The organism is Geobacillus zalihae NBRC 101842 (genome assembly GCF_001544135.1).
Taxonomy (GTDB): Bacteria; Bacillota; Bacilli; order Bacillales; family Anoxybacillaceae; genus Geobacillus; species Geobacillus zalihae.
This window is the reverse complement of record NZ_BCPV01000001.1, coordinates 1-55812: the sequence shown is the minus strand read 5'-3', so window position 1 is coordinate 55812 and position 55812 is coordinate 1. Positions and strand designations below refer to the sequence as shown.

Genomic DNA, 55812 nt, shown 5'->3' with positions numbered 1-55812 from the left:
TGGCCAATAAATGTTTCAAAATCAACAGCTCGTTTTTCGTCAGCTCCACTGTTCCGTGTTCATTTGAGACTGTGCTTTTTTCATAGTCGACCGTTGCCCCGCACCATGTTTGCAGCTGAACGGGTCCGGCATTGTAGTTGTACACGCGGCGGAGCAGCGCTTGGATTTTGGCGATCAGCACATCGAAATGAAACGGCTTTTGGATGTAATCATCAGCCCCAAGCTGCATCGACATGACCATATCAGTCGGGTGGTCGCGCGATGATAAAAACAAAATCGGGACGTTCGAATGAGCACGAATCTGGCGGCACCAGTGGAACCCGTCAAATTTCGGCAGCTGGATGTCGATGATCACCAAGTGCGGCTTGCAAGCAGAAAACTCTTCCATCACACGACCGAAATCGCGGATGCCGCAAACGTCGTACGACCATTGTTCCAAACGTGCTTTGATTTCTTGAAACAACGTCACATCATCTTCAATGAGCAAAATGTTCAACTTTGCCTCACCCCACTTGTTTCTATTGGGAGTTCCGTTTTCATTATATTTGTTTGACCGTTCGGGGGAAAGGAGGTTCAAAATGGAAAGCATAAAAATGTATTAGACAGCAAAGCGATGGCCGCTGTTCGTGATCGGCGGCGGTTGGTGTATGCAGCCGAATGGGGTGCGTATGGCAAAAAGAGCTTGAAGTGATGATCGACGGTGGGCTATCATGGATATTGAGGATGGATAAGGAATGGTCAAATGTCGGTGCTCGATTGTTTGAGCTATGCTATGCGCAAGGAATGTATAAGGAAGGAATTAGAAATCATTGTTTGACGGGGGATTGGAATGGCGGGGAGATTTTTTACGGAAAGGCGCGCATCAATCCAGCCCAGCCCGGCGCATTGGTGGCCGCTGAATTTCCGGAGCCGCTGCGGGCGGCGAGCCGTCAATATATCATCACCAGCCGTGCCATTTATAACCGGGCAACAGGAACGAAAATCGCCGATTTGTCATCTGAAGCGTTGCTCGCAACGGCTGGAGATGATGGAATGATCTTCACGTATCGAAAAGTGGCTACGAACCATTATTTGATTAAGCAAAAACTGTCTCAATAAAATTGCCATTGCTGGGAGCGTTGGTGCTCTCCAAAGCGCATGAAACAGTTTTCACAACGTCTAGACGGGCTCGTACCTCCGCCCGTCTAGTTTTATAAAGAAGCAAATATGTCATAATGAGGATGATGCCCAAGGGTGAATTTTCCAAGGCGTTCAATCACTGAAACACGTCTGTTCACAGATAGGAGGGTCTTTCCATGTCACAACAGCGTAAATCGATCATCCCCGACAACTTTTTATGGGGCGGGGCGGTGACGTCGTTTCAGACGGAAGGGGCGTGGAACGAAGGCGGCAAAGGGCTGTCGATCGTGGATGCGCGCCCGATTCCAAAAGGGCATTCCGACTGGAAAGTGGCGGTCGATTTTTACCATCGCTACAAAGAAGACATCGCTTTGTTCAAGGAGCTCGGCTTTACCGCCTACCGGACGAGCATCGCTTGGACGCGCATTTTTCCGGACGGGGAAGGGGAGCCGAATGAAGCGGGGTTGGCGTTTTATGACGCCGTGTTTGATGAATTGAGAGCGAACGGCATCGAGCCGGTCATTACGCTGTACCATTTCGACTTGCCGCTGGCTTTGGCGAGAAAATACAACGGCTTCGCATCAAGGAAAGTCGTCGACTTGTTTGAGCGGTACGCGCGCACCGTATTTGAGCGTTACCGCGGGAAAGTGAACTATTGGCTGACGTTCAACGAACAAAATTTAGTGCTCGAACAACCGCATTTATGGGGGGCGATCTGCCCGGAAGACGAAGACCCGGAAGCGTTTGCCTACCGCGTCTGTCATCATGTGTTCATCGCCCACGCGAAAGCCGTGAAGGCGCTGCGCGAAATCGCTCCCGAGGCGAAGATCGGCGGGATGGTGACGTATTTGACGACGTATCCGGCGACATGCCGGCCGGAAGACGCTTTGGCGAACGTGCAGGCGAAAGAGCTGTTCATTGATTTCTTCTTTGATGTGTTCGCCCGCGGCGCCTATCCGCGTTATGTGACCAACCGGCTTGAGAAAAAAGGAATCTGCCTGCCGCTCGAAGCGGGGGATGAGGAGTTGCTCCGTTCGCAGACGGTCGACTTTTTGTCGTTCAGCTACTATCAAAGCCAAATCGTCCGCCATCAGGAACGGGATGAGCGGATCATCAAAGGGCTTGAACCGAATCCCTATTTGCCAAAGACGAAATGGGGCTGGGCGATCGATCCGATCGGTTTGCGGATTGCCTTAAAAGACGTGTACGCCCGTTACGAAATGCCGATTTTCATCACCGAAAACGGCATCGGGCTTGAGGAGGAGCTGAATGAGGACGGCACGGTCGAAGATGATGAGCGGATCGACTATTTGCGCCGCCATATCGAACAAATGAAGATGGCCATGGAAGAAGGGGTCGAGGTGATCGGCTATTTGATGTGGGGGGCGACGGATCTATTAAGCTCGCAAGGGGAGATGCGCAAGCGCTACGGCGTCATTTTCGTCAACCGCGACGACGAGAACTTGCGCGATTTGAAGCGCTATAAGAAAAAAAGCTTCTACTGGTTCCAACGCGTCATTCGCACGAACGGGGAAGAGCTGTAAAAAAGAGGCGGGGAAGCCCCCGCCATTTTACCAGTCTTTAGGGCGGCCATGGCGAATATTCAATTTGACATGATCAAACAGCCGGTCCCATCGGGGGACCGGCTGTTTTTACGGCTCGCGGTCAAACAGCAAGACGCGCGCCGGGGCGGCGTCGGTGCCGACGAGTTTGAGCGGAGCGGCGACCATGAAATAGCGGCCTTCGGGGACGTCTTTCAGCCGCAGCCCTTCGATGACGATGACGCCGGCCGAAAACAGCGTTTTATGAGTCGGGTGGCCTTCTTGCGCCCGTTCGATGCCGAGCGCATCGATGCCGACGCCGCGGATTTGTTTGTCGGCCAAATAACGAGCCGCGTCTTCGGCGACGAAAATAAACTCAAAGTTAAATGCATCATCAAAGGAGTTTTTCGTTTTAAACAGAACGAAGTCGCCTTCTTGAATGTCAAGATGCGCGATGTCGTCTTTCATGATCCGGTCGTTGACATGCGTCAAATCGAACAGCTTGCACGGGCCGACGAGGTCGTTCAATGGAATCGTTTCAAACGTCGCCCCGCCTTCGACCATATGGAGGGGGGCGTCAATGTGCGTGCCGGTGTGCACGTCCATGTCAATGCGCGATTCGGTCACATAGCCGTTGGTGACGGTGGTGCGCTTCGGTTGTTTTTCCGGTTTGTTTTTATATACGGGCATGCCCTCGTAAATCGGGGCCGTGACGTCATACACCTTCATCGTTCATTCGCTCCTTTGCATGAGAGATAACGCTCGCTTGTCCAAAAGGGCGGCGGGCGCAAACGATTCGCGGTTATGGCCGCGGATGCGCGATCGGCCACCAGTGGAAGCCGTCTTGTTTGAGCAGCTCGTCCGCGGCCGCCGGGCCCATGGAGCCAGCCGCGTAGTTCGGAAAGTCGGAAGCTTTTGTGTTCGCCCACACCTCAGAAATTGGGTCGACAAATTGCCATGACGCTGCCACCTCGTCCCAATGAGTGAAGTTTGTCGCATCGCCGCGCATGCAGTCGTACAACAGCTTTTCGTACGCTTCGGGCGTGTTGATGCCGTCGATGCAGTTGTTGCAATAGTCGAGTTGAAATGGAGCTGTTATGGTCGTCGATTCCCCGGTTTTTTTGCCGTTTAAATGAAGGGTGATCCCTTCGTCCGGCTGGATGTGGATGACGAGCAAGTTCGGGGCGATCGTCTCATTCGTCCGGTAATACAAGTTCATCGGTACATCTTTAAATTGGACGACGATTTTCGTCGATTTTTCCGCCATCCGTTTGCCGGTGCGAATGTAAAACGGCACGCCAGCCCAACGGAAGTTGTCGATCAGGAGTTTTCCAGCGACGAACGTTTCCGTGTTCGAGTCCGGATCGACGTTCGGCTCCTCGCGATACGCCGGCACGTTTTTGCCGTGGATCACCCCGCGCCCGTATTGGCCGCGCACGAAATAGCGGTCGACTTCATCGTGCGCAATCGGGCGCAAGGCGCGCAACACTTTCACTTTTTCATGGCGGATGTCATCGGTCGTTAATTTGATCGGCGGTTCCATCGCCAACAGAGCGACCATTTGCAGCATATGGTTTTGCACCATGTCGCGCAACGCCCCGGAATGGTCGTAGTAGCGGCCGCGGTCTTCGACGCCGAGCGTTTCGCTCGATGTGATTTGAATGTTGGCGATGAACCGGTTGTTCCAAAGCGGCTCGAAAATGGCGTTTGAAAAGCGGATGACCTCGATGTTTTGCACCATTTCTTTGCCGAGGTAATGGTCGATCCGGTAGATTTCCCGCTCGGAAAAGACGCGGCGAATCTCGTCATTCAGCTTCTCGGCGCTCGCCAAGTCATGCCCGAACGGCTTTTCGATGACGAGCCGCTTAAAGCCGTGCGTTTCCGTCAATCCTTCCGACTGCAAGCGGGAAGTAACGGTGCCGAAAAATTCCGGCGCCATCGCCAAATAAAAGATGCGGTTGCCTTCGGTCTTGTATGTGCCGTCGAGCTGTTCGAGGAGCGACTTTAAGCGCTGGTACGACTCGGCTTCCGTCACGTCGAACGGATGGTAATAGAAATGGGAGGTGAATCGGCCGTCGGCGAGCTTTTGGTGAAACGCCGTTTCGACCGAGTCGCGCACATAGTTCCGGAACTCGTCGGCCGACAACGGGCGGCGCGCGACGCCGACGACAGCGAATTGCTCATGCAAATGCCCTTTTTCATACAGGCGGTAAAGGGACGGAAACAGTTTCCGTTTCGCCAAATCTCCCGTCGCTCCGAAAATGACGATGATCGATTTCGGATTCATGTTGTCCACCGTATGTACCTCGCTTTAACCAAATTTGTCTCTTCAATGAAACCATTGTAGAGGTTTGCCGGTCGGAACGCAAACACTTTGTTGCTTTCCGGCGGGAAAGCGTTTATGTTCATGAAAGAGCCGGGCGCCAACCCGGCGTTTTTGAGCGCAAAAGAAAGTTGAAAAGCCGTTTTGACATTGGTACGCTAACAACAGGCAATGTTGAGCGAGAAAAAGGAGTGAAGCGCGTTGGAACTGTTGTTTTTAGGCACGGGCGCCGGCGTGCCGGCCAAAGAGCGCAACGTATCGTCCGTCGCCCTGCAGCTGCTTGACGAGCGGGGGGCGACATGGCTGTTTGACTGCGGCGAAGCGACGCAGCATCAAATTTTGCATACCGCCATTCGCCCGCGCCGCATTGAGCATATTTTTATTACGCACTTGCATGGCGATCATCTATTCGGCCTGCCTGGGCTGCTTGGCAGCCGTTCGTTTCAAAGCGGCGAAACGCCGCTTACGGTCTTCGGCCCAAAAGGCATTCGCGTGTTTGTCGAAACGGCCCTTGCCGTCAGCGGGACGCGGCTGCGGTATGAATTGAACATCGCCGAGATCGAAGAAGGAGTCATTTTTGATGATGAACGGTTTCAAGTCATCGCCAAACGGCTCGATCACGGCATGCCGTCATACGGTTTCCGCGTCGTTGAAAAAGATTTGCCCGGCCCGCTCTTGGTCGAGCGATTGCAAGCACTCGGCGTCCGCCCCGGCCCGATTTATCAAGAAATTAAGCAAGGAAAAACGGTCGTGCTGGATGACGGCACGGTCATCGACGGGCGCGAATTTGTCGGGCCGCCGCAAAAGGGGAGAATCGTCGCCGTGTTGGGCGATACCCGTTTTTGCGAAGCGGCGATTGAACTCGCCCGCGATGCCGATGTCGTCGTCCACGAGGCGACGTTTGCCGCGGCGGAACAGCGGCTGGCCCATGACTATTTCCATTCCACGACCACAGACGCAGCCGAGGTGGCGAGGCGGGCCGGGGCGAAGCGGCTTATTTTGACCCATATCAGCTCTCGCTACCAAGGTGAGGCGGCGCTGCAGCTCGTCGCCGAGGCGCGCAGCGTGTTTCCGAACACCGAGCTCGCCGTTGATTTCGCCTCGTTTTCGATCCCGCGCGGTTAAAACCGCCAGCCGCGCTCATATTGGACGGGCGCCGAGATTTTTGCGCCCAGCTCTCTCGCCGCGGCGTATGGCCAATACGGGTTGCGCAGCAGCTCGCGCCCCAAAAAGACGAGGTCGGCGCGGCCGTTATGCACAATTTCTTCCGCCTGCCAGCCGGATGTAATGAGCCCGACGGCGCCGGTCGGCACGTCCGCTTCGCGGCGGATCAGTTCGGCAAACGGCACTTGGTAGCCCGGATAGACGTCAATGCGCGCCGGAACAACAGCGCCGGAACTGACGTCAACAAGGTCGACGCCTTGCTCTTTCATCCGTTTGGCGTATGGAACATAGTCTTTCGCTGTCAGTCCTTCCGGGTGATAGTCGGACGCTGAGATGCGCACAAACAGCGGCCCGTCCCATACCTCGCGGACAGCGTCAATCATGTCGCCCAAGAAACGGTAACGGTTTTCCGGAGAGCCGCCGTACTCGTCTTGGCGCCGGTTGGAGAGCGGCGATAAAAATTCGTTAATCAGGTAGCCGTGGGCGGCATGGATTTCAATCACGTCAAAGCCGGCTTCTTTTGCCCTCCGCGCCCCGTTTTGGAACGCCTGCACCGTTTCTTCGATGTCGGCTTTCGTCATTTCTTTTGGCGTCGGCGACGAATCATCAAACGGGACGGCTGACGGAGCGATGATCTCTCCCGGCACTTGCGATTTTCTCCCCGCATGGGCAAGCTGGATGCCGATGGCGGCTCCATGCTCTTTCACAAGCCCAACGAGTTCGCGAAGCCCGGCGATATGGTCATCGCTCCAAATGCCTAAGTCGCGTTCAGAAATGCGACCTTGCGGCGTCACGCCGGTCGCCTCGACGATAATCAAGCCGACTTGGCCGACGGCGCGAGCCGAGTAGTGGATTTTGTGCCACGTGCGTACGGCGCCGTCTTTCGTGTCGCACGAATACATGCACATCGGCGACATGACAATTCGGTTTTTCAGCGTCAGCCCGCGGATCGTATACGGCGAAAACAATACCGTGTTCATGACAAGCGGCTCCTTTCTAAGCCAATGAGTGGTTCATGACTGATGATAGCACGCTGCCTGTCAAAAACAAAGTGAAACGGACTGTTTTGCCTGAGCCGGACGGTGGAAAAGCTGCGGCCCTGTTAACATGGTCTGTTTTGGGTAAAGATGGGCTTATGCGGTTGTGTCATGTGCGAAATTCGAGTTTCCGTTATGCGAAACCAAAAAAATCTTCCATAACCGGATGAAAAGGTTCGTTTGTTTCCTTGTTCATTGCGCCCGGTTTTGCCGAAACTTCCCCGCCCATCCGCCGTGCGGGGGCGGCGCGCTCCGGAGGTCCGTTCTTTACGCTTCCATGATGGCAGCGAGAAGCGCGCTGCCGAGCTCTTCGGAGCGGGCCGTCGCCCTTCGGATGCAGGCGATGACCGCTTCTTGGAACCGGTATTGCTCAAGCACGCCAATGCCGGCTTCGGTCGTGCCGCCTGGACTTGTCACTTCGCGGCGCAAGACGGATGGATGTTTGTCGGACGCTTTTAGCATCTCGGCTGCGCCGATGATCGTTTGCAAAATGAGCCGTTTGGCGACATCTCGCTCAAGGCCGATGTCGGCTGCCGCTTTTTCCATCGCTTCGACCAAGTAATACACATACGCCGGACCGCTCCCGGACAGGCCGGTGACCGCATGCAAGTCGCGCTCCGGCACAACAGCGACGATGCCGACCGTTTCAAACAGCTGTTTGGCGATCTCAAGATGTTCTTTCGCGGCGAAGCGGCCGCCGGCGATGGCGGTCGCCGACAAACCGACGGCGGCGGATGTGTTTGGCATGGCGCGCACGACAGGGATGTTGCGCCCGGCGAGCCGTTCGATCGTTTCCGTTGTCACGCCGGCCAACAGCGAAAGAATAAGATGATCGGACCGGATGGATGGTGCGATGGCGTTCATGGCTTCGGCGACGTCTTTCGGTTTCATCGCCAAAATGATGATATCCGCTTGTTTGACGGCTTCTTGCGCGCAATCCGCCGTGCCAACACCGTATTGACGCGCCAGTTCCTCAAGACGGGGGCGGTTTCGTCGGTTGGCGACGACAATGTGCGCCGGATGGCAAAACGCTTTCGTCATGCCGGCGATGAGCGCTTCCGCCATCGAGCCGGCGCCGATGAGCGCGATCGTTCGTTCGTTGTTCATCATTCCACTCCTCCTTGCCTTGATGTATCCATCCAAAAGAAAAAGGTTTCCCGTCCTGCAAAAGGACGGAAAACCTTCGTTTCCGCGGTACCACCTTTTTTGGCCCGATTTGGCCCAAGCGCCAAACAGGCCCAACTCTGCCCCGATAACGCCGGGGAGGCGTTTAGGTTGGCCTAACAGCTCCTAGGGTAGGTTCAACCGCAAAGAGGGCCGCAAAGCCTTCCAGCCGCGGGCTTCGCTCTCTGGTGCCGTTTGCGGTTTACTGGCCCTGTTCATCGCCTGTTTTGCCGTATCATAATTTATTTGTCATTATGCCGCGGGACGAGCACGGTTGTCAAGAGAGGAGAACGAATTTTTTTGCAATTTCGTCGTGCGGAAGAAAAAGGCATGACAAATGGATGAAATCAGTGTAAACTGTAAAATAAAATATAATGAATCATTATTCATTTTGCCTAATGAAACGGTTCGAACGGGATGGTTCATGAACTTTGGGAAAGAAGGGAACGCAATGAACGAAGAACGAGTGTATCGGATCACGGTGCCGACGCCGTTTCCGGTCGGCGATGTGCATATGTACGTGATCGCCGGCGATCGGTTGACACTGGTCGATGCCGGAGTGAAAACAGAGCAGGCATGGCAGCTGTTTGTGAAGCAGCTTGGCGAGATCGGTTATGCGCCGCAGGATATTGAACAAATCGTCATTACTCATCATCATCCGGATCATGTCGGCTTGCTTGATTATGTTCCGCATGCGCCGATCATCGGCCATCCGAAAGCCGATCCGTTTTTGCGCCGTGAACGTTCGTTTATGGAACGGTACGTCCAATTTTTTCAAGAATTTTTTACGGAATGCGGCGTTGACCGCCGCTTGTTCAGTCAGCTGTCCAAAGAAGGCGGATCGCTTCGATATGCAAGCCGGCGCGGGCTTGACATCATGGTGACGGAAGGGGACGCGGCGCCGGGGTTGCCAGGGTGGCAGGTCATCGAAACGCCGGGGCATGCGCAAAGTCATATTGCTCTTTACCGCGAGGCGGATGGGGTGTTGATCGGCGGTGATCATTTGCTTGTTCATATTTCCCCGAATCCAATGATGGAGCCGCCGGCGGAAGGGGAGACGGAGCGGCCGAAACCGTTGTTGCAGTACAACGAATCGCTGCAAAAAATGCTGCAATACGACATCGTTCGCTCGTTAAACGGCCATGGCGACGATGCGACCGATATTCCGGCGCTCGTTCGCGAGCGGCTCGATAAGCAGCGCCAGCGCGCCGAGCGGGTGCTCGAAATGGTGAAAGAACGCCCGCATACGGTGTTTGACGTTTGTCAAAAGCTGTTCCCAACGGCTTACGAACGCCAGCTCATGCTGACGATGTCGGAGACAATCGGCCAGCTTGATTATCTCGAGGCGAACGGGTATGTGACGAAAAAACAGGAAGCCGGCCGATACGTTTACGAAGCGGCGGGGGTGTCGGTGTGCGGCTGAAGGGGCGCCATGTCGTCATTACCGGAGCGTCGGGAGGAATTGGCGAGCAAATCGCCTATGAAGCGGCGCGCCAAGGGGCGGTGCCGGTGCTCTTGGCGCGCAGTGAAGAAAGGCTGAAAGAAATCAGCGCGCGGATCGAAGCGCAAACCGGCATTCGCGCCCCGTATGCATCGCTTGATGTCAGCGACCGCGGCATGATCGAGGCGGTCGTTTCCCAGCTCATTGCGGACCTTGGCGCGATCGATGTGTTGGTCAACAACGCCGGGTTTGGCGTCTTTCGCTATGTCGAGGACATCGACTTGGATGAAATGGAGAGGATGTTTGCCGTCAATGTCTTCGGCCTCATCGCCTGCACGAAGGCGGTGTATTCTCATATGAAAGAGAGAGGAAGCGGCCATATTATCAACATTGCGTCGCAAGCCGGCAAAATCGCGACGCCGAAGTCGAGCGTCTATTCCGCGACGAAACACGCGGTCGTTGGCTTTACCGACAGCCTCCGCCTCGAGGCGGGGCGCTTTGGCGTTTTTGTCACGACCGTCAATCCGGGGCCGGTGGAGACAAACTTTTTTTCGACCGCTGATGAATCGGGCGAGTATGTGCGCAACGTGTCGCGTTGGATGCTGCGCCCGGAGGCGGTGGCGAAGCGTGTGGTCGACGTGATGATGACGCCGACGCGCGAAGTGAACATGCCGCGCTGGATGGATCTTGGCAGCCGGCTGTATCGCCTTGCGCCGGGTTTGGTGGAAAAGGTGGCGAAACGGGCGTTTTTCCAAAAGTAAGTCAAAGAAGCTGGTCGAAAACGGTCATGTTGTTTGATCGTTTTGCGTCTATGGAATACGAGAGGGTGTCCCGAGCCTGTGGGACACCCTTTTACAATCGCAGCGCCGCTTTTCTTTCTCATTAGGGGCATTTGACACAAGTCGGGTCAAGAACCGGCGATGAACCGGTAGACGGCGTCATGGACAAGTTCATAGATGTCCGCGTTTGGCTGCCTCTCTTTGGCGGCGGCAATGCGGGCGCAAAGCTCGCGCCAGTCGTCTTCGTCAAGCGGCATCATGTCATCATCGTAGCCGTAATGCCGCAGACAGTTGCGCGCTTGTTTTTGCAGCCAACGTTCATTCATCGATTTCACCGTCCGTTATGAAACTTGTGCAAAGACGTCCTTGCCTGTTGGCTGGGAAGAAACGGCCGTTCGTTACGATTCGCTCGATTCCGGCGACGGGGCGCGGACGACCGATTGGAATCGGCCTTTATGTGAACCGTCACAAAACGGTTTATTGTTCGACAGCCCGCACCGACAGAGCGAAAACGTTTGTTTCGTCACAAACGGCTTTCCTTCTCCATCGAGCAGTTCCACATCGCCGGTGACGCGCAGCGAACCGTTGTCATTCACTTTGATTTGCACGTTTGCCATCGCTTGTTCCTCCTTTGCTTTGACAGTTTCGCGTGTTGGCAGGTAAAATGAAAAGGAAAATCAATAAGGAAAAAGGAGTCAGGCATGAGTGTATCGATCACGTTTACGGATGCAGCCAAACGGGCGCTTGCCTCTATTGTAGCGCAATCCGAACGGCAGTTAAAGCTGGCGTTTGACACGGACGGCTGCGGCTGTTTGGTCGACGGCGTGCCGGCGCTATGGCTTGTCGACAAGGCCGATGACGATGATTGGGCCGTCGAAACGAATTTCGTGCCGGTGCTCGTGGAACGGTCGCGGCTCATCTTTTTTGATGAAGCGATGACGATTGACGTCAAGCCGGGAACGACCGTTTTTCAGCTCAAAAGCCCAGGGCAAACGTTGAATGGTCATATGCCGCTTGTTGAGGTGAAATCCGGCGATGAACGGTAAGTTAGAGCAGCTCGCAAAGACGGCGAAGCAAAAAACATGGGTGTCGTTCACCCATGAAAACGATCCGTACAGCTTGCTTCATTGGTCGGTCGCCGGCCCGTATCATGAGGCGAAAGACGTCTGGCTGCTGCAAAACGAAATGACGTTTGAAACGAAAGAGTTTCCGACGCTTGAGTCGGCCATTGCTTGGCTTGGCGAGCATATGCCGCACATCACCGAAGTGTTGTAAAGGGGATGCCCTGAAAGCCGGTTTGGGCTGCAGGGCGCCCCTTTCTATAAAAATCCGCATATGCCATTTCTATGTCATTGAGGACTGTTTTGCCGCTTGGTCGGGTGGGTTGCTTTTTCCAGCTCTTCTTTTGCGATCACCGGCTTGACCGTATCAGCGGACGGTTTTCCTTTTTGGGCGCGGTTTTTCGCCATCCATCATCTCTCCTTTTCTTTGTCGTGTAGTTGTATCGTTTGACAAATGAACGATTGTTATGCAAGGGGGCGGACATGATGAAGAAGATCGGGCGAAAAAAAGAGCAAGGGACGGAGGCTTTGACGATCGCCGACCGGCTTGGCGCCGCGGTGGAAGCGAAGCTGCTTGAGAAAAAGCGGGTGCTTGCCGAGGAAGAACAGCGGCGTCGGGCGGCAGAGGAAGCGCGGCGCCGCGAGGAAGCGCGCCGCCGCGAGGAACAGAAATCGTTTGCCGAGCTGCTTGAGGAAAGCGAGCTAGACTGGCGGAAATTTAAGTAGCGGAGGGGATGGACGATGAAATCGAATGCGGCAGCGGCGCGCCCCTCTTCTTTTCCATTCTGGACGGCCGGAGCGGTCGTCGCGTTGGCCGTCAATTTGCGCGCGCCGCTTACGACGGTCGGCCCGCTCGTGCCTGATTTGCAGCGGGGGCTTGGCCTTTCCTACGCGGCCGCCGGGGCGTTGACGACAATTCCGCTTATGGCGTTCGCCTTGCTGGCGCCGGCGGCAGCGGCTCTCGCCCGCCGGTTCGGGATGAAGCGGACGCTCTTTTTTTCGTTGATCGTTTTGCTCGTTGGCGAGCTTCTCCGGCCGCTCTCCGGCGTTGGCTGGCTGTTTGCCGGCACGGTGCTGATCGGTGCAGCCATTGCGGTGGACAACGTCTTGCTGCCGGCGCTGGTGAAAGAGTCGTTTCCCGAACGGGTTGGTTTCATGATGGGCATTTATACAGTGACGATGAACATGAGCGCGGCGTTCGCTTCCGGGATCGCCGTTCCGCTTGCGGATGACTGGGGGCTTGGCTGGCAAGGGGCGCTTCGCTTTTGGGCATTGTTGGCGGCTTTGGCGCTTTTCGTTTGGCTGCCGCAAGCGCGCCGCCAGGAGCCGGACGGCGCGCCGTCCGGAAGCCGCCGCTCAACGCTTTGGCGGTCATGGCTCGCCTGGCAAGTGACGTTGTTTATGGGATTGCAATCGTTTTTCTTTTACTGCGTCGTCACTTGGCTTCCGGAGCTTGGACAAAGCAAGGGGTTGGCCGCCGGGGCGGCCGGATGGCTGCTCTTTTTCTTTCAGTTTGCCCAGCTGCCGATGATGTTCGTCTCTCCGATGCTCGCGGAGCGGATGGACAATCAAAAGGTGCTGATTGGTTCAGCTGTGCTTTGCATGGGAGCTGGGACGCTTGTCTTTTTCGGCGGGCAAGGGTGGTGGCTGTGGGCGGGGGCGCTTGTTGCCGGCATCGGCGCTGGCATGGCGTTTTCGCTGGCGATGATGCTGTTTACGCTGCGGACGCGCCATCCGCTCGCCGCCGCCCAATTGTCCGCCATGGCGCAATCGGTCGGCTACTTGCTGGCGGCTTCCGGTCCGCCGTTGTTCGGGGTGCTGTATGATGCGTCCGGCCGCTTCAATGCGCCGCTTGGTCTGCTTGTTGCCGTCTGCATCGCCATGATGGCCGTTGGCTTAGGGGCGGCGAGGGACCGATACGTAGATGAAAAGAAATAAAGCGGCCCGCTCGTCGCAAATGAGCGGCCGCACGTACCGAACGAGAGCCCGTATGCGGCCGTCAACGGCCGCCGGGCTCTCGATTTGTTTGCATTTTTTGGCTCGATCTATTTTTCAGCAAGGCATGTCGGCTTTCTTTCCGCTCCTTTGGTTTTTATCGATGCACGTCGTACACCGAGCGTTTCGTCGCTTGTTTCAGCCATTCGTATTCAGTGCGGTCAAGCGGCGGGGCTGACGCAGCGGCGACGTTTTCCTCAAGCTGTTCAAGGCGGCTGGCGCCCGGGATGACGGCGGCAACGACCGGGTCATACAAGCAAAATTGCAGCGCGGTCGCGGTCAAGGACCGGCGTCCGGCCGTTTTTTCCTTCAGCTTCGGGATGAGCGCCTGCAGTTCTTCATACGAATAATCGAGGTAGCCGTGTTGTTTCACCGCGCTGCCCGCCTGCTCAAGCGGGCGGCTCGTGAGCAAGCCTCTAGCGACCGGACCGCGGGCGATCACGCTGATGTTGTGTTCGCGAAGAAGCGGGAACCATTCTTCCGGCCGACGGTCAAGCAAGCTGTATTGCATCATGACGCTGACGATGTTCGAGCGCTTCACATATTCGCGAATGACGTTTGGGCGGATCGAGGAGATGCCGTACCAACGGATGACGCCTTCTTGCTTCAGCTCTTCGAACGCTTCAATCGTCTCATCGATCGGGTCGTCGATCGTGCCGCCGTGGAGCTGGTATAAGTCAATGTAGTCCGTTTGCAGGCGGCGCAGGCTCTCTTTGACCGCTTGTTTGATATAGGCTTTTGACGGATCCCAGTCCCAGCCGCTTCCGTCTCGGCGCCAACGGTTGCCGACTTTTGTCGCGATGATGACTTGGTCGCGTTTTCCTTTCACCGCTTTGCCGACAAATTCCTCGTTTAAGCCGCGGTCGTATAAATCGGCTGTATCCAAGTAGTTGATGCCGCGCTCCAATGCTTCATGGATGAGATAGATGGCATGGTTTTCATCAGTGCCGAGCGACATGCAGCCGAGTCCAATTTCGCTGACGTATAAGTCTGATGTGCCGATGCGGCGTTTGTTCATGTTTTGCGCCCCCTTTCGCGATCGATAATGATATGTTCATTGTACAACGGAAGCGAAAAAATGGCCAAACATGTAGTACAATGGAAAAGAATCGATCCAATTTGATAGGGGAGAATGAACATGGAGCTGTATGAAAAAACAATCCGCAGAGAGAAGCTGTTCAGCGGCCGCATCATTGACTTGTATATCGAGGAAGTCGAGTTGCCAAATGGGAAAACGAGCCGGCGCGAGGTGATCAAACATCCGGGGGCGGTGGCGGTGCTGCCGCTGTTGCCGGACGGGAAAATCGTTCTTGTCCGCCAGTACCGAAAAGCGTTGGAGCGCGCATTAGTCGAGATTCCGGCGGGCAAGCTAGAACATGGGGAAGAGCCGCTCGCTTCCGCACATCGCGAGCTCGAAGAAGAAACCGGCTACCGCGCCCAATCGATGCGCCATCTCATGTCCTTTTATACATCCCCAGGGTTTGCCGATGAACTCATCCATTTGTATGTCGCCGAGGGGCTGGAAAAAGCGGAGGACGGCGCCGGTTTGGATGAAGATGAGTTTGTCGAGCTGTTGGAAGTGACATTGGAGGAGGCGCTTGAGATGCTTCAACAACGTGACATTTACGACGCGAAAACGGCATACGCCTTGCAATATTTGCAGCTGCGCCGCGCGCTAGGGGAGCAAAATGCCGAATAAAAAAAACGAGCGCGGCCTCGGCCGTTATTACGCTGATTTACATATTCACATCGGCCGCACCGCCTCGGGCCGCCCGGTGAAAATTACGGGGGCGCGCACGTTGACGCTTGAGAACATCTTGCATGAGGCGGCTGAGGTGAAAGGGATCGACCTCGTCGGTGTCATTGACAGCCATGTGCCCGAAGTGCTGGACGAGCTCGAGCGGGCAGTGGAGAAGCACGGTTGGCGCGAACATGAGGGGGGCGGCGTCAGCGCCGGGAAGGTGACGCTTTTGTTAGGCAGTGAAATCGAAGTATATGACGACCATTGCCATGGACCGATCCACGTGCTCGTTTTTTTGCCGACTGTGCAGACGATGCGCACGTTTTCCGGCTGGCTTGGCAAACGGGTAAAGAACGTGTCGCTCAGTTCGCAGCGCATTTACGTGTCCGGCCGTGAACTGCAAGCTGCCGCGAAAGAGCAGGGCGGCTGGTTCATTCCCGCGCACGCGTTCACCCCGTTTAAAAGCTTGTACGGAAAAGGGGTCAAGCACAGCCTGACAGAAGTGTTTGACCCGGATTGGATTGATGCCATTGAACTTGGGTTAAGCGCCGACACGGCGATGGCGGACCAGATCGCCGAATTGCATCGCTACCCGTACTTGACGAATTCCGATGCCCATTCGCTGCGGAAAATCGCCCGTGAATATGAAGAAGTGCGGCTCGCCGCCCCGACGTTTGCCGAATTTGAAAAAGCGCTGCGCGGTGAAGACGGGCGCGCGATTGTCGCCAACTACGGTTTAAATCCCAAACTCGGAAAATATCACCAGACAGTGTGCGAGCGCTGCCTTGCGCCGGCTGCACCGGACGTCGACAGCTGTGCGGCATGCGGCCATCATCGCTTCGTGAAAGGCGTGTTTGACCGGCTGGCGGAGCTGAAAACGGCGGAACGCAGGCCGAAACGGCCGCCGTACATTTATCAAGTGCCGCTTGAATTCATCCCCGGCCTTGGTCCAAAAGCGTATGAAAAGCTGCTCGCCCGTTTTGGCACGGAAATGAGCGTTCTTCATGAGGCGGCGGAGGAAGAGATCGCGGAGACGGTGGGAGAAAAGTTGGCCCAACTGATCGTCCTTGCCCGCAGCGGTGCGCTCCATATCGAGGCCGGGGGCGGTGGGAGATACGGGAAAGTGCGGGAGGGGTAACCACTCGGGCAGCGCTCCTGCCGTTCATCATCATGCCGTGCGTGCTGCTTGGCCCAGCCCAGCCATGCGCCAATGGACCGAGGCGGCGTGCCGCCCGTGAAGTTGGTCACACGTCGGTGTTGAGCTGCTTTTTCATTCCATCACCAGCCTTTTAGAAAAACAGTCATACCGAAAGCGGATGGACATACAATCTACTAAGAGACAAAGTAGGAGGACGAAGCACAATGAGAACCCATCCGCTGAAATCGGCTATCGCTGTCCATTGGCGTGAACATGCTTCGCTGTATGTGTTTGTCATCGTCCTGTTTCTCATGGGCGTCATTTTCGGCGCCATTGTCGTCAACAGCCTCGGTTTCAGTCAAAAGCAAGACTTGTACTATTACTTGACGCAATTTTTTGGACAAGTGTCAAAAGACAATATCGCAAGCGCCCATGATATGTTCCGGCAAAGCTATATGCACAACGTCAAATATACCGCGCTGATGTGGGTGCTTGGCATTTCTGTCATTGGCTTGCCGATCATTCTTGTTTTGCTGTTTTTCAAAGGCGTCGTCGTCGGCTTTACGGTTGGCTTTTTAGTCAACCAAATGGGTTGGCGCGGGTTTCTTTTGTCGTTTGTGTCCATCATGCCGCAAAATTTGGTGGCCATTCCACTCATGATCGTCATGGGCGTCATTTCGATTTCGTTTTCCTTGCACATGGTGCGCAACCAGTTTATGAAGCGGCCGCATGGATCGATGTTTCCGATGGTGATGCGCTACGCAGCGGCGATGGCGGCTGTCGCCCTTGGGCTGCTTCTTTCCTCAGCGGTCGAGGCATATCTTTCGCCGGCATTGATGAAACAGGCGGTTCAATGGACAATGAGTTTAATCATAATGAATATTATATAATAACCATTATCATTTCTTCATAATAGTGATTTTACTTTGATACTTCCCTCGTGCATTTGTTATAATGATGGGTGAATGGCGAGGGAGGAATGAAAAGATGGAAGATCGTGTGGAACGAATCAAGAAGCAGCTGCATTCGGCGGGTTACAAGTTAACGCCGCAGCGGGAAGCAACGGTAAGAGTCCTGCTTGAACATGAAGAAGACCATTTAAGCGCGGAAGACGTCTACCTCCTCGTGAAAGAAAAATCCCCAGAAATCGGGTTGGCGACCGTTTACCGGACGCTCGAGCTGTTAACCGAGCTGAAAATTGTCGATAAAATCAATTTCGGGGACGGGGTGTCGCGCTATGACCTCCGCAAGGAAGGAGCGGCCCATTTCCATCACCACCTCATCTGCTTGGAATGCGGATCGGTGGCGGAAATTCAAGAAGATTTGCTTGAGGATGTCGAAGCGATTGTTGAGGAGAAGTGGAAATTTAAAATTAAAGACCATCGTTTGACGTTCCACGGCATTTGTCACCGTTGCCAGCAAAAGCATGAAGAAAAATAAAAACCTTTTCCAACGGGAAAGGTTTTTTGCGTATAAACAACGAAACAAATGGCATATCCTCATACTAGCAAGCTGACAAGCAGCTGATAGGGAGGATGCCATGAAAACCGTTTGGCAAATGGTGAAAGTGTTTCTTTTATTTACGGGATGCACCATTTTATTTTATTATAGTCTTGTATGGTTTAACCGCGAGTACGAGTATTACCACCGATACGATGAGCCGAAGGGATCGGCGGTCAAAGTATCGGCGGCGGAGAGTGCGCCGCCAAGTTGGCTCGACCGGCTGTTATTTTTTTATCGCGATGGGGAGTAGAGAGCGTTGGAATACGAGTTGAAAGATTTTCTGCATTATTTGACGGTGGAGCGGAATTTGGCGCACAATACGATCGTTTCGTATGAACGCGATTTGAAAAAATACGTCCGCTATTTGCGCCAAGTCGAGCAGCTTCAGGCGTGGGGCGAAGTGGAGCGCCTCCATATTCTCCATTTTTTAAAGTTTTTAAGCGAACAAGGGCAATCGGCGCGGACGATCGCCCGCCATTTGGCGTCGATCCGTTCGTTTCATCAGTTTTTGCTAAGGGAGAAAATCGCGGCGCAAGACCCGACCGTCCATATCGAAACGCCGCAGTTTGAACGGACGCTGCCGAAAGTGCTGTCGGTCGAGGAAGTCGAGGCGCTGCTTGCAGCGCCGCAAGTGAGCACACCGTTTGGGCTGCGCGACAAGGCGATGCTGGAGCTGTTGTATGCGACCGGCATGCGCGTCAGTGAGCTTGTGCAGCTCAACTTAAGCGACGTGCATTTGACGATGGGGTTTGTCCGCTGCTATGGAAAAGGGCGGAAAGAGCGGATCGTGCCGATCGGGCGCATGGCGATTGAAGCGCTTGCCCACTATTTGGAGCGAGGGCGCCCGCAGCTTGTCAATCCGCGACGGCGGGCAACGGAGGCGCTGTTTTTGAACCATTATGGCCAGCGGTTGACACGGCAAGGGTTTTGGAAAATTTTAAAGCGGCTCGCGAAAGAAGCCGGCATCGAAAAAGAATTGACGCCGCATACGCTTCGGCATTCGTTTGCGACGCATCTGCTTGAGAACGGAGCCGATTTGCGCGCTGTGCAAGAGTTGCTTGGGCATGCCGACATTTCGACGACGCAAATGTATACGCATGTTACGAAAACGCGCCTAAAAGACGTGTACAAACAGTACCACCCGCGCGCCTAGCAGTTGCCGTATGCTAGGCGCTTGCCTGTCGTTTTAGTTGTCAGACTTCTGACCAATTGGCCATAGGCGTGTTTTCGCGAAAATACGGGAACGATAGAAAGAGACTCCATATTTTTCATTGCAGGCAGGGGGAATGAATGTGAAAGCGACATACCGGCGCGTCTTTTTGATTGTGATGGATTCAGTCGGCATCGGCGAAGCGCCGGATGCCGAGAAATACAACGACAAAGGAGCGGATACGCTCGGCCATATCGCTGAGTATCGCGGCGGCCTCTATATGCCGAACATGGCGAAGCTCGGCCTAAGCCATATTCGTGAGATCAAAGGGGTGCCGAAAGTCGATCGACCGCTCGCGTACTATACAAAAATGAAGGAAGCATCGGCTGGAAAAGATACGATGACAGGCCATTGGGAGCTGATGGGCCTTCGCATCGACAAGCCGTTCCGCGTCTTTCCGAACGGGTTCCCAGATGAATTGATCGCTGAGCTCGAGCGGCGCACCGGCCGGAACGTGATCGGCAACAAACCGGCGAGCGGAACAGCGATCATCGAAGAGCTTGGCGAAGAGCATATGAAAACAGGGGCGATCATCGTCTATACATCAGCCGACTCCGTCTTGCAAATCGCCGCCCATGAACAAGTTGTGCCGCTTGATGAATTGTACCGCATTTGCGAAATCGCTCGTGAATTGACGCGCGACGAGCCGTATATGGTCGGGCGCGTCATTGCCCGACCGTTCATCGGCACACCCGGCCATTTTGAGCGAACCGCCAACCGGCACGACTATGCGCTTAAGCCGTTTGGCAAAACGGTGATGAATGAATTGAAAGACGCCGGTTATGAAGTGATTGCCATCGGGAAGATCGCCGATATTTACGACAATGAAGGAGTTACCCAGTCGTTGCGAACGACATCCAATATGGACGGAATGGATAAGCTCGTCGACACGCTCGGCATGGACTTTACCGGGTTGAGTTTCGTCAATCTCGTCGATTTTGACGCTAAATACGGCCATCGCCGCGACCCAAAAGGTTACGGCGATGCGCTCGAAGAGTTTGACGCCCGGCTTGCCGATGTGTTGCCGCGCTTGACAGCGGACGACTTGCTTATCATCACCGCTGACCACGGCAACGACCCGATTCACCACGGAACCGACCATACGCGCGAATATGTGCCGCTTCTTGTGTACAGCCCGCGATTTCGCGGCGGCAAGCCGCTCCCAGTCCGCGAGACGTTTGCCGATGTCGGCGCAACGATTGCGGATAACTTCCAAGTCAACCGGCCGCCGTACGGAACAAGCTTTTTGGCTGATTTGGCCTAACTTCATAAAGAACGATGAGGGGGGAAAAGAATGGATCGACAAGCGATTGAAAAAACCGCCGGTCATTTGCGCCCATTGATGCCAACTCCGCCTGAAATCGGTCTCATTCTCGGCTCGGGGCTCGGCGTGCTCGCTGATGAAATCGAAGAGGCGGTTCGCATTCCGTATGAAGATATTCCCGGATTTCCAGTGTCGACCGTTGAAGGACACGCTGGACGGCTCGTATATGGGCGGCTTGAGGGGGCGACCGTTGTCGCCATGCAAGGGCGGTTTCATTATTATGAAGGGTATTCGCTTCAGGAAGTGACGTTTCCCGTCCGGGTGATGAAGGCGCTTGGCGTCCGCGAATTGATCGTGACAAACGCTGCGGGCGGCATCAACGAACGGTTTCAGCCCGGCGATTTCATGATCATTTCCGACCATATCAACTTGCTGGGCACAAATCCGCTCATTGGTCCGAACGATCCGGAGCTTGGTCCGCGCTTTCCGGACATGACGGAAGCGTACAGCCGGCGGCTGCGCGAGCTCGCCAAGGAAACGGCGGCGAGACTTGGCGTTCGCGTGCATGAAGGAGTATATGTCGCCAATACGGGGCCGTCGTACGAAACGCCGGCGGAAATCCGCATGATTCGTACGCTCGGCGGCGATGCGGTCGGCATGTCGACCGTCCCGGAAGTGATCGTCGCCCGCCACGGCGGCATTGAGGTGCTCGGCATTTCGTGCATTTCGAATATGGCTGCAGGGATGTCGGATGCTCCGCTTCACCACGACGAAGTGGTTGAAACGGCCGAGCGGGTGAAGACGGACTTTTTGCGGTTTGTGAAAGCGATTGTCGCCGAAATGGCGAAATCAAAACGAAAAAGGTGATCGCGATGCGAATGGTCGATTTGATTGCGAAAAAGCGCGACGGAAAGGCGCTGACGAAGGAAGAAATTGAGTGGATCGTCCGAGGGTATACAAACGGGGACATTCCCGATTACCAAATGAGCGCGCTCGCGATGGCGATTTATTTCCGCGGCATGACCGAGGAAGAAACGGCCGCGCTGACGATGGCGATGGTGCACTCCGGCGAAATGCTCGATTTGTCGAGTATTCGCGGCGTGAAAGTCGATAAACATTCGACCGGCGGGGTCGGCGATACGACGACGCTTGTTTTAGGGCCGCTTGTCGCTTCTGTCGGCGTGCCGGTGGCGAAAATGTCTGGGCGCGGCCTCGGCCATACGGGCGGCACGATCGACAAACTCGAGTCCGTGCCCGGGTTTCATGTCGAGATCAGCAAAGACGAGTTCATTCGACTCGTGAATGAAAACGGAATCGCCATTATCGGCCAAACGGGCGATTTGACACCGGCTGACAAAAAGCTATATGCGCTTCGCGATGTGACGGCGACCGTCAACAGCATTCCGCTCATCGCCTCGTCGATCATGAGCAAAAAAATCGCCGCTGGGGCTGATGCCATCGTCTTGGATGTGAAAACGGGCGCCGGAGCGTTTATGAAGGAACTTGACGAGGCGCGCCGGCTCGCTCGAGCGATGGTCGACATTGGCAAGCGCGTCGGCCGCCGGACGATGGCGGTCATTTCTGACATGAGCCAGCCGCTCGGCTATGCCGTCGGCAACGCCTTGGAAGTGAAAGAGGCCATCGAAACGTTAAAAGGAAACGGGCCGCACGATTTAACCGAACTTTGTTTGACGCTCGGCAGCCATATGGTCTATTTGGCGGAGAAGGCGCCATCGCTTGATGAGGCGCGCCGTTTGCTTGAAGAGGCGATTCGCAGCGGGGCCGCCATCGCGGCGTTCAAAACGTTTTTGGCCGCTCAAGGTGGAGATGCATCGGTCGTCGACGATCTGGATCAATTGCCAAAGGCGGCCTATACGTCGACCGTCACGGCGGCTGCCGACGGCTATGTCGCCGAGATGGCTGCCGATGACATCGGCACGGCCGCCATGTGGCTCGGCGCCGGCCGGGCGAAAAAAGAAGACATGATCGATTTGGCGGTCGGCATTGTGCTCCATAAAAAAATCGGCGATCGCGTGCAGAAAGGGGAAGCGCTCGCCACGATTCACAGCAACCGGCCAGATGTGCTTGACGTGAAAGAAAAGATCGAGGCGGCTATTCGTCTGTCGCCGCAGCCGGTTGCTCGGCCGCCGCTCATTTATGAGACCATCGTATAGAGAGGGACGCTGGCGATCCGCAAGGAAAAAAGCAGTTGTTCAAGTAGAAGACGCCTGAAACGCGTGTTTCGGGCGTTTTTTTTGTTTTTTGGAAAATGAGCTGTTTTTTGTATAAAAATATCTCGTCTGGAAAAAATGGCATGTATAAAGAATGGAGGTTTGGGAGATGAAAACGAAAGTCACTCGTCTTCTTTTATTGCCGTTTCTTCTTTTTCTTCCTCTTTCTGCTCATGCCGAGGCGAAAGAGATGAAGGAGGCGAAAGTGAAGCTGGCCGATGAGGCGAAATCAGCCATTTTGATTGAACGCGACACCGGCAAAGTATTGTATGAAAAAAATGCCCATGAACCATTGCCTCCGGCGAGCATGACGAAAATTATGACGATGCTGCTAGTCATGGAAGCCATCGATGAAGGAAAGCTGTCCTACGATGAAAAAGTGCGGGCGAGCGAATACGCTGCGTCAATGGGTGGATCGCAAATTTTCCTCGAGCCGGGCGAGGAAATGACCGTCGATGAGCTGCTGCGCGGCATTGCCATCGGTTCGGCCAACGACGCGTCGGTCGCTATGGCTGAGCAGATCGCCGGGTCGGAAGAAGCATTTGTCGAGATGATGAATGAAAAAGCGAAACAGCTTGGCTTAAAAAACACCCATTTCGCCAATGCGACCGGCCTGCCGGCGGAACATCACTACAGCAGCGCTTATGATATGGCCATGATGGCGCGCGAACTGTTGAAATATGAAGATATTACCAAATATACGAGCAAATACGAAGACTATTTGCGCGAAAATACGGACAAAAAGTTTTGGCTCGTCAATACGAACCGGCTTGTCAAATTTTATCCGGGCGTTGACGGCCTGAAAACCGGATATACAGCCGAAGCGAAATATTGTTTGACCGCCACGGCGAAAAAGAACGGCATGCGCGTCATCGCTGTTGTGTTTGGAGCGCCGACGCCGAAATCGCGCAATGCGCAAATTACGAAGATGCTCGATTACGCGTTTTCCCAATATCGAACTCACCCGGTGTACAAACGGAATGAAACTGTCGCCCGCGTCAACATAAGCAAAGGCAAACGGTCATCCGTCGAAGCGGTGACGTCGGAGCCGGTGTCGGTGCTGACGAAAAAAGGGCAGTCGGTCGAGCAGATCGAAAAAGTGATTAAAGTGAAAGACAATGTGAAAGCACCCGTTCGCAAAGGCGATGAGCTTGGCGTCCTCATTTTAAAACAGGATGGAAAAGAAATTTTGCACAGCCTGATCGTCGCCAAGCAAACGGTCGAAGAAGCGAGCTTTTGGGACTTGTTTAAGCGGGTGTTTGGCCGCTTCGTGCAAGCGGGATAATGTCAAGTTTTGCGGTCTTTTCGCTCTCTTTGGCGAACGACCACTAGTTTTGTCGGGCGGCAGGATTTCGGGCGGACAGCAGCGAAATGTCTCCATATCCTGAAATGGACAAGGGGGAACACGCTGTGAGTCTCGCGATCGACTTGGAAGTGAAGCAAGACGTGCTCATCGTTCGCCTGTCTGGGGAGCTTGACCATCATACAGCCGAAGAATTGCGTGAACAAGTGACGGATGTGCTCGAAAACCGAGCGATCCGCCACATCGTGCTCAATTTAGGACAATTGACGTTCATGGACAGCTCTGGCCTCGGCGTCATTCTCGGACGCTATAAACAAATCAAAAACGTCGGCGGGCAGATGGTTGTATGCGCCGTATCGCCGGCCGTCAAACGGCTGTTTGACATGTCGGGTCTGTTTAAAATCATCCGCGTTGAGGCGGATGAGCAATTCGCCTTGCAAGCATTGGGGGTGGCGTAAATGCGCAACGAAATGCACCTCCAATTTTCTGCCCGCAGCGAAAATGAATCGTTCGCCCGTGTGACCGTGGCGGCGTTCGTCGCCCAGCTTGACCCGACGATGGACGAACTGACGGAAATTAAAACGGTTGTCTCTGAGGCGGTGACAAACGCGATCATTCACGGCTACAACAACGATCCGAACGGCATCGTCTCCATTTCGGTCATCATTGAAGACGGTGTCGTCCATTTGACGGTGAGAGACGAAGGAGTCGGCATTCCTGACATCGAAGAAGCGCGCCAGCCGTTGTTTACGACAAAGCCCGAGCTCGAGCGGTCAGGGATGGGCTTTACCATTATGGAAAACTTCATGGACGAAGTCATCGTTGAGTCGGAAGTGAACAAAGGGACGACTGTGTATTTGAAAAAGCATATTGCGAAAAGCAAAGCGTTATGTAACTGAGGGAGACATGCCTATGGATGTCGATGTCAAGCAAGATCAGTCGCCAATCAAAGATCAGGAGATGAAAGAGCTGATCCGCCGCAGCCAAGAAGGCGATCAAGAAGCGCGTGATGAAATTATTGAAAAAAACATGCGCCTCGTCTGGTCGGTCGTTCAACGTTTTTTAAACCGCGGCTATGAAGCGGACGACTTGTTTCAAATCGGCTGCATCGGCTTGTTAAAGTCGGTCGACAAGTTTGACCTGTCATATGACGTCAAGTTTTCGACGTACGCCGTGCCGATGATCATTGGGGAGATTCAGCGGTTTCTTCGCGACGACGGCACCGTCAAAGTGAGCCGTTCGCTGAAAGAGATGGGCAACAAAATCCGCAAGGCGAAAGATGAGCTGTCGAAAACGCGCGGGCGGGCGCCGACGGTTACGGAAATCGCCGACCATTTAGGCATTTCGCCAGAAGACGTCGTTCTGGCTCAAGAGGCGGTCCGCTCGCCGACATCGATTCACGAAACGGTGTACGAAAACGACGGCGATCCGATCACGTTGCTTGATCAAATCGCTGACGCCGACGAGGCGTCATGGTTTGACAAAATCGCCTTAAAAAAAGCGATCGAAGAACTCGACGAGCGTGAGAGGCTGATCGTCTATTTGCGCTATTACAAAGACCAAACCCAGTCCGAAGTGGCATCGAGGCTCGGCATCTCTCAAGTGCAAGTATCCCGGCTGGAAAAGAAAATATTGCAGCACATAAAGGACAAAATGGACGGATAGTCCATTTTGTCCGCACAGGTGTGTTCAAAATCGACGGATGTCAATTCATCGGCGGTGAACCATGAATCGCATCCGTCTTTTGGTCTGTAAGCGCATTTTGGAACGCTTTTTCCAGAGCAAGCAACAAAAGTCTAAAAAAGAATGGGCATTTTTTGCCCATTCTTTTCTATTTTTATGAAATCGATGGTGAACGCCGACAGGCCGCATGATCGGTGTTTTTGCCAACCAAACTAAAGAAAAACAAAATGGGGACAAAGGTGTGAAGCAAATGGCCAACACCGTATTTATCAAGCCGCGCCATCGCGTGCAAGTCAAGCCGGGGGCGGTGGTGACGCTCGGGCAGGCGGCCCAAATCGCTGCGCCGGATGGCGGGCTCATTCGGCGGTTGAAGACGATTCCGCTCTATCGCATCCAGCCCAGCGATAAAAATATCGTCATCATCGATATGATGCAAATGATCCGGGCTGTGTTTGATGTGGATTCCTCGCTTGATGTGCAGATGATCGGCCCATCGCAGACGATCATTGAAGTCGTCTATGAAAAACGGAAGGTTTCGACCGCTTCCTTCGTTCTCGTTTGGCTTCTTTTGTTCGTCGGTTCGGCGATGGCGATCATGAACTTTCACGAGGACGTCAGCATGCAACAAGTGCATCGCCATCTGTACGAAATGATGACCGGCCAAGCGGTCGATAAACCGCTGCTTTTGCAAATTCCGTATTCGCTTGGGCTCGGCATCGGGATGATTTTATTTTTCAACCATTGGTTCCGCAAACGAATCAACGAGGAGCCCAGCCCTCTTGAAGTCGAAATGTTCAACTACCAGCAATCGATCGATCAGTACGTCATTTTGCATGAAAACAAAGAAAGCTTGAGGCCTCTTGACGACGCTTGAGATTTTGCTGGTAGTGTTCGTCGGCTTCGCCGGAGGGTTGGCGGTCGGAACCGGATTTGTCGCTTTTTTGGTCGTGCTTGGCGTCATCCCGCGCCTGACGCAGCTGACGAAAACGCCAAAACGCATTCACGCCTATGAATGGGGGGCTGTAGCCGGCGCCATCGTTGGCGGTTGGATGAGTTTGCGCCATTCGGTTTGGCATTTATCCAAATATTGGCTAGCGCCGATCGGATTGTTTCATGGTGTGTTTATCGGAATGCTCGCTGCCGCTTTAACAGAGGTGTTGAACGTTTGGCCGATTTTAGCGAAGCGGATCGGCGTCGATGATAAAATCGTCATTTTACTTATGGCCATCGCCTTTGGCAAAGTGGCCGGTTCGTTGTTTCATTGGCTTTATTTTGTCGATCACTTTCGCTGACAAAGGGGGAAGGAAACGTGGGATTGAAGTCCGATTATGTCCGCGAGGTGAAGGCGTTTCAGCCTTCTCCCCCATACGCCGCCAATGCGGTAAAAGCGTTTTTTGTCGGTGGGATGTTTTGTGCGTTGGCGCAATGGCTCGCTGATTGGTATGGCGGCACGTTTGCCGCTTCGCCGCTCGAGGCCCATCTGTGGGCGTCTATGGTGATGGCTGGATTGGCGATTGTGCTGACGGCCGTCGGGAAATATGATGATTTCAGCCAATTTGCCGGTGCGGGGGCGACGATGCTCATTACAGGGCTGGCCAATGCGATCGCCAGCGCCGCTATCGAGCATCGCAGCGAAGGATGGACGGCCGGGGTGGCCGGGCAGATGTTGAAAGCCGGTGGGGCAGCGGTCATTTATGGTCTGATTGCCGCCTATGTGCTTGGCCTTGTTTGGCCGTGACGAAAAGAGGGATTGGCCATGAAACGTGTCGGAAAGCAGACATGGGTGTTTGACGATGGTGTTTACATCCAAGCGGCCGCTGCCGCGGTCGGGCCGCTTGAAGCCGACGGGCCGCTCGGAAGTTATTTTGATGTTTGCCATCGCGACTTATATTGCGGCGAAGCGACGTGGGAGCTGGCCGAGCGGAGGCTGATGCGGGAGGCGGTGGACTGCTGCTTGCAAAAGGCGGGCGTCTCTGCCGAAGAAGTCGATCTATTTTTGGCCGGTGATTTATTAAACCAAAATGCGACATCGAATTATGTCGCCCGCGAGCTGCCGATTCCGTTTTTATGCTTGTTCGGCGCCTGTTCGACCTCGATGCAAACGTTGGCGGCAGCCGCTGCGTTTGTCGCTGGTGGATTGGCTGATCGGGCGCTTGCGGCGACAAGCAGTCATAACGCGACGGCCGAACGGCAGTTTCGCTACCCGACTGAGCTTGGGGTGCAAAAGCCGAAAACGGCGACGTTCACCGTCACGGGCGCCGGCGCCGCGCTTGTTGGCCGCGCGCCGGGACGTTGGCGCGTCCGGGCGGCGACGATCGGCAAAGTCGTTGACGCCGGGCTGAAAAACCCACTCGACATGGGGGCGGCGATGGCTCCGGCGGCGGCCGATACGATCGAGCAGCATTTCCGTGACTTAGGCGTCTCGCCGGGCGATTACGATTTGATCGTCACCGGCGACTTGTCGCGCGTCGGCAGCGTCATCGTCCGCGAGTTGCTTGCTGAATCAGGCTACGATGTGACCGACGTTTACAACGATTGCGGGCTGATGATTTACCGGCCAGATCAAAAGGTGTTCGCCGGCGGCAGCGGCTGCGCCTGCTCGGCGGTCGTCACGTACGGGTATTTGCTTCAAGAGCTCGCCCACGGAACGTTTCGACGCCTGTTTGTCGTCGCTACCGGGGCGCTCTTGAGTCAAACGATGGTGCAGCAAAAACAGTCGATCCCAGCGATCGCTCACGGCGTCGTCATCGAAGCGGCTGGACAGGAGCCGGATTTGCCGCCGTAGGACGCCTTTTATTTGGGAACGATCAGGAGGGAATGTGATATGGAATACGTCCGTGCCTTTCTCGCCGGCGGGCTGCTGTGCGCCATCGTTCAGCTCATCATCGACCGCGGCAAATGGACGCCGGCTGGCGTCGCCGGTTCGCTTGTCGTCTTTGGCGTACTCCTTGGCTTTGGCGGCGTCTATGATCCATTCGTCGCTTGGGCTGGCGCCGGGGCGACGATGCCGCTATGCGGATTTGGGTATTGGTTGGCGAAAGGAGCCATGGCAGAACCGCGGCCGGAGGGATTTGTCGAAACCGGAGCAGCGGTGTTCCGATTTGCCGGCGCCTTGTTCGCTTTTATCGTGGCTGGCTCTTTTGCCGCGGCGCTCACTTGCAAACCGAAAGGGTAGAGATGATGGAAAAACGACGAGTCATTTTCGTAACGGATGGGGACGAGTTCGCCTGCCGGGCGATTGAGCGGGTTGCCGCCGAGATCGGCGGCCGTTGCATTTCCCGCTCGCAAGGCAATCCGACGAAACTGAGCGGTGAACAGTTGGTCGAACTCATTTTGCAAACGCCGCACGATCCAGTGTTTGTCATGTTTGACGATTGCGGCGCCCTCGGGGAGGGGGCCGGAGAGCAGGCGCTTCGCTATGTGGCGGGGCATGAGCAAATTGAGGTGCTTGGGGCGCTGGCGGTTGCCTCCAATACGCACCAGCATGAATGGACAAAAGTGCATGTGAGCATCGACCGTGACGGCGTGATGACCGAATATGGGGTCGATAAAGAAGGCTTCCGGGACCTCGAGATCGGGCGGATCAATGGCGATACCGTCTACTGCCTTGACCGGCTGAACATTCCGCTCATCGTCGGCATCGGCGACATCGGCAAAATGGGATACCGAGACCATGCGAAATACGGAGCGCCGATTACGCGCAAGGCGGTCGAGTTGATTCTCGAAAGGAGTGGTGGCCATGCCGGAAAAAGAAAAGAAACCGAAAGCGCCGATCGCGAAGCGGCTCGTTGACAACGCGAAGTTTTTGCAACAGCGGATCGGCGTCGGGACAAGCTTTGATTTAGGCGTGCGGAAAATTGATGTCCTAAACCGGGAAGTACATATTTACTACTGCAACGGTTTATGCGACACGCAATACATTATCGAATTGTTAAAACAAATTGTGCGCGTCAACGATGATGAACGCCAGGCGTCCCAAGCGTGGCAGATCATCGAAAATCGACTCGTTCATCAGCAAGTCAGTCCGGTGACGAGCCTCGACGAAGCGGTTGACAAGCTGCTGTCGGGCTTGATCATCGTCTTGATTGAAGGCGAATCGACCGGATTTGCTGTCGACGTCCGCAGCTATCCGGGTCGGCAGCCGCAAGAGCCGGATACGGAAAAAGTTGTGCGCGGCGCCCGCGACGGCTATGTCGAGAACATCATTGTCAACACGGCGCTCACCCGCCGCCGCATCCGCGACGAGCGGCTGCGCTTTGAAATTTTGCAAGTCGGCGAGCGGTCAAAAACGGACGTATGCATCGCCTATATTAAAGACGTCGCTGACCCGGGGCTTGTTGAACTCGTCAAGAAAGAGTTGCAGCAAATCAACGTCGATGGACTGACGATGGGCGACAAAACAGTCGAAGAGTTTTTAGTCAAGCAAGGATACAACCCGTACCCGCTCGTCCGTTACACCGAGAGGCCAGATGTAGCAGCGACGCACCTGCTTGAAGGGCACGTGCTCATTATGGTTGATACATCGCCAAGCGTCATCATCACGCCGACAACATTTTTTCACCACGTCCAGCATGCCGAGGAATACCGGCAGTCGCCAGGGGTCGGGACGTTTGTGCGCTGGGTGCGGTTTTTAGGCATTTTGACGTCGTTGTTTTTGCTGCCGCTGTGGGTGCTGTTCGTCCTTGAACCGTCGTTGCTGCCCGAATCATGGGCGTTTATTGGGCCGAACAAACAAACGAACATCCCGATCATTGTGCAAATTTTGCTCGCTGATTTTGGGATTGAGTTTTTGCGGATGGCAGCCATTCATACCCCGACGCCGCTATCAACCGCGATGGGTTTGATTGCCGCCGTCTTGATCGGACAAATCGCCATCGATGTCGGGCTGTTTGTGCCGGAAGTGATCTTGTACATTTCGGTGGCGGCGATCGGTTCCTTTGCGACGCCAAGCTATGAGTTGAGCGTGGCGAATAAGATTTCTCGATTGGCATTGGTCATTCTTGTCGCCTTGTTTAAAGTGCCCGGGCTCGTCATTGGCACGACCGTTTATTTGCTTTGGCTCGCCAGCATCCGCTCGCTTAATACGCCGTACTTATGGCCGTTCATCCCGTTCGATCCAGCGGCATTTATGCAAATTGTCGTCCGCCGTTCGGTTGCCGGAGCGAGAGTGCGCCCGAGCATCGTTCACCCGCAAGACCGGCAAAAACAGCCGTCATGACGCGAACGATCCATTTGGAAGCGGCCGTTTCCACCTATTGGCGGCCGCTTTTTTCGTTTTAGCGCTATTGCAACTTTTTTATAATTATGATAAGTTATATTTAATTGCTTGCACTGATGGTGCTTGCCTCAGTGCTTCGCACGTTTGCACGGGCGGAATGGGCATGGCCCAGCGCGGGGTGTGCGGCCTTCCGTTTCAAGGCAGAGCCGATGGCGCTTTGCGGTTTTCCATTTTGTAAAGGCAGTTGCCGATTTTGCAAACTGTCTTTTTTGCTTTTGCCATGCGATTTCGATAGAGGAATGAGGGGTTTGCGATGTTTCTTCACGGGACAAGCCGCGTGAATGAACAAGGGCATTTGGAAATCGGCGGCGTCGATGTGGTCGAGTTGGCCAAAACGTATGGCACGCCGCTTTATATTTATGACGTTGCGTTGATCCGCGCTCGGGCGCGCGCGTTTAAAGAAGCGTTCCAGCGCCACGGCGTGCGGGCGCAAGTCGCGTATGCGAGCAAGGCGTTTTCCGCCGTCGCCATCGTGCAGCTGGCCGCTGAGGAGGGATTGTCGCTTGACGTCGTCTCAGGCGGTGAGCTGTATACGGCGCTTGCGGCCGGTTTTCCGCCTGAGCGCATCCATTTTCATGGCAACAACAAAAGCCGGGACGAATTGGCGATGTCGCTTGAACACGGCATCGGCTGCATCGTTGCCGACAACTTTTACGAACTCGAGCTGATCGAAGAGCTGGCGGAGTCATCCGGTCGGACGGTGCCGGTTTTGCTCCGCGTGACGCCGGGGGTCGAGGCGCATACGCACGATTACATTTTAACCGGGCAAGAAGATTCAAAGTTCGGCTTTGACTTAAACAACGGTCAGGCGGACGAGGCGTTTCGCCGTGTCATGGCATCGGCCGCGTTTCAGCTGCTCGGCGTTCATTGCCATATCGGCTCGCAAATTTTTGAAACAGCTGGGTTTGTGCTCGCGGCGCAAAAAGTGTTTGCCAAGCTGGCGGAGTGGAACAAGGCGCACGGATTTGTCCCAGCGGTTGTCAATCTTGGCGGCGGCTTTGGCATCCGCTATACGGAGGAAGACGACCCGATTCCGGTGACAGCGTACGTCGACTGCATCGTGGAAGAGGTGAAAAGGCAGGCCGAAGCTTGCCGCTTGCCGTTGCCGGAAATTTGGATCGAGCCGGGCCGGTCGCTCGTGGGTGATGCCGGAACGACGATTTATACGATCGGTTCGCGCAAAGAGGTGCCCAACGTCCGCACCTATATTGCCGTTGACGGCGGCATGAGCGACAACATCCGTCCGGCGCTTTACGGAGCGAAATACGAAGCCGCGCTCGCCAACCGGGTGTTCGGCGAGCCGACGGAAGTCGTATCGATCGCCGGGAAGTGTTGCGAGTCAGGCGACATGCTCATTTGGGACATCGCCCTGCCGGAAGCGAAGCCGGGCGATTATTTGGCCGTTTTTTGCACCGGCGCTTACGGCTATTCCATGGCGAACAATTACAACCGTCTGCCGCGCCCAGCCGTTGTGTTCGTTGAAAACGGCGACGCCCAGCTCGTTGTGAAACGGGAGACATATGAAGATTTGATCCAATATGATTTGCCTTTGAAAACGAAAGTGAAAAAGTGAAGGCCGCCGGTTGGAAAGAGAACGGCCTCCACAAAGAAAAGGCGCCCGCTGCTTTTTTTGGGGCGCCTTCTTTCATTGTTGATTTGAGGAAAATGCTGATTTGATCGCGTTCCAAATTTCTTTCAAGATGTCGATCAGATTTTGAATGAACGTTTTCCCTTCTTCTGACTGCAAAAACGCCGATAGCTGTTCTTTCGCCTTGCTCAGCTGATCATTCACTTGATCCCAATTAATATGGGCATTTTGCATTTTATGGAAAAGGGAAATCAGGTTGTTGATTTCATTCTCGCTCAGCGTAATGCCAAGGTCGTTGGCGATTTTTTCAATAAGGGCGCGCAAATCAGCGTCCGTCTGCGGTGGGTTGTTGGCGATTTCTTGTTTGATTTTCGCCAGCAGGGCGACCGCTTTGTCCGCGCCGATCGAATCGGCGAGCTTCGCCGTCTGCACCATTTCCTCGTTCGCCACTTTTTTGACATCATCAGGGATGGCTTGGTCCGAGGAAATTTCATACGCCTTCATCAGCCCCGTCAGCGCTGCGGTGCCGGAAACCGGGAACGGAGCGGTGATGTAAATATCGGCATCTTTCACCCCTGCGGTGATCAAGGCGTTTGTATACATCTCTTTCGTCACCCATGTGATGTTGTGCGTTTCGACATGAAGCCCCGAGCCGGGCTCTTTTATCGTGATCATCGACGACGAGATGGCGCGCGTGCCGATTTGCGCTTTCGGAATGAGTCCGTCCAAATATTTATGCTCCTCAACGTTTGAGACGGTGATCGTTTGCGCCCCGTCCGGCGCCTTCATTTCGTCGAGCACTTTTTGCTTTTGTTCATTCGTTAAGTTTTCCCCGAGCGTCACAATGACATCGCCCGGCGCGGCATCGGCCGCTGCGATGCCCGGAGATGCCAAGAGCACCGCCCAAAGCAGCGATGAAGCGATCGTTCGTTTCACATAGCTCGCCTCCTGTTTACGAAAATGCATTATCATTATACCGTACGCTCGCCTGCTTGGCTATCGGAAAAACGCGACGCGGTCAGGCGGCGTGCGAATTTGAAAAGACATTTTTTCTTTTGTTTCACTTGGCCATCATGGTATGATAAAAGCAGTTTCGATGTCGAAAAGGAGCTGGATGCTTGTGGCGAAAAAAGGATATATTCTCATGGAAAACGGCGGGAAAATCGAGTTTGAACTGTTCCCAAACGAGGCGCCGGCGACGGTGGCCAATTTTGAGAAGCTCGCAAACGAAGGCTTTTATAACGGGTTGACGTTCCACCGCGTCATCCCTGGATTTGTCAGCCAAGGAGGATGTCCACGCGGCAATGGAACGGGCGATGCCGGCTATACGATCCCGTGCGAGACGGACAACAATCCACACCGACATGTCACCGGCGCGATGTCAATGGCGCACCGCGGCCGCGACACCGGCAGCTGCCAGTTCTTTATCGTCCACGAGCCGCAGCCGCACTTGGATGGGGTGCACACCGTCTTTGGCCAAGTGACATCGGGCATGGACGTCGTGAAGACGATGAAAAACGGCGACGTGATGAAGGAAGTGAAAGTATTTGACGAACCGTAAACAGCGCATGAGCGAGGATGATCGGACTGTTCGAAACAACTGGCGCTTGTTTTTCTTTTTGCTTGCGGCCAGCCTGTTGTGGGGAGCGGCGTATTGGATTTGGGTTGCGGAATGATGATGCAGGGCGTTTCGTGTGGTATAATGAACATAACGATATCGTGATGCATCCTTCGGGGCAGGGTGAAATTCCCGACCGGCGGTGATGGGGCTTTCCGCCCCTCAGCCCGCGAGCCGAAAGGCAGGATCCGGTGCGATTCCGGAGCCGACAGTATAGTCTGGATGGGAGAAGGATGCCAATATGCGCACGGCTGTTTTCGGCCGGTTCAGACCGCGTGGGCAGCGTCTGTCGGCCGACTAGGCATGGTAGTATCTTTTGTTTCCGACCGGCCGGTATAGCCTGCTTGGCGAACATGTGTTTGTTTGCGCATCATTGGTCATTCTCTCATCGATGAGCCCCCGGGGACATCCCGGGGGTTTCATTTTTATTGAAGGAGGGAGTGCGGTGCATAACGATGAACATTATATGCGGCTCGCTCTCGATGTGGCCAAAGCTGGAGTTGGGCAAACGTCTCCCAATCCTGCCGTTGGCGCGGTCGTTGTCAACGGTGGGACGGTTGTTGGGCTTGGCGCCCATTTGAAAGCGGGTGAGCCGCACGCGGAAGTCTATGCGATCCGCATGGCTGGCGAGAAGGCGCGCGGTGCGACGGTGTACGTGACGCTTGAGCCGTGCAGCCATTATGGAAAAACGCCGCCATGTGCCGATTTGCTCATCCAGGCGGGCGTCCGTCGCGTCGTCGTTGCCACGACCGACCCGAATCCGCTTGTCGCGGGAAAAGGGATTGCCAAGCTGCGCCAAGCGGGCATTGACGTTGATGTTGGCGTATTAAAAGACGAAGCGGACGAATTGAATCGGATGTTTTTCCACTATATCGCCGCAAAAACGCCGTTTGTCACGTTGAAGTTCGCATGCAGCCTCGATGGCAAAATCGCGACGGCGACGGGGGAAAGCAAATGGATTACATCAAGCGCGGCGCGTGAGGATGTCCATCGCCTTCGTGCGCAGCATGACGCCATTTTGGTCGGTGTCAACACCGTTTTGACCGACAACCCGAAGCTTACCGTCCGCTTTGGGGAAAAGCGGAAAAATCCGCTCCGCATCATTTTGGATACAAAATTGCGTACACCGCTTGACGCCCATGTCGTCGCTGACAAGGAAGCAGAAACGTGGATCATCACCGGCGGCGTCAGTCGGGAACAAGCGGCGGCGTATGAGCGCCTTGGGGTGCGCGTATTTTCAATGCCGACGGCCCAGATCGATGTCCGCGATGTGCTCCGTCTGCTTGGGGAGCAGGGAGTCATGTCGCTGTTTGTCGAAGGCGGCTCGCGCGTTCATGACAGCTTCCTCCGCGCGGGAGCAGTCAATGAGGTCATCGCCTATATCGCTCCGAAGCTGATCGGCGGCCGCGGGGCGCCGACGCCGGTCGGCGGCCTTGGCTTCGCCCGGCTTGCTGAAGCGGTGGAGCTTGACATCCGCCGCATCGAGACGATCGGCCCGGACATCAAAATCGTCGCCGCGCCGAAACGGAAGGAGGAATCGTTGTGTTCACTGGCATTATTGAAGAGATCGGCACGATCGAACAAATGAAGCAAACCGGCGACGCCATCGTGATGACGATTGGCGCCAAGCGGGTGCTCGAAGATGTGCGGCTTGGCGACAGCATCGCCGTCAACGGCGTCTGCTTGACCGTCACATCGTTCACCGAACGGCAGTTTACGGTCGATGTCATGCCGGAGACGGTGAAAGCGACGGCGCTAAAAACATTAAAGCCGGGATCGAAGGTGAATTTGGAGCGGGCAATGGCGGCTGGGGGACGGTTTGGCGGCCATTTCGTCACCGGGCATGTGGACGGCGTCGGGCGCATCATCCGGCAGTGGCCGAAAGCGAACGCCGTCTACTATGAAATCGAAGTGCCGGCCTCGCTGCGCGCCTATATGATTGAGAAAGGATCGGTCGCTGTCGATGGGACGAGCTTGACGATTTTCGGTCTGAGCGAGCGCACGTTCATCGTTTCACTCATTCCGCATACGCGTGAGGCGACGATTTTAGGCGAAAAGCGGCCGGGCGATCTCGTCAATATCGAGTGCGACATGATCGGCAAGTACGTCGCCGCTTTCCTCGACGCGAAAGCGACGCCGACCTCCAAATTGACGGTCGAATTTTTGGAGCAGCACGGCTATAAATAGTGGAAAAGGGGGGCAAGCTTGATGTTTGACACGATTGAAGCAGCGCTTTCGGCGCTGAAAAACGGAGAAGTGATCATCGTTTGCGATGACGAAGACCGCGAAAATGAAGGCGATTTTGTCGTGCTGGCCGAAAAAGCTACGCCGGATGTCATTAACTTTATGATCACTCATGGCCGCGGGCTCGTCTGCGTGCCGATTACGGAGGAATTGGCGGAGCGGCTCGAGCTTGAGCCGATGGTCACTCATAACACGGACGCGCATGGCACAGCGTTTACGGTGAGTGTCGACTACAAAACGACAACGACGGGAATCAGCGCCTACGAGCGGGCGGCGACGATTCAGGCGCTGCTTGATCCGAATGTGAAAGCGAGCGATTTTAAACGTCCTGGCCACGTTTTTCCGTTGATTGCGAAAAAGGGGGGCGTCTTGCGGCGCGCCGGCCATACGGAAGCGGCGGTCGATTTGGCCCGTTTGTGCGGCGCGAAGCCGGCCGGCGTCATTTGCGAAATCATTAAAGAGGACGGGACGATGGCTCGCGTTCCTGATTTGCGGCAAATCGCCGATCAGTTCGGATTGAAAATGATCACGATCAAAGATTTGATCGCCTATCGGAGTCAGCGGGAAAAGCTCGTGAAACGGGAGGTGGACGTTTGGCTGCCGACCGAATTCGGCGAATTTCGCGCCATCGGCTACACAAACGTGCTCGACGGAAAAGAGCATGTGGCGCTTGTCAAAGGAGAGATCATCCCGGATGAGCCGATCTTGGTGCGCGTCCATTCCGAATGCTTAACTGGCGATGTGTTTGGCTCGTACCGGTGCGACTGCGGTCCGCAGCTGCATGCGGCGCTCAGGCAAATCGAGGCGGAAGGGCGCGGGGTGTTGCTTTACATGCGCCAAGAAGGGCGCGGCATCGGCCTTATGAACAAGTTGCGCGCTTACAAGTTGCAGGAGCAAGGTTATGATACGGTCGAAGCGAACGAAAAACTGGGCTTCCCCGCCGATTTGCGCGATTATGGCATCGGGGCGCAAATTTTGAAAGATCTTGGCGTGACGAAAATGCGCCTGCTCACGAACAACCCGCGCAAAATCGCCGGCTTAAAAGGGCATGGACTCGAAGTCGTTGAACGGGTGCCCATTCAGATGCCAGCGAAAAAGGAAAATGAAAAATATTTGCGCACGAAACATGAAAAATTAGGACATATGCTTCATTTTTAATGATGGGAGGAGCAACGAACATGCGCATCATTGAAGGAAACTTAGTCGGCACCGGATTGAAAATCGGCATCGTCGTCTCTCGTTTTAACGAATTCATCACGGGCAAGCTTTTATCTGGGGCGATCGACGGCTTGACGCGCCATGGCGTGAGCGACAGCGACATCACGGTCGCCTGGGTGCCGGGTGCGTTTGAAATCCCGCTTGTGGCGAAAAAAATGGCGGAATCGAAGCAGTTTGACGCTGTCATTACGCTTGGCGCCGTCATCCGTGGGGCAACGAGCCATTTTGACTACGTCTGCAGCGAGGCGGCCAAAGGCGTCTCCCACGCGGCGCTTGCAAGCGGTGTTCCGGTCATTTTCGGCGTGTTGACGACGGACACCATTGAACAGGCGATCGAGCGGGCCGGCACGAAAGCGGGCAATAAAGGATGGGAAGCGGCGGTGTCGGCGATCGAAATGGCGAACGTCTTGCGGACATTTGCGTAAAAAGGCATGAAATGGTTCACAATATCGGTGAGAATGTTTATAATACGTATAGAGAAAATGACAAAAACTTTTCCATTTCGGAAAAGCGTTTGTCGATAATGAGGGATTTTTATGTTAATCCGTTACCGAAAAAACTATGAGAAAATCGCCATGGGACTGTTGTCGTTTATGCCGACGGAAAAAGACCTGAAACGGCTGCAGCAGACGATGAAACAGTATGAAACAAACAACGATTGGCAGCTGTTTTTATGGAAAGAAGGGGATGACATCGTCGGCATTATCGGCGTCCTGTTGCGCGCTCCTGATGTTGTGGAAATCCAGCACATCAGCGTCAATCCGTCACACCGCCACCAAGGGATCGGAAAACAGATGGTCAAGGCATTGAAAGAGGTGTACCCGGGCCGCCGATTGTGCGCCAACGAGTGGACCGCCTCGTTTTTCGATAAATGCCATGCGTGCAACGAATAACGAAACTAGCGCGGTGCCGCGCTCAGGCGGGCGGCGGAGGGGGAGGGAAGCCAACTCCTTCCGCTTTGGCCCGTTTTTTTTGTTCGCGTGCGGCGATGACGTCCGAGCGGTCGCGGCGCCGGTGTTTATCCACAAGATCAAGGTTGGCTAGGTCGCTGGCTTGCCCCCAAACGAGCTGCCGGCGGGCGCAGGCGGCCTGGCATTGCTCATAAAGGGAACGGTCGCGAATCGGCAGTTCGACGCTTTCGTACGGTTCGCCGCGAGTGATCCGCCCAGCCGTCTCGTCGAGCAAGCGGGCGAGCGCCTCGTCATCGAGGCCGAGCCGCCGGATCATCTCTTGCGCTTCGTCAAGCAGCGCCCGCGCCCGTCGAATGAGGCGGAGCGCGCCGGAAGTGTTGCCGCGCCGGTAATGGTAAAAAGCGACCGCCATTTGAATGAGCACAAGCCAACCTTTGTTTCGACCGTCTTGTTTCCAATGTTCCTCCAAAATCTCGTGGCATTCAAAATAATCGCGGTCGCTATGGAAATGGACCAAATACTCGATATACGCTTTTGGATACATCGGCCATCGTTCCTTTCAAAAGTGGGCCGCGCCATGTGAAGGCGGACGGCTCTTCTTCGATTATACGGCTTCGGCGGCCTGCGGCGCAAAAAAGAGACTGTTTTCCGTTCGCTTCGCCGCTTCGTTATGATACAATAAATGTACTGCAGCTGGAGACGAGCCTACCGGGCGGTGGTTCTGGAAAAAATGGTGGGATGGATGTGCAATTGCCGTACAACGTCAAAATCGAAGCGTTTGAAGGGCCGCTTGATCTGCTTTTGCATTTGATCAACCGCTATGAAATTGATATTTATGATATTCCGGTCGCGCAAATTACGGAGCAGTATATGGCGTACATTCACGCCATGCAGGAGCTTGAGTTGGATATCGCCAGCGAATATTTAGTGATGGCGGCCACCTTGCTTGCGATCAAAAGCAAAATGCTGCTGCCGCCCTCCAATGAAGAAGCGGTCGACGGCGACATCGAGTGGGGCGATGACGGGGACCCGCGTGAGGAGCTGACGCAGCGGCTGCTTGAATATAAAAAGTTTAAAGAGGCGGCGCGCGAACTGAAGCGGCGCGAAGAGGAACGGGCGCTTTTGTTTACAAAGCCGCCGAGCGACTTAAGCGCATACGCGGATGAGAAAAAGGCGGCGCCGCTGGATGTGAACGTATACGATATGCTTGGCGCCTTGTCGAAGCTGTTGCGCCGCAAAAAACTGCAAAAACCGATGCGGGCGAAAATCTCCCGCCAAGATATTTCCGTCGAACAGCGCATGGCGGAAATTTTGCATGAACTAAAGCAGGCGAACGGGCGGAAAAACTTTTACGAGCTGTTTCCGTCCTACGATCGTTCGTATATCGTCGTGACGTTTTTGGCCATTTTAGAGTTGATGAAGCAAGACGAAATCATCGTTGAGCAAGAACGGAATTTCAGCGATTTGTTTCTTGCGGTGAAACCAGCCGGTTGAGGTGGTGCGGTTTGGCCGCGGCGGTTCGCTGCGGCGGGCCGCTTTTCTTTTGTTGTTTGTTTGCCCATGCCATGATAAGGCGGAGAGTTGACTCACATTGGGGTGAGAAGACTTGGGAAACGACGAAAACAGGAGGAAAGGAGGAGGGGCGCCAACGAGTTTGGCGTGGCAGAAGGGCGATGGAACAAAACGAAAGAGAAAAAAAGGGAGCCGGCGCGCTCAAGCCGGCGAAGGCGATTGTCGAAGCGCTGTTGTTTGCTGCCGGTGACGAAGGGCTGTCGCTTTCACAAATTGCCGCTGTGTTGGAAGTCAGCGAGCTAGAGGCGAAAGCGGTGATCGAGGAGCTTCAACAAGACTGCCGACGGGAAGAGCGCGGCATCCAGCTTGTCGAACTTGGCGGCGTGTTTTTGTTGGCGACAAAAAAAGAACACGCCCCCTATTTAAAGAAGTTGGTCGAAGCGCCGGGAGCATCGCCGCTGTCGCAGGCGGCGCTTGAGACGCTCGCCATTATCGCATACCGCCAACCGATTACACGCGCGGAGATTGAGGAAATTCGCGGCGTAAAAAGCGACAAGCCATTGCAGACGCTGATGGCACGGGCGCTCATTAAAGAGGTTGGACGAGCCGAAGGAACCGGGCGGCCGATTTTGTACGGGACAACCCCGGAATTTCTCGATTATTTCGGGCTAAAAACGCTCGAGGAGCTGCCGCCGCTGCCGGAATGGGCGGACGATGGCGAATCCGAGCGGGAAGCGGATTTATTTTTCGAAAAATTAGCAGAAAATTTGAGCGATGGGCAGCCGGAATATGGTAAACTAAAGAAAAATGGCTGATCGGGAAGGAGAGCGCTCATGAACGTTTGCCGCCTGTACGGTGAAGAGCTGCAAAAGTCGCAATCGAACACGTTTGAAGACTATTTCAACCGCTCGGAAGTCACGTACCGCGACGGGGGCGAAGAGCGGACGCTGTCTGTGTTGTATTTGCGCCATTTTGAGGCGGCGCTGCTTGATTGGCTGCCGTATGAAAGCGATCCACTGTTTACGGCTAATGGGCGCGACATTCATTTGCGCGACATCATTGCTCTTGTCTGTTTATGGAAAAATCCGGCGTATCGGCAGCGAAAGCGCGTCTATATTCACGATGAAGAGGAATTGCGCCGTTATTTTGCCGAGGTAGACGCCAAAACGCTGCAGGCGCTTGTCAGCGAATGGGTGGAAACCGGCGAGTGCCGCTTGCCTGAACGGTCGGCGTAACGAGAAAATGCGGTTGGCGCCGCGTTTTCTGTGCGTCCGGACAAGGAAACCGTTTGGTGCAGCCGGCAGTTTGCCAAAGTAGCCTGCCTTTTTCAGAAAAAAGGGGGGCTGACCCAAAACGCGAATATGTTTTGGGTCAGCCCGATTTTTTTGAGCGGTTTATCTATGGCTCATTTGCAGACCCGCCGCAGGGAAGCATTGCGGCGATTCTGTTCTTCCTTGCTGTCTTTTCCTATGATGACTGCCCTCGCTCCTCTATGTATGAGCGGCCGGGAATTTGGGTGAATGCGGACAAGAACGATTTCCCCATGACAGCATACGATATGGCGAACAAAACAGGAGGAGGTTTTTACCAAATGGACGATCAGGTGTTGTTCGCCCAATATGCGGCTAGGGTGAACGAATGGGGAAATCAAGTCAAGGAGACGCTCGCTTTGCGTGGGGCAAGCACGGATGGCGCTTCGTCGCTGCTCGAGTTTATTGCCGAGCATGACGGCGAGTGGACGGAAGAGGCCGTCCGCGAGCTTCAGCGCCTTGCCGATGACGTGTATGTCGGTGCGCTTCGCCAGTATGTCATGGAAGCGGCTGCGTGGGGAAGACAAGTTGAACAGGCGCTGTCTGCACGCAGGATGGCTGAGGATGTTGGGCTTTCGTCTTTGTTGGCGTACATCGATGGACACGGCGATGAATGGACCGAAGAAGCGATTTACGAGCTCCAGCGTCTTGTCGATGACGTATACACTCGGGCCGTCCGCCTGGCTGATTCGTCAGCTGCCGAGCGGGAAGAAGAGGCGACGCAAGAACAAGTCGAAGGGGAATCGGTGTCGCCTGAACTGGAGAGTGAAAACAAAGAGAACGAAGACGGATGGCTTGACACCAGCGGGACGGCAGAGCGGGTTGAGGACGGAAAAGAGCCGGCTTTTATGGCGGAGCTCTCCGACTCGCTGCCTGATATAGCTGACGGCGAGCCGGGTCAAGCGGACAACGTGACCGATGGAAAGCGACGCTGGGTGGATGCGGACGACGGCGGTGAGCCGCGTCAACAAGTAGCGCCCGGCCGTCATGTCTTGCCGCCGCTGCCGTACCGTTATGATGCACTCGAGCCGCATATTTCCGAAGAAATCATGCGCCTCCACCATACGAAGCATCATCAAAGCTATGTCGACGGTCTCAATCAGGCGGAGCGGATGATGGCCGAGGCGCGCCGGACGAACAATTTTGATCTGTTGAAACATTGGGAGCGGGAAGCGGCGTTCCACGGCTCCGGGCATTATTTGCACACTATCTTTTGGTACAACATGCATCCAGAGGGCGGCGGCGAGCCGCGCGGGGAGCTGCGGGCGCAAATCGAGCGCGATTTTGGCAGCTTTGCCGCCTTTCGCCGTCATTTCACCGAAGCGGCGAAAAGCGCCGAAGGGGTCGGCTGGGCGCTGCTCGTTTGGGCGCCGCGAGCGCACCGGCTGGAAATTTTGCAGGCGGAAAAACACCAGCTCATGGCGCAATGGGATGTGATCCCGCTTCTTGTGCTTGATGTGTGGGAGCATGCCTACTATTTGCAATACAAAAATGATCGGGCGGCGTACATCGAACATTGGTGGAACGTCGTCAACTGGCGCAACGTTGAAGAGCGCTTTCATGAGGCGCGGAAGCTTCGTTGGCAGCCGTTTTAAACGGGCGGGGGGGAACCCCCTGCCCGTTTTTTTGGGAGAGCAGGCGCTGCGATCCATCAGGACACCTGTCCGTCTTTTCGGGGAGCGGCTTTCTCTTTGCAGGGAAATGTCATCAATGAGCCCAGCGCAAGCGCCGGAGCGGATCGTTCAGGGCTGTCTCCCCTTGCAACGGCATTTTTTCATCATATTTGTCCCATCGACGCATACACTTGTACAAAACGCGGCTTTGGGGTTCAGCCTGTTTCCGCCGCGACGTTTCTTCGGCTGCGGCCCGTTCAGCCTAATCGGAAAGGAGGAACAGGCGATTCCTCCCCGCTCCTTAAAGGAGGGGGATCCTCGCCGATATGAGATGAATAAGCAGAAGCGGCTCATTGCGCTCATTCTTGCACTCGCTGCGGGGATTATGGCATTTGTTCCAGAGCGGATGCGCGCTATGGATGGGGTGAGCGCAAAAAGCGCGATTTTGATAGAGCAGCATTCCGGGCGGGTTTTGTTTGCCAAGGATGCCTATACAAAACGGCGCATCGCCAGCATTACGAAAATTATGACCGCCATTTTGGCGATTGAATCGGGGAAGATGGACGACACGGTGACGGTCAGCGCCCGCGCTGTCCGGACCGAAGGGTCGTCAATTTACTTGCGCCAAGGGGAGAAAATCAAACTGCGCGATTTGGTATATGGGCTGATGCTTCGTTCCGGCAACGACGCGGCGGTGGCCATCGCTGAACATGTCGGCGGCAGCGTCGAAGGATTTGTTTTTTTAATGAACCAAAAAGCGGCTGAAATCGGGATGCGTGATACCGAGTTTGCCAATCCGCACGGGTTGGATGACGCGGAAAACCACTACTCAACCGCGTACGATATGGCGCTGCTCATGCAATATGCGATGAAAAACAAAGAGTTTCGGCGCATCTCGGGGACGAAAGTGTACCGCGCCCCCGCTCCGCCCGGCGAAGACGGCGCGCGTGTGTGGCGAAATAAAAACAAGTTGTTGACAAGTCTTTACGAATATTGCACCGGCGGCAAAACCGGCTATACGAAACGGGCCCATCGCACGCTCGTGACGACGGCGTCCAAAGGCGGCGTCGATTTGATCGCCGTGACGTTGGATGCACCGGACGATTGGAATGATCATATCGCTATGTACGAATATGGATTTTCTCATTATCACATCGCCAAAGTGAGCAGCGAGCGGGTGGTCGACAAAATTTCTGATCCGTTTTACCGCGGGCGGCTGCAGGCGGTCCGCGATTTGCGATATCCGGTGACCGATAAAGAGGAGAGCGGGCTGCAGGTGAAAGTGTATTTGCTGAAGCCGCGCAAAGAATGGAAAAAATACCCAGAACGGGTGCCGACAGAGGTCGGAAAGGCGGTGCTTTATTTGCATCAAAAGGCGGTTGATTCGGTGCCGCTGCTGTATGAACCGGGAAAGGAAGGAAGCGGCCGAGGGTTTTTATGGCAAGCATTTCGCTTTTTAGGTGTGAGAAGCGATGGTTAACCTCATTTGGGTGATGATGGCGGTCATTGGCATCGTCTTTGCGGCGGCCAACGGCACGATGGACGAAGTGAACAAAGCGGTGTTTGAAAGCGCCAAAGAAGCGGTGACGATCAGCATCGGCATGGTCAGCATTTTAGTGTTTTGGCTCGGGCTGATGGCGATCGCGGAACGCGCCGGCTTGCTTGACAAAGCGGCGCGCCTGTTTATGCCGCTCGTACGCCGCTTGTTTCCAGAGGTGCCGCCCGGCCATCCCGCGCTCGGCTATATCGTCTCGAATATGGTCGCCAACATGTTCGGCCTTGGCAATGCGGCGACGCCGATGGGCATAAAGGCGATGGAGCAGCTAAAAAAGCTCAACGGCGGCCGCGACGAGGCGAGCCGGTCGATGGTGACATTTTTGGCCATGAACACATCAGGCATTACGCTCATTCCGGCGACCGTCATCTCGATCCGCATGACGTACGGTTCAGCGGCGCCTGGCGAGATCATTGGGACGACGATCGTCGCCTCGACGATTTCGACGATTGGGGCGGTATTGATTGACCGGTACTATTATTGGAAACGGATGCGGAAAGGCAGGAAGCCATAATGGCCATCGTCCAACTTCTTTCTGTTTGGCTGATCCCTGCGCTCATCGCTTTTATTTTGCTTTACGGTACAGCAAAGAAAGTGCCGACGTACGAAGCGTTTGTGGAAGGCGGCAAGGAAGGGATCGAGATCGCGTTTTCGCTCATCCCGTATTTGGTCGGCATGTTGGTGTCGGTCGCCATTTTCCGAGCCTCAGGGGCGCTTGATGCCATGATGGAAGTGATCAAACCGCTGGCTGATGCCATTGGACTGCCGGCCGAAGTCGTTCCGCTTGCGGCTCTCCGCACGCTTTCCGGCACGGCGGCGCTCGGCATGACGACCGATTTGATCGCTACTTACGGCCCGGATTCGTTCATCGGGCGCCTTGCTTCTACGATCCAAGGCAGTACGGAGACGACGCTTTACGTGCTCACCGTCTATTTTGGCGCCGTCGGCGTCAAAAAAATGGGCGATGCGTTAAAAGTCGGCATTTTGGCCGACATTCTCAGCTTTATTGTTTCTGTTTTCATCGTTTTGTTTGTATTCGGGCGCTAGCGGCGCCTTTTTTCGTTCCCGTCGTCCGGCGGGTTTTTTGTTTGCAAAGGGAACGGGAAAGGTGAAAAATAAAAGTGCCGCACTTGTATCTGTTAGACGGAAAGGGTAAGATGATGAAAGAGGTGAGAGAGAATGGAACGGTTGCAAAAAGTGATCGCCCGCGCCGGCATCGCGTCAAGGCGCAAGGCGGAAGAACTCATTTTGCAAGGGCGGGTGAAAGTGAACGGCCGCGTCGTCAAGGAGCTTGGCGTCAAGGTCGGGCCGCGCGATGATGTCGAAGTCGACGGCATCCCGATCGAGCGCGAAGAGCCGGTATATTATTTGCTGTACAAGCCGCGCGGGGTGATTTCCAGCGTCAAAGATGACAGAGGCCGCAAAGTGGTGACCGATTTTTTCAAAGATCTGGACAAACGCATTTATCCGATCGGGCGGCTTGACTACGATACGTCTGGACTGCTTTTGTTGACGAATGACGGCGACTTTGCCAACCTGCTTATGCACCCGCGGTATGAAATTGAAAAAGTGTACATTGCCAAAGTGAAAGGCATTCCAACGCACGAGCAGCTGAAACGGCTCGAACAAGGAGTGCAGTTGGAAGATGGCATGACGGCGCCAGCCAAAGTGAAGCTGCTCTCCGCCGACCGAAAGAAGGGGACAGCCATTGTGGAAATCCGTATCCACGAAGGACGAAACCGGCAAGTGCGCCGCATGTTTGAGGCGATCGGCTGCGAGGTGCTGAAGCTGAAGCGGGAGCGGTACGCGTTTCTCGATTTGAAAGGGCTGCGCCCCGGCGAATACCGCGAGCTGACACCGCATGAGGTGAAGTTGCTGCGCGTCCTTGCCCAATCCGGGGGAAGAAAATGACGAAGATTGTCACATAACGTTCATATCCTTGCGCATAAACGAGCGAGGGACTTTGCTATAATGGAAAATGGGAGATTGTGAACCGCTTGCCTCCCCCTCTAGCGTTGGCTGTGGGGGAGGAGAAACGTAAAGGGGTTTGAACGATGAAAAAACAACAGCGCTTAGTGATGAGGACAGCGATTTTGCTCGTGTTGCTCGCGGCGATCGGCTATACGATTTACACGAATTTTTTCACGGAGAAAACGGCTGTCGCTGTTGGTTCGACGGCGCCTGATTTTGTGCTGACCGATTTGAAAGGGCATGAACATCGTCTTTCAGACTATCGCGGCAAAGGCGTTTTTTTGAACTTTTGGGGAACGTGGTGCAAGCCGTGCGAGCGGGAGATGCCGTATATGAACGAGCTGTACCCGATTTACAAAAAACAAGGGGTTGAAATTTTGGCTGTCAATGTCGGTGAACCGAAGTTGAGCGTTGAAAAATTCGCGGAACGGTTCGGCCTGACATTTCCGATTGTGATCGACCGTCAAGATCAAGTATTGAACGCCTATAACGTCGGGCCGCTGCCGACAACGTTTTTGATTGACAAAAACGGCGAAGTAAAACAAATCATTACCGGAACGATGACGAAAGAAGACATCGAACGGCATCTAGAAAGCATCAAACCGTAAGGAGTTTTGCGCCATGGAACACGTCAAATGCGAATGCGGCCATGTCAATCCGCACGGCACGGCGTTTTGTGAGTCGTGCGGCAAGCCGCTTGCCGATTTGGGAGAAAAACTGATTTTGGACATGCGCTACGAAGGAAGCGCCCGCCGGTCGCAAACGTACAAAAAAACGATGATCGACCAAATTTGGGCGTTTTTCTCGTCGGTCAAAGTCGGAGTGGCGCTCATCGTCATTACGCTCATTGCTTCGGCGATCGGCACGATTTTCCCTCAGCAAATGTATATTCCGCCGAACGTCGATCCGGCGGAGTATTATAAGCAGCAGTACGGTTGGGCAGGGAAGCTGTATTATGAGCTCGGCTTTAACAACTTGTACGGCTCATGGTGGTACATTTTGCTCATCGCCTTAATCGGCGTTTCGCTTGTCATTTGCAGCTTGGACCGGGTCGTTCCGCTTTATCGCGCCTTGAAGCGGCAAGGGGTGAAGCGCCATCCGCGCTTTTTAGAGCGGCAGCGGTTGTTTGGCGTCTCGCATGTGAGCGATCTCGACAAGACGATGGCTGTGTTGAAAGAACGGCTGGCTGCGCGGCGCTACCATGTCCGCGAGGAAGACGGGCATTTGCTCGCTGAAAAAGGGCGGTTTTCCCGCTGGGGGCCGTACGTCAATCATATCGGCCTCATCATTTTCTTGATCGGGGCGATGCTTCGTTCCGTTCCCGGCATGTACATCGATCGGGTGATGTGGATTCCGGAAGGGGAGACGAAAGAAATTCCTGGGACGAACGGCCGCTACTTTTTAAAGAGTGAAAAATTTATTTTTGAAACATATGAGAAAGGCAAAGACAACGAAGTGTTCAACGCTGCCATCGACCGCGTCGGCAACGGGATGATCGCCAAAAACTATCAAACAAACGTCGTGTTGTATAAGCGTGTCGGTCCTGTGATCCCCGGCGCCAAGCCGAAGCTTGAAAAAGTGAAGGAGTATCCGATTCGCGTCAACGAGCCGCTGGAGTTCGACCATTATGCGCTCTACCAAGTCGATTTCCGCTTGAATGAGCCGAAAGCGATGTCATTTCAGTTGGCGGACAAGCAGTCGGGGGAAACGTTCGGCACGGTGACGGTCGACTTGTATGATCCGAAAGAGTCGTACAATCTCGGACATGGGTATCGCGTTGAGCTATTAAGCTATTTTCCTGATTTTGAGTTTGATGAAGACGGCAATCCGTCAACGAAGTCGCGCGTGCCGAACAATCCGGCGTTCGTGTTCAAAATGTACGCGCCGGACCGGCCGAAAGGGGAAGTGAGTTTCGTCGCCATCCGGCAAACGATCGAACCGTTTGGCAACAACAAATACAAAATGGCGTTCGCAGGGCTTCAAACCCGCAATGTCTCCGGTTTGACCGTCCGCCGCGACTTTACGCTTTGGATTTTAGGGGTAGGCGGCGCGATTTTCATGATTGGGCTCATCCAAGGGATGTATTGGAACCACCGCCGCATTTGGGTGCAGCGGGTAAACGGCGAGCTATGGATCGCCGCGCACACGAATAAAAACTGGTTCGGCTTGAAAAACGAGCTGCGCCGTTTGCTTGACGGCACCGGCGTCATGATGCCGGCTGATCAGCTCGAAAACGACAAAAAAGCCGGACAAGGGGGACAAGTCCATGGACATGGCACAGCTTAGCAGCACGTTGCTCTATATCGCGTTCGTTCTATATTTAATCGGCACGTTCTTTTTTGGCGGCGCCATTCGCGACAAGCGAAAAGAACGGCAAGAGAAGGACCGTTGGTCGCAGCTCGGCATCTCCGTGACGATCATCGGCTTTCTCGCCCAAGTCGGCTATTTTGTGACGCGCTGGATCGCCGCCGGGCACGCGCCCGTGAGCAACTTGTTCGAGTTTACGACCTTTTTCGGCATGATGCTGGTTGCTGCTTTCATTATTATTTATTTCATTTACCGGCTGAGTGTGCTCGGCTTGTTTGCGCTGCCGGTCGCGTTGCTTGTGATTGCTTACGCAAGCATGTTTCCGCGGGAAATTTCGCCGCTCATTCCCGCCTTGCAAAGCGATTGGCTGCACATCCATGTGACGACGGCGGCGGCTGGTGAAGCGATTTTGGCCATCAGCTTTGTCGCTGGGCTCATCTATTTGATTCGCGTCGTCGATCAATCGAAGCCGTCGAAACGGACGTTTTGGCTCGAAGTGGTCATGTTTTGCTTAATTACGACGCTCGGCTTTGTCATCGTTTCGACAGCGTTCGGTCTTTCTGGGTATGAAGCGAAGTTCACGTGGGTCGACAAAAACAAGCAGACGGTTGAGGTCATCTACGATATGCCGGCGCTCGTTGGGCCGCACAAAGGGGAGCTTATGAAAGAAAGCGCCGGCCGCATGGAGCCGCTTGTTGAGATGCCGGCGATCATCAATGCAAGAAAGCTCAATACGGTCATCTGGTCGCTCATAGCCGGAACGGCGCTGTACATCATGCTTCGGCTTCTCTTGCGCAAGCGCGTTGCCGCCGCACTCAAGCCGCTCGTGAAGAACGTTAACTTGGATCTGACCGATGAGATCAGCTATCGGGCGGTGGCGATCGGCTTTCCGGTGTTTACGCTCGGGGCGCTCATTTTCGCGATGATTTGGGCGCAAATTGCCTGGACGCGCTTTTGGGGCTGGGACCCGAAGGAAGTGTGGGCGCTTATCACTTGGCTGTTTTACGCTGCCTTTTTGCACCTTCGTTTGTCAAAAGGCTGGCATGGTGAAAAGTCGGCATGGCTCGCCGTCATCGGCTTTGCCATTATTATGTTTAACTTAGTGGCGGTCAACCTCGTCATTGCGGGATTGCACTCGTACGCCGGAACATAATGGAAAACAACCGGATGCTCTGTTGGCGAGCATCCGGTTTTTCGGTAAACTAGAAAATAGGGAGTGTTTCCATTGATGATGGGAGGGTGCAAAGCATTGGAAAAACAAGAAAAAACCATCCGTATTTTAGTGGTTGACGATGAAGAGCGCATCCGGCGGCTCTTGAAAATGTATTTGGAGCGGGAAAACTATGTGATCGATGAGGCCGGCGACGGCAATGAAGCGTTGGAGAAGGCGTTGACGAATGATTATGACGTCATTTTGCTCGATCTGATGCTGCCGGGCAAAGATGGAATTGAGGTGTGCAAAGAAATCCGCGAGCAAAAAACGACGCCGATCATCATGTTGACGGCAAAAGGCGAAGAATCCAACCGCGTGCAAGGGTTTGAAGTCGGCACGGATGATTACATCGTCAAGCCGTTCAGTCCGCGCGAAGTCGTGCTGCGCGTAAAAGCGCTGTTGCGCCGCGCGGCGAACGCCGCCTACGCGCCGGTGGAGACGACGGCGAAAGACGTGCTTGTGTTTCCGCATTTGACGATTGACAACGATGCCCACCGGGTGACGGTCGACGGCAAGGAAGTCAGCTTAACGCCGAAAGAATATGAGCTGCTTCTCTTTTTGGCCCGCTCGCCCGACAAAGTGTTCGACCGCGAACAGCTGTTGAAGGAAGTATGGCATTACGAGTTTTTCGGCGACTTGCGCACGGTCGACACCCACATTAAACGGTTGCGCGAAAAGTTGAATAAAGCGTCGCCGCAGGCGGGAAAAATGATCGTCACCGTCTGGGGCGTCGGCTACAAGTTTGAGGCAGTGAACGACTGATGTGGCTGTTTCGCAGCGTCGTCGGCAAGCTATGGTTTACGATTTTGTTGCTCGTTTCGTGCGTGCTGTTTATTTTAAGCATTTTGCTTATTAAATTTTTGGAAGATTATTATGTGCAGGAAGCGGAAAACGACTTGACCCGCCTGGCGACAAAAGTGGCCGAGGTGATGCACGATTACCGCGATGAGCAGCTTGCCCGCTCGATCGCTTGGACGCTTGTGGACAATCGAACGAAAGCCGTCATCGTCGCCGATGAGTCGCACTATTGGTATTCGCCTGGCGATGCTGGTTTGGACAATATGCCGCTGTCGTCGATCCGCCAAGATCGGGACTTGCGGCGTGTGCTGACAGATGGGAAAACGGTGAAAAAGCGTTTGTATATGCCACAGCGGCATCCAAAAGAAAAGCTGCCCCGTGATATGATCATTGTCGGCGTGCCGATGTCGATGCCGGATGGCAGCCGAGGAGCTGTGTTTATCTATCAGTCGCTCGAGGCGATCGCCGATGCAACGGAGCATACGAAAGAGCTCATTTTTCTTGCCGCCTTTATCGCCATTATTATGACGACGTTTTTTGCCTTTTTCTTGTCGACGCGCATCACCGCTCCGCTCCGGAAAATGCGGCAAGCCGCGTTCGAAATGGCGCGGGGCCATTTCGATATGAAAGTGCCGATTTTAACGAACGATGAGATCGGTGGGCTGGCGATGGCGTTCAACCAAATGGGACGGCGTCTGCAGTTTAACATCAACGCCTTAAACCAGGAAAAAGAACAGCTCGCCAGCATTTTAAGCAGCATGGCCGATGGCGTCATCACGTTTAACCGCGACGGGGAAATCTTGATTACGAACCCGCCGGCTGAGCGGTTTTTGCAGGCGTGGTATTTTGAGCAAGGGAACGACGTCGAGGCCATGGCCCCGCTGCTGCCGCAAGTGAAAGAGCTGTTCGCCCGCGTCGTTCGCGAGGAGAAGGAGCAATCGACCGAAGTGACGCTGCAGGGGCGGACGTGGGTCATTTTAATGACGCCGCTGTACGGCAAAACGATGGTGCGCGGCGCGGTGGCTGTTTTGCGCGACATGACCGAAGAGCGGCGGCTTGACAAGCTGCGCAAAGACTTTATCGCCAACGTTTCGCACGAATTGCGCACGCCGATTGCCATGCTCCAAGGCTACAGCGAGGCCATCATCGACGATATCGCGGCGAGCGAAGAAGAGAAGAAAGAGATGGCGAAAGTCATTTACGACGAGTCGCTGCGCATGGGCCGCCTTGTTAACGATTTGCTTGACTTGGCGCGCATGGAAGCTGGCCATATCGAGCTAGAGTACGAACAAGTCAAGCTTGTTCCTTACATCGAGCGGGTGATCCGCAAGTTTTACGGGCTGGCGAAAGAAAAGCAGATTGAGCTGACAGCCGAGTTTCGCGATCGGGACATCGAAATCGCTCTCGATCCGGATCGGATCGAACAGGTGCTGACGAACTTAATTGACAACGCCATCCGCCATACGGAATCGGGCGGCACAGTTCGCCTCATCATCGAACCAAGCGGCGACGGCGTGACGATCCATGTCCAAGACTCTGGTTCCGGCATTCCTGAAGAGGATTTGCCGTTTGTGTTTGAACGGTTTTACAAAGCCGATAAAGCGCGCACGCGCGGCCGTTCCGGCACCGGGTTAGGCCTTGCCATCGCCAAAAACATCGTCGAAGCGCATAAAGGGCTCATTACCGTTCACAGCAAACTGAACGAAGGAACGACGTTTTCGTTTTATTTGCCGGCCCGCGGACCGAAAGGAGCGTAGCGCCGTTTGGAAGAACGGGGAAGCCACGGCTTCCCTGCTTCTTTCATGCTGAAGCGAACTGGTTGACGGATTTGTTTTAGTGGTATAGACAACTAGAATATATAATGTTATAATGAGAGACAGAAAGTGGGGAATCGCGATGAAGCGGTGGATATTGAAAAATGCCGCGGTGTATGCAGAAACAGGAAACATTGAACAAGGGTATGTGCTGATCGAAGGGGAAAAAGTGGCCGCGATCGGGCCGATGTCGTCGTGCCCAACTGATGCAGGGGCGGAAGTGATCGAGCTTTCCTCACGGTTTTCCATCGTGCCGGGATTCATCGATGTCCATATTCATGGGGCGGCTGGGGCGGATGTCATGGATGCGACCCCGGAGGCGCTTTACAAGATGGCCAACGCCTTGCCGGCGGAAGGGACGACAAGTTTCCTGGCGACGACGATGACAGCGCCAAGCGAACAAATCGAAGCCGCGCTTCGCAACGTCGCTCGCTATATGGCGGAGGCGAACAGGCCGGGAGCCGCCGAAGTGCTCGGTGTTCATCTGGAAGGACCGTTTTTGTCGCTGAAGCGCGCCGGAGCGCAGCACCCGCGCCATCTCGCCGATCCGGACATCTCACTGTTCCAGCACTGGCAAAAGGCGGCGGGCGGCCATATCCGCCTTGTCACGCTTGCCCCAGAGCGGAACGGGGGGCTGGAACTTGCCTCCTACTTGAAACAGACCGGTGTGATCGCTTCGATCGGCCATTCCGATGCCGTTTACGACGAAGTAAAAGCGGCGGTCCATGCAGGGGTGGCGCATGCGACCCACCTGTTCAATGGGATGCGCGGCATCCATCACCGTGAACCGGGTGTCGCCGGTGCGGTGCTTATGTTTGAAGAAGTGATGTGCGAGCTGATCGCCGACGGGTTGCACGTTGCGCCGCCGATGGTCCGCTTCGCTTACCGGAATAAAGGAAGCGATGGGCTCATATTAATCACCGATGCCATGCGGGCGAAATGTCTAGGTGATGGGCGATATGAACTTGGCGGCCAAGAGGTGACTGTTCGGGGCCAAGAGGCGCGGCTTGCCGACGGCACGCTGGCGGGAAGCGTGCTCAAGCTTGGCGAGGCCATCCGCCGTGTGCTCGATTATACTGGCTGCACGCTTGAAGAGGTGATCCGCATGGCGAGCTGGAATCCGGCGAAACAGCTTGGCTTGCTTGATCGGAAAGGCAGCTTGCGGCCCGGCAAAGACGCCGATGTCGTCGTTTTGAATGAACGATATGAAGTCATGATGACGTTTTGCCGCGGCGTTCTTGCTTATCGCAAACCGGATGAAAGGAGGAAGAGCGATGGCCATGAAGCTTTTGAAAGCTGCTGACTACGCAGAGATGAGCCGTCAGGCGGCGGACATCATCATCAAACAAGTCAAGGAAAAGCCGAACGCTGTTCTCGGCTTGGCGACCGGCTCGACCGTGCTCGGTGTGTACCGCGAATTGGCCGCCGATCATCGGCAGCATGGGACATCGTATCGGCTTGTGCGCACGGTCAATTTGGATGAATACGTCGGCCTTGGTCCGGATCATCCGAACAGCTATCGCCATTATATGAATGAGCATTTGTTTTCAAAGCTTGACATCCCGCTTCACGAGACGCATGTGCCGAACGGCTTGGCTGCTGATCTTGACGAAGAATGCCGCCGTTACGAGCGGCTCATCGATGAATTGGGCGGCATCGATTTGCAGCTCTTGGGCATCGGCCGCAACGGCCATATCGGGTTCAACGAGCCTGGGACGCCGTTTTCGACAGCCACCCACGTCGTCGAGCTGACCGAGCTGACACGGGAAGCGAACGCCCGCTTTTTCCCATCGCTTGATGACGTGCCGCGCTATGCCATTACGATGGGGATTGCGACCATTTTGCGCAGCCGCCGCCTCGTGCTGTTGGCGTCAGGGGAGGAAAAAGCGGAGGCCATGGCCCGGCTTCTCGAAGGCGTTGTCACACCGGACTTGCCGGCTTCAGCGCTTCACCTTCATCCGGACGTGACGATCATCGCCGACTGCGAGGCGCTCTCGCTCATCCCAAAGGAAAAGCGGCGGGTGGATGCGCCATGATCGATAAACAGTCGCCGATTCCGATTTACTATCAGCTCGAGCAATATATAAAAGAAAAGATTGAAAAAGGAGAATGGCAGCCGGGCGAGATAATCCCGTCTGAGCGCGAGTTGGCGGAAATGTATGACATCAGCCGAATGACCGTTCGGCAGGCGGTCAACAATTTAGTGAACGATGGCTATCTCATCCGCCGGCGCGGGAAGGGGACGTTTGTCGCCGCCCAAAAAATCGAGCAGCCGCTGAAAGGGCTGACGAGCTTTTCCGAAGATATGCGGGCGCGTGGCCTGGAGCCGGGCACGATCGTCCTTAGCTTTGAGATGGTTCCGGCTTCTCAGAAGCTCGCTGAAGGACTTGGCGTCACGGAAGGCGATGACCTTTACGAAGTCCGCCGCCTTCGGTTGGCCGACGGCTTGCCGATGGCGTTGGAGACGCTGTACATTCCTGTCCATCTTGTTCCCGGGCTGACGCGTGATGTTGTAAGCGGTTCCGTCTATGAATTTATCGAAAAAGAAAAAGGGATGATCATCGGCTCTGCAGTTCAAACATTGGAAGCATCGGTCGCCCGCAAGGTGGAGGCGGAGCATCTGAAGATGAAAGAAGGGGCTCCGGTGCTGTTGCTTGAGCGCCGCACGCACCTTGTCGACGGTCGGCCGCTTGAAGTCGTCAAATCGGTGTACCGCGGCGACCGGTACAAATTTATGATTGAGATGAAAAGGGGAGGATCATGATGTTAGGCTTTTTACAGCGGCTTGGAAAAGCATTAATGTTGCCGATTGCCGTTTTGCCGGCGGCAGGATTGCTGCTTCGGCTCGGTCAGCCTGATTTATCTTAATTAGGCGAGAAGACTCCCACTTCAACGAAGCGAAGCGGAGTAAGTGGGAGATGAATCGCCTTAACTATATTTTGCTGAAAATAGGATAGATTCAGTAAAATATGGTATAATATAGTTAGATGGGAGGTGAAAAAATGTATTTTTGTATCAAACAACAGCTAAATGGTTTGACCAAAGAAGAATACTTGACTCTTCGAGAACTGTGCCATATTGCCAAGAACATGTACAACGTCGGATTGTACAATGTCAGACAATACTATTTTGAACACAAGGAATTTCTTAATTATGAGAAAAACG

The 55812-nt window shown here is 54.7% G+C and carries 63 protein-coding genes, 2 pseudogenes and 1 riboswitch (1 of these 66 only partly in view); of the genes and pseudogenes, 55 read left to right on the top strand and 10 right to left on the bottom strand.

Annotated features, from left to right (window positions below; all coding sequences use genetic code 11):
- On the bottom strand, positions 1-496 hold the 5' portion of the coding sequence (locus GZ1_RS00310) for a response regulator transcription factor (protein ID WP_013144816.1). The gene continues 191 nt to the left of window position 1, outside the view; 496 of the gene's 687 nt are visible here — the first part of the coding sequence; the start codon lies at positions 494-496; the stop codon falls past the left edge of the window.
- Between the two features lie 161 nt (positions 497-657).
- Here GZ1_RS00310 and GZ1_RS19460 point away from each other — a divergent pair, with 161 nt between their 5' ends.
- Both GZ1_RS19460 and GZ1_RS00300 read left to right on the top strand, forming a co-directional pair.
- A complete protein-coding gene (locus tag GZ1_RS19460) occupies positions 658-1098 on the top strand; it encodes a hypothetical protein (protein ID WP_020755285.1) in 441 nt (146 codons plus the stop codon).
- Positions 1099-1295: 197 nt separating this feature from the next.
- Positions 1296-2663 carry a glycoside hydrolase family 1 protein gene (locus tag GZ1_RS00300; protein ID WP_060787667.1) on the top strand — a complete coding sequence of 456 codons (1368 nt, stop codon included), beginning with the start codon at positions 1296-1298 and terminating at the stop codon, positions 2661-2663.
- A gap of 108 nt (positions 2664-2771) precedes the next feature.
- Here GZ1_RS00300 and GZ1_RS00295 read toward each other — a convergent pair whose 3' ends face one another.
- A complete protein-coding gene (locus GZ1_RS00295) occupies positions 2772-3389 on the bottom strand; it encodes a cyclase family protein (protein WP_060787666.1) in 618 nt (205 codons plus the stop codon).
- 73 nt (positions 3390-3462) lie between these two features.
- Positions 3463-4956, bottom strand: a complete 1494-nt coding sequence (zwf, locus tag GZ1_RS00290; RefSeq protein WP_060787665.1) for a glucose-6-phosphate dehydrogenase — start codon at positions 4954-4956, stop codon at positions 3463-3465.
- 228 nt (positions 4957-5184) lie between these two features.
- On the opposite strand from zwf, the gene rnz reads away from it, so the two are divergent.
- Positions 5185-6108, top strand: coding sequence for a ribonuclease Z (gene rnz, locus GZ1_RS00285; RefSeq protein WP_060787664.1), 924 nt, complete (start codon positions 5185-5187; stop codon positions 6106-6108).
- On the opposite strand, the gene namA is transcribed toward rnz, so the two are convergent.
- Entirely contained in the window at positions 6105-7127 is a 1023-nt protein-coding gene (gene namA / locus GZ1_RS00280; RefSeq protein WP_060787663.1) for an NADPH dehydrogenase NamA, read from the bottom strand. The two genes, rnz and namA, sit on opposite strands and share 4 nt — an antisense overlap.
- Positions 7128-7451: 324 nt before the next feature.
- Positions 7452-8291, bottom strand: a complete 840-nt coding sequence (proI, locus tag GZ1_RS00275; protein WP_060787746.1) for a pyrroline-5-carboxylate reductase ProI — start codon at positions 8289-8291, stop codon at positions 7452-7454.
- A 508-nt stretch (positions 8292-8799) separates the two neighbouring features.
- Between proI and GZ1_RS00270 the strand changes: the two genes are divergently transcribed.
- Both GZ1_RS00270 and GZ1_RS00265 read left to right on the top strand, forming a co-directional pair.
- Entirely contained in the window at positions 8800-9771 is a 972-nt protein-coding gene (locus GZ1_RS00270) for an MBL fold metallo-hydrolase (RefSeq protein WP_060787745.1), read from the top strand.
- The gene (locus GZ1_RS00265; protein WP_060787662.1) at positions 9762-10550 is read left to right on the top strand and encodes an SDR family NAD(P)-dependent oxidoreductase; all 789 of its coding nucleotides are present in this window, start codon (positions 9762-9764) and stop codon (positions 10548-10550) included. Before GZ1_RS00270 ends, GZ1_RS00265 begins: the two co-directional genes overlap by 10 nt.
- A 146-nt stretch (positions 10551-10696) precedes the next feature.
- On the opposite strand, the gene GZ1_RS00260 is transcribed toward GZ1_RS00265, so the two are convergent.
- Positions 10697-10894 carry a YqzH family protein gene (locus GZ1_RS00260; protein ID WP_015375328.1) on the bottom strand — a complete coding sequence of 66 codons (198 nt, stop codon included), beginning with the start codon at positions 10892-10894 and terminating at the stop codon, positions 10697-10699.
- 72 nt (positions 10895-10966) lie between these two features.
- Positions 10967-11185, bottom strand: a complete 219-nt coding sequence (locus GZ1_RS00255) for a CDGSH iron-sulfur domain-containing protein (protein WP_012820666.1) — start codon at positions 11183-11185, stop codon at positions 10967-10969.
- Between the two features lie 84 nt (positions 11186-11269).
- On the opposite strand from GZ1_RS00255, the gene GZ1_RS00250 reads away from it, so the two are divergent.
- The 4 genes from GZ1_RS00250 (at position 11270) to GZ1_RS00235 (ending at position 13567) form a co-directional block, all read left to right on the top strand.
- Complete coding sequence (locus tag GZ1_RS00250) at positions 11270-11614, top strand: iron-sulfur cluster biosynthesis family protein (RefSeq protein WP_015375327.1); 345 nt, start codon at positions 11270-11272, stop codon at positions 11612-11614.
- Positions 11604-11843: a YqkC family protein gene (locus tag GZ1_RS00245; protein ID WP_015375326.1), complete on the top strand. Its 240-nt coding sequence runs from the start codon at positions 11604-11606 to the stop codon at positions 11841-11843. The genes GZ1_RS00250 and GZ1_RS00245 overlap by 11 nt, the downstream gene beginning before the upstream one ends.
- Before the next feature lie 269 nt (positions 11844-12112).
- On the top strand, positions 12113-12355 hold the full coding sequence (locus GZ1_RS00240) for a YqkE family protein (protein ID WP_015375324.1): 243 nt from the start codon (positions 12113-12115) through the stop codon (positions 12353-12355).
- Positions 12356-12370: 15 nt separating this feature from the next.
- Positions 12371-13567: a CynX/NimT family MFS transporter gene (locus GZ1_RS00235; RefSeq protein WP_020755272.1), complete on the top strand. Its 1197-nt coding sequence runs from the start codon at positions 12371-12373 to the stop codon at positions 13565-13567.
- Positions 13568-13721: 154 nt separating this feature from the next.
- Here the strand turns inward: GZ1_RS00235 and GZ1_RS00230 are convergent, their stop codons facing one another.
- Positions 13722-14642 (bottom strand): aldo/keto reductase, encoded by a 921-nt coding sequence (locus GZ1_RS00230; protein WP_020755271.1) that lies wholly within the window; start codon positions 14640-14642, stop codon positions 13722-13724.
- 120 nt (positions 14643-14762) lie between these two features.
- On the opposite strand from GZ1_RS00230, the gene GZ1_RS00225 reads away from it, so the two are divergent.
- From GZ1_RS00225 to lysA, 21 genes are all read left to right on the top strand, one after another.
- Complete coding sequence (locus GZ1_RS00225) at positions 14763-15323, top strand: NUDIX domain-containing protein (protein ID WP_020755269.1); 561 nt, start codon at positions 14763-14765, stop codon at positions 15321-15323.
- The gene (locus tag GZ1_RS00220) at positions 15313-16503 is read left to right on the top strand and encodes a TIGR00375 family protein (protein WP_060787661.1); all 1191 of its coding nucleotides are present in this window, start codon (positions 15313-15315) and stop codon (positions 16501-16503) included. The genes GZ1_RS00225 and GZ1_RS00220 overlap by 11 nt, the downstream gene beginning before the upstream one ends.
- Before the next feature lie 224 nt (positions 16504-16727).
- Complete coding sequence (spoIIM, locus tag GZ1_RS00215) at positions 16728-17393, top strand: stage II sporulation protein M (protein WP_013144830.1); 666 nt, start codon at positions 16728-16730, stop codon at positions 17391-17393.
- 97 nt (positions 17394-17490) lie between these two features.
- The gene (gene fur, locus GZ1_RS00210) at positions 17491-17943 is read left to right on the top strand and encodes a ferric iron uptake transcriptional regulator (RefSeq protein ID WP_011231799.1); all 453 of its coding nucleotides are present in this window, start codon (positions 17491-17493) and stop codon (positions 17941-17943) included.
- A gap of 100 nt (positions 17944-18043) precedes the next feature.
- Positions 18044-18256 (top strand): YqzK family protein, encoded by a 213-nt coding sequence (locus GZ1_RS00205; RefSeq protein WP_011231798.1) that lies wholly within the window; start codon positions 18044-18046, stop codon positions 18254-18256.
- A gap of 6 nt (positions 18257-18262) precedes the next feature.
- Positions 18263-19159, top strand: a complete 897-nt coding sequence (xerD, locus tag GZ1_RS00200) for a site-specific tyrosine recombinase XerD (protein WP_011231797.1) — start codon at positions 18263-18265, stop codon at positions 19157-19159.
- Between the two features lie 133 nt (positions 19160-19292).
- Positions 19293-20480, top strand: a complete 1188-nt coding sequence (deoB, locus tag GZ1_RS00195) for a phosphopentomutase (protein ID WP_033005752.1) — start codon at positions 19293-19295, stop codon at positions 20478-20480.
- 30 nt (positions 20481-20510) lie between these two features.
- Entirely contained in the window at positions 20511-21347 is an 837-nt protein-coding gene (locus GZ1_RS00190) for a purine-nucleoside phosphorylase (RefSeq protein WP_011231795.1), read from the top strand.
- Between the two features lie 5 nt (positions 21348-21352).
- The gene (locus GZ1_RS00185) at positions 21353-22654 is read left to right on the top strand and encodes a pyrimidine-nucleoside phosphorylase (RefSeq protein WP_060787660.1); all 1302 of its coding nucleotides are present in this window, start codon (positions 21353-21355) and stop codon (positions 22652-22654) included.
- A gap of 166 nt (positions 22655-22820) precedes the next feature.
- Positions 22821-23996, top strand: a complete 1176-nt coding sequence (locus GZ1_RS00180) for a D-alanyl-D-alanine carboxypeptidase family protein (protein ID WP_060787659.1) — start codon at positions 22821-22823, stop codon at positions 23994-23996.
- A gap of 125 nt (positions 23997-24121) precedes the next feature.
- Entirely contained in the window at positions 24122-24472 is a 351-nt protein-coding gene (gene spoIIAA, locus GZ1_RS00175) for an anti-sigma F factor antagonist (RefSeq protein WP_011231792.1), read from the top strand.
- Positions 24473-24913, top strand: a complete 441-nt coding sequence (gene spoIIAB / locus GZ1_RS00170) for an anti-sigma F factor (protein WP_011231791.1) — start codon at positions 24473-24475, stop codon at positions 24911-24913.
- A gap of 13 nt (positions 24914-24926) precedes the next feature.
- The gene (sigF, locus tag GZ1_RS00165) at positions 24927-25679 is read left to right on the top strand and encodes an RNA polymerase sporulation sigma factor SigF (protein WP_011231790.1); all 753 of its coding nucleotides are present in this window, start codon (positions 24927-24929) and stop codon (positions 25677-25679) included.
- A 268-nt stretch (positions 25680-25947) separates the two neighbouring features.
- A complete protein-coding gene (locus GZ1_RS00160; protein WP_033005766.1) occupies positions 25948-26571 on the top strand; it encodes a stage V sporulation protein AA in 624 nt (207 codons plus the stop codon).
- Positions 26558-26989 (top strand): stage V sporulation protein AB, encoded by a 432-nt coding sequence (locus GZ1_RS00155; protein ID WP_011231788.1) that lies wholly within the window; start codon positions 26558-26560, stop codon positions 26987-26989. The genes GZ1_RS00160 and GZ1_RS00155 overlap by 14 nt, the downstream gene beginning before the upstream one ends.
- Positions 26990-27006: 17 nt before the next feature.
- Positions 27007-27435, top strand: a complete 429-nt coding sequence (locus GZ1_RS00150; protein WP_013144836.1) for a SpoVA/SpoVAEb family sporulation membrane protein — start codon at positions 27007-27009, stop codon at positions 27433-27435.
- Between the two features lie 18 nt (positions 27436-27453).
- Positions 27454-28482: a stage V sporulation protein AD gene (gene spoVAD, locus GZ1_RS00145; protein WP_033005744.1), complete on the top strand. Its 1029-nt coding sequence runs from the start codon at positions 27454-27456 to the stop codon at positions 28480-28482.
- 39 nt (positions 28483-28521) lie between these two features.
- Positions 28522-28872 carry a SpoVA/SpoVAEb family sporulation membrane protein gene (locus GZ1_RS00140; RefSeq protein ID WP_012820684.1) on the top strand — a complete coding sequence of 117 codons (351 nt, stop codon included), beginning with the start codon at positions 28522-28524 and terminating at the stop codon, positions 28870-28872.
- A 5-nt stretch (positions 28873-28877) separates the two neighbouring features.
- Positions 28878-29489, top strand: coding sequence for a stage V sporulation protein SpoVABEA (gene spoVAEA, locus GZ1_RS00135; RefSeq protein ID WP_060787658.1), 612 nt, complete (start codon positions 28878-28880; stop codon positions 29487-29489).
- On the top strand, positions 29437-30915 hold the full coding sequence (locus GZ1_RS00130) for a spore germination protein (RefSeq protein ID WP_033005742.1): 1479 nt from the start codon (positions 29437-29439) through the stop codon (positions 30913-30915). Before spoVAEA ends, GZ1_RS00130 begins: the two co-directional genes overlap by 53 nt.
- 313 nt (positions 30916-31228) lie before the next feature.
- A complete protein-coding gene (lysA, locus tag GZ1_RS00125; RefSeq protein ID WP_020755246.1) occupies positions 31229-32548 on the top strand; it encodes a diaminopimelate decarboxylase in 1320 nt (439 codons plus the stop codon).
- Between the two features lie 72 nt (positions 32549-32620).
- Here lysA and GZ1_RS00120 read toward each other — a convergent pair whose 3' ends face one another.
- The gene (locus tag GZ1_RS00120; protein ID WP_015375315.1) at positions 32621-33499 is read right to left on the bottom strand and encodes a DUF1002 domain-containing protein; all 879 of its coding nucleotides are present in this window, start codon (positions 33497-33499) and stop codon (positions 32621-32623) included.
- 184 nt (positions 33500-33683) lie between these two features.
- Here GZ1_RS00120 and GZ1_RS00115 point away from each other — a divergent pair, with 184 nt between their 5' ends.
- The 7 genes from GZ1_RS00115 (at position 33684) to GZ1_RS00090 (ending at position 38536) form a co-directional block, all read left to right on the top strand.
- On the top strand, positions 33684-34124 hold the full coding sequence (locus tag GZ1_RS00115) for a peptidylprolyl isomerase (RefSeq protein ID WP_033006697.1): 441 nt from the start codon (positions 33684-33686) through the stop codon (positions 34122-34124).
- Positions 34111-34239, top strand: coding sequence for a hypothetical protein (locus GZ1_RS19455; protein ID WP_014196248.1), 129 nt, complete (start codon positions 34111-34113; stop codon positions 34237-34239). The genes GZ1_RS00115 and GZ1_RS19455 overlap by 14 nt, the downstream gene beginning before the upstream one ends.
- A 47-nt stretch (positions 34240-34286) precedes the next feature.
- A riboswitch (FMN riboswitch) is annotated at positions 34287-34419 on the top strand.
- Between the two features lie 207 nt (positions 34420-34626).
- Positions 34627-35769: a bifunctional diaminohydroxyphosphoribosylaminopyrimidine deaminase/5-amino-6-(5-phosphoribosylamino)uracil reductase RibD gene (ribD, locus tag GZ1_RS00110; RefSeq protein WP_013144840.1), complete on the top strand. Its 1143-nt coding sequence runs from the start codon at positions 34627-34629 to the stop codon at positions 35767-35769.
- A complete protein-coding gene (gene ribE / locus GZ1_RS00105; RefSeq protein WP_020756695.1) occupies positions 35724-36368 on the top strand; it encodes a riboflavin synthase in 645 nt (214 codons plus the stop codon). The genes ribD and ribE overlap by 46 nt, the downstream gene beginning before the upstream one ends.
- Positions 36369-36389: 21 nt before the next feature.
- Positions 36390-37583, top strand: a complete 1194-nt coding sequence (locus tag GZ1_RS00100; RefSeq protein WP_014196246.1) for a bifunctional 3,4-dihydroxy-2-butanone-4-phosphate synthase/GTP cyclohydrolase II — start codon at positions 36390-36392, stop codon at positions 37581-37583.
- A gap of 20 nt (positions 37584-37603) precedes the next feature.
- The gene (gene ribH, locus GZ1_RS00095) at positions 37604-38068 is read left to right on the top strand and encodes a 6,7-dimethyl-8-ribityllumazine synthase (RefSeq protein ID WP_033005258.1); all 465 of its coding nucleotides are present in this window, start codon (positions 37604-37606) and stop codon (positions 38066-38068) included.
- Positions 38069-38179: 111 nt separating this feature from the next.
- The gene (locus GZ1_RS00090; RefSeq protein ID WP_013144843.1) at positions 38180-38536 is read left to right on the top strand and encodes a GNAT family N-acetyltransferase; all 357 of its coding nucleotides are present in this window, start codon (positions 38180-38182) and stop codon (positions 38534-38536) included.
- Between the two features lie 22 nt (positions 38537-38558).
- Here GZ1_RS00090 and GZ1_RS00085 read toward each other — a convergent pair whose 3' ends face one another.
- On the bottom strand, positions 38559-39098 hold the full coding sequence (locus tag GZ1_RS00085) for a DUF309 domain-containing protein (RefSeq protein WP_020754625.1): 540 nt from the start codon (positions 39096-39098) through the stop codon (positions 38559-38561).
- 194 nt (positions 39099-39292) lie between these two features.
- Between GZ1_RS00085 and GZ1_RS00080 the strand changes: the two genes are divergently transcribed.
- The 18 genes and pseudogenes from GZ1_RS00080 to GZ1_RS19450 form a co-directional block, all read left to right on the top strand.
- Complete coding sequence (locus tag GZ1_RS00080) at positions 39293-40048, top strand: segregation/condensation protein A (protein WP_033005256.1); 756 nt, start codon at positions 39293-39295, stop codon at positions 40046-40048.
- Positions 40049-40227: 179 nt separating this feature from the next.
- Positions 40228-40881 carry an SMC-Scp complex subunit ScpB gene (gene scpB / locus GZ1_RS00075; protein ID WP_033005253.1) on the top strand — a complete coding sequence of 218 codons (654 nt, stop codon included), beginning with the start codon at positions 40228-40230 and terminating at the stop codon, positions 40879-40881.
- An 18-nt stretch (positions 40882-40899) separates the two neighbouring features.
- The gene (locus tag GZ1_RS00070) at positions 40900-41301 is read left to right on the top strand and encodes a hypothetical protein (RefSeq protein WP_020754622.1); all 402 of its coding nucleotides are present in this window, start codon (positions 40900-40902) and stop codon (positions 41299-41301) included.
- Between the two features lie 356 nt (positions 41302-41657).
- Positions 41658-42971: a superoxide dismutase gene (locus tag GZ1_RS00065; protein ID WP_033005275.1), complete on the top strand. Its 1314-nt coding sequence runs from the start codon at positions 41658-41660 to the stop codon at positions 42969-42971.
- Between the two features lie 349 nt (positions 42972-43320).
- Positions 43321-44469, top strand: coding sequence for a D-alanyl-D-alanine carboxypeptidase family protein (locus tag GZ1_RS00060; protein ID WP_060787657.1), 1149 nt, complete (start codon positions 43321-43323; stop codon positions 44467-44469).
- The gene (locus GZ1_RS00055) at positions 44462-45058 is read left to right on the top strand and encodes a nucleoside recognition domain-containing protein (RefSeq protein ID WP_012820700.1); all 597 of its coding nucleotides are present in this window, start codon (positions 44462-44464) and stop codon (positions 45056-45058) included. Before GZ1_RS00060 ends, GZ1_RS00055 begins: the two co-directional genes overlap by 8 nt.
- Positions 45058-45591 (top strand): spore maturation protein, encoded by a 534-nt coding sequence (locus GZ1_RS00050; protein ID WP_011231766.1) that lies wholly within the window; start codon positions 45058-45060, stop codon positions 45589-45591. Before GZ1_RS00055 ends, GZ1_RS00050 begins: the two co-directional genes overlap by 1 nt.
- Before the next feature lie 132 nt (positions 45592-45723).
- Positions 45724-46455 (top strand): pseudouridine synthase, encoded by a 732-nt coding sequence (locus tag GZ1_RS00045; protein WP_011231765.1) that lies wholly within the window; start codon positions 45724-45726, stop codon positions 46453-46455.
- 143 nt (positions 46456-46598) lie between these two features.
- Complete coding sequence (gene resA, locus GZ1_RS00040; protein WP_011231764.1) at positions 46599-47123, top strand: thiol-disulfide oxidoreductase ResA; 525 nt, start codon at positions 46599-46601, stop codon at positions 47121-47123.
- A 13-nt stretch (positions 47124-47136) separates the two neighbouring features.
- The gene (locus tag GZ1_RS00035) at positions 47137-48801 is read left to right on the top strand and encodes a cytochrome c biogenesis ResB family protein (RefSeq protein ID WP_020754616.1); all 1665 of its coding nucleotides are present in this window, start codon (positions 47137-47139) and stop codon (positions 48799-48801) included.
- Entirely contained in the window at positions 48788-49975 is a 1188-nt protein-coding gene (gene ccsB / locus GZ1_RS00030) for a c-type cytochrome biogenesis protein CcsB (protein ID WP_033005273.1), read from the top strand. Before GZ1_RS00035 ends, ccsB begins: the two co-directional genes overlap by 14 nt.
- 96 nt (positions 49976-50071) lie before the next feature.
- Positions 50072-50797 carry a response regulator transcription factor gene (locus GZ1_RS00025; protein WP_272945220.1) on the top strand — a complete coding sequence of 242 codons (726 nt, stop codon included), beginning with the start codon at positions 50072-50074 and terminating at the stop codon, positions 50795-50797.
- Positions 50797-52590, top strand: a complete 1794-nt coding sequence (locus GZ1_RS00020) for an ATP-binding protein (RefSeq protein ID WP_060787656.1) — start codon at positions 50797-50799, stop codon at positions 52588-52590. The genes GZ1_RS00025 and GZ1_RS00020 overlap by 1 nt, the downstream gene beginning before the upstream one ends.
- Before the next feature lie 139 nt (positions 52591-52729).
- Complete coding sequence (gene nagA / locus GZ1_RS00015) at positions 52730-53950, top strand: N-acetylglucosamine-6-phosphate deacetylase (RefSeq protein WP_060787655.1); 1221 nt, start codon at positions 52730-52732, stop codon at positions 53948-53950.
- A complete protein-coding gene (gene nagB / locus GZ1_RS00010; protein ID WP_083509256.1) occupies positions 53922-54683 on the top strand; it encodes a glucosamine-6-phosphate deaminase in 762 nt (253 codons plus the stop codon). The genes nagA and nagB overlap by 29 nt, the downstream gene beginning before the upstream one ends.
- On the top strand, positions 54680-55411 hold the full coding sequence (locus GZ1_RS00005) for a GntR family transcriptional regulator (protein WP_060787654.1): 732 nt from the start codon (positions 54680-54682) through the stop codon (positions 55409-55411). Before nagB ends, GZ1_RS00005 begins: the two co-directional genes overlap by 4 nt.
- Positions 55411-55509 (top strand): annotated as a pseudogene (locus GZ1_RS17845) (PTS transporter subunit EIIC); the annotation flags it as partial. The gene GZ1_RS00005 and the pseudogene GZ1_RS17845, both read left to right, overlap by 1 nt.
- Before the next feature lie 140 nt (positions 55510-55649).
- A pseudogene (locus GZ1_RS19450) lies at positions 55650-55812 on the top strand (RNA-guided endonuclease TnpB family protein); the annotation flags it as partial.

What these genes read in the sequence shown, in the direction of transcription:
- GZ1_RS19460 (WP_020755285.1), top strand. Translation starts at nt 658, where the DNA reads ATGGGGTGCGTATGGCAAAAAGAGCTTGAAGTGATGATCGACGGTGGG.
- GZ1_RS00300 (WP_060787667.1), top strand. Translation starts at nt 1,296, where the DNA reads ATGTCACAACAGCGTAAATCGATCATCCCCGACAACTTTTTATGGGGC.
- GZ1_RS00295 (WP_060787666.1), bottom strand. Translation starts at nt 3,389, where the DNA reads ATGAAGGTGTATGACGTCACGGCCCCGATTTACGAGGGCATGCCCGTA.
- namA (WP_060787663.1), bottom strand. Translation starts at nt 7,127, where the DNA reads ATGAACACGGTATTGTTTTCGCCGTATACGATCCGCGGGCTGACGCTG.
- proI (WP_060787746.1), bottom strand. Translation starts at nt 8,291, where the DNA reads ATGAACAACGAACGAACGATCGCGCTCATCGGCGCCGGCTCGATGGCG.
- GZ1_RS00270 (WP_060787745.1), top strand. Translation starts at nt 8,800, where the DNA reads ATGAACGAAGAACGAGTGTATCGGATCACGGTGCCGACGCCGTTTCCG.
- GZ1_RS00260 (WP_015375328.1), bottom strand. Translation starts at nt 10,894, where the DNA reads ATGAATGAACGTTGGCTGCAAAAACAAGCGCGCAACTGTCTGCGGCAT.
- GZ1_RS00255 (WP_012820666.1), bottom strand. Translation starts at nt 11,185, where the DNA reads ATGGCAAACGTGCAAATCAAAGTGAATGACAACGGTTCGCTGCGCGTC.
- GZ1_RS00250 (WP_015375327.1), top strand. Translation starts at nt 11,270, where the DNA reads ATGAGTGTATCGATCACGTTTACGGATGCAGCCAAACGGGCGCTTGCC.
- GZ1_RS00245 (WP_015375326.1), top strand. Translation starts at nt 11,604, where the DNA reads ATGAACGGTAAGTTAGAGCAGCTCGCAAAGACGGCGAAGCAAAAAACA.
- GZ1_RS00240 (WP_015375324.1), top strand. Translation starts at nt 12,113, where the DNA reads ATGATGAAGAAGATCGGGCGAAAAAAAGAGCAAGGGACGGAGGCTTTG.
- GZ1_RS00235 (WP_020755272.1), top strand. Translation starts at nt 12,371, where the DNA reads ATGAAATCGAATGCGGCAGCGGCGCGCCCCTCTTCTTTTCCATTCTGG.
- GZ1_RS00230 (WP_020755271.1), bottom strand. Translation starts at nt 14,642, where the DNA reads ATGAACAAACGCCGCATCGGCACATCAGACTTATACGTCAGCGAAATT.
- GZ1_RS00225 (WP_020755269.1), top strand. Translation starts at nt 14,763, where the DNA reads ATGGAGCTGTATGAAAAAACAATCCGCAGAGAGAAGCTGTTCAGCGGC.
- GZ1_RS00220 (WP_060787661.1), top strand. Translation starts at nt 15,313, where the DNA reads ATGCCGAATAAAAAAAACGAGCGCGGCCTCGGCCGTTATTACGCTGAT.
- spoIIM (WP_013144830.1), top strand. Translation starts at nt 16,728, where the DNA reads ATGAGAACCCATCCGCTGAAATCGGCTATCGCTGTCCATTGGCGTGAA.
- fur (WP_011231799.1), top strand. Translation starts at nt 17,491, where the DNA reads ATGGAAGATCGTGTGGAACGAATCAAGAAGCAGCTGCATTCGGCGGGT.
- GZ1_RS00205 (WP_011231798.1), top strand. Translation starts at nt 18,044, where the DNA reads ATGAAAACCGTTTGGCAAATGGTGAAAGTGTTTCTTTTATTTACGGGA.
- deoB (WP_033005752.1), top strand. Translation starts at nt 19,293, where the DNA reads ATGAATGTGAAAGCGACATACCGGCGCGTCTTTTTGATTGTGATGGAT.
- GZ1_RS00190 (WP_011231795.1), top strand. Translation starts at nt 20,511, where the DNA reads ATGGATCGACAAGCGATTGAAAAAACCGCCGGTCATTTGCGCCCATTG.
- GZ1_RS00185 (WP_060787660.1), top strand. Translation starts at nt 21,353, where the DNA reads ATGCGAATGGTCGATTTGATTGCGAAAAAGCGCGACGGAAAGGCGCTG.
- GZ1_RS00180 (WP_060787659.1), top strand. Translation starts at nt 22,821, where the DNA reads ATGAAAACGAAAGTCACTCGTCTTCTTTTATTGCCGTTTCTTCTTTTT.
- spoIIAB (WP_011231791.1), top strand. Translation starts at nt 24,473, where the DNA reads ATGCGCAACGAAATGCACCTCCAATTTTCTGCCCGCAGCGAAAATGAA.
- sigF (WP_011231790.1), top strand. Translation starts at nt 24,927, where the DNA reads ATGGATGTCGATGTCAAGCAAGATCAGTCGCCAATCAAAGATCAGGAG.
- GZ1_RS00160 (WP_033005766.1), top strand. Translation starts at nt 25,948, where the DNA reads ATGGCCAACACCGTATTTATCAAGCCGCGCCATCGCGTGCAAGTCAAG.
- spoVAD (WP_033005744.1), top strand. Translation starts at nt 27,454, where the DNA reads ATGAAACGTGTCGGAAAGCAGACATGGGTGTTTGACGATGGTGTTTAC.
- GZ1_RS00140 (WP_012820684.1), top strand. Translation starts at nt 28,522, where the DNA reads ATGGAATACGTCCGTGCCTTTCTCGCCGGCGGGCTGCTGTGCGCCATC.
- spoVAEA (WP_060787658.1), top strand. Translation starts at nt 28,878, where the DNA reads ATGGAAAAACGACGAGTCATTTTCGTAACGGATGGGGACGAGTTCGCC.
- GZ1_RS00130 (WP_033005742.1), top strand. Translation starts at nt 29,437, where the DNA reads ATGCCGGAAAAAGAAAAGAAACCGAAAGCGCCGATCGCGAAGCGGCTC.
- lysA (WP_020755246.1), top strand. Translation starts at nt 31,229, where the DNA reads ATGTTTCTTCACGGGACAAGCCGCGTGAATGAACAAGGGCATTTGGAA.
- GZ1_RS00100 (WP_014196246.1), top strand. Translation starts at nt 36,390, where the DNA reads ATGTTTGACACGATTGAAGCAGCGCTTTCGGCGCTGAAAAACGGAGAA.
- ribH (WP_033005258.1), top strand. Translation starts at nt 37,604, where the DNA reads ATGCGCATCATTGAAGGAAACTTAGTCGGCACCGGATTGAAAATCGGC.
- GZ1_RS00090 (WP_013144843.1), top strand. Translation starts at nt 38,180, where the DNA reads ATGTTAATCCGTTACCGAAAAAACTATGAGAAAATCGCCATGGGACTG.
- GZ1_RS00085 (WP_020754625.1), bottom strand. Translation starts at nt 39,098, where the DNA reads ATGTATCCAAAAGCGTATATCGAGTATTTGGTCCATTTCCATAGCGAC.
- GZ1_RS00080 (WP_033005256.1), top strand. Translation starts at nt 39,293, where the DNA reads ATGGATGTGCAATTGCCGTACAACGTCAAAATCGAAGCGTTTGAAGGG.
- scpB (WP_033005253.1), top strand. Translation starts at nt 40,228, where the DNA reads ATGGAACAAAACGAAAGAGAAAAAAAGGGAGCCGGCGCGCTCAAGCCG.
- GZ1_RS00070 (WP_020754622.1), top strand. Translation starts at nt 40,900, where the DNA reads ATGAACGTTTGCCGCCTGTACGGTGAAGAGCTGCAAAAGTCGCAATCG.
- GZ1_RS00065 (WP_033005275.1), top strand. Translation starts at nt 41,658, where the DNA reads ATGGACGATCAGGTGTTGTTCGCCCAATATGCGGCTAGGGTGAACGAA.
- GZ1_RS00060 (WP_060787657.1), top strand. Translation starts at nt 43,321, where the DNA reads ATGAATAAGCAGAAGCGGCTCATTGCGCTCATTCTTGCACTCGCTGCG.
- GZ1_RS00055 (WP_012820700.1), top strand. Translation starts at nt 44,462, where the DNA reads ATGGTTAACCTCATTTGGGTGATGATGGCGGTCATTGGCATCGTCTTT.
- GZ1_RS00050 (WP_011231766.1), top strand. Translation starts at nt 45,058, where the DNA reads ATGGCCATCGTCCAACTTCTTTCTGTTTGGCTGATCCCTGCGCTCATC.
- GZ1_RS00045 (WP_011231765.1), top strand. Translation starts at nt 45,724, where the DNA reads ATGGAACGGTTGCAAAAAGTGATCGCCCGCGCCGGCATCGCGTCAAGG.
- resA (WP_011231764.1), top strand. Translation starts at nt 46,599, where the DNA reads ATGAAAAAACAACAGCGCTTAGTGATGAGGACAGCGATTTTGCTCGTG.
- GZ1_RS00035 (WP_020754616.1), top strand. Translation starts at nt 47,137, where the DNA reads ATGGAACACGTCAAATGCGAATGCGGCCATGTCAATCCGCACGGCACG.
- ccsB (WP_033005273.1), top strand. Translation starts at nt 48,788, where the DNA reads ATGGCACAGCTTAGCAGCACGTTGCTCTATATCGCGTTCGTTCTATAT.
- GZ1_RS00020 (WP_060787656.1), top strand. Translation starts at nt 50,797, where the DNA reads ATGTGGCTGTTTCGCAGCGTCGTCGGCAAGCTATGGTTTACGATTTTG.
- nagA (WP_060787655.1), top strand. Translation starts at nt 52,730, where the DNA reads ATGAAGCGGTGGATATTGAAAAATGCCGCGGTGTATGCAGAAACAGGA.
- nagB (WP_083509256.1), top strand. Translation starts at nt 53,922, where the DNA reads ATGGCCATGAAGCTTTTGAAAGCTGCTGACTACGCAGAGATGAGCCGT.
- GZ1_RS00005 (WP_060787654.1), top strand. Translation starts at nt 54,680, where the DNA reads ATGATCGATAAACAGTCGCCGATTCCGATTTACTATCAGCTCGAGCAA.